Consider the following 49,346-nt stretch of genomic DNA (forward strand, 5'->3'; position numbering starts at 1 on the left):
TGATGCAGCCTGCCCATCGACAGGGCGTGGACCAGCAGGTCGATCTGGTCCGCTGCAATCACCTTGCCGCTGGACGTCACATGATCCGCCGGCGGAGCGACAAAGGCGATCTTGGGCGTGTGCTGGCGCCGCGCCGCCTCACCGACGGAACCGATCAGCCCCATGCGCACGGCGCCGATGGCGCGCAGGGCCTCAAGCCGCTCCAATGCCGGCGGATCGTCGTTGATCGCCCCCTGCAACTCCGTCCCCGAATAGCCAAGGTCCGCCGCATTGATGAAGATCGTCGGAATACCGGCGTTGATCAGGGTGACCTTCAGCTTGCCGCCGGCGACGAGAGCCTCGGGCACATCCAGTTCATCGACCAGATTGCCGGTCGGGAACATGGCGCCGCCATCCTCGCCCTCATCAGCGGGGTCGAGGAACTCCAGCACGATCTCGGCGGCGGGGAAGGTCACGCCGTCCAGTTCGAAGTCGCCCGCCTCCTGCACCCGGCCGTCCGCGACCGGCACATGGGCGATGATGGTCTTGCCGATATTGGCCTGCCAGATACGCACGGCGCGCACCCCGTCCGGCCCGACCGGGACATAGCCCGCGTGGATGGCGAAGGCCCCCGCCGCCGTCGACAGGTTGCCGCAGTTGCCTGACCAGTCGACGAAGTCTGTGTCGATCGACACCTGCCCATACAGATAGTCGACGTCATGATCGGGCCGCGCGCTGGGCGAGATGATCACGCATTTGCTGGTGCTGGACGTGGCCCCGCCCATGCCGTCGGTGTGCTTGCCATAGGGATCGGGGCTGCCGATCACGCGCTGGAACAGGCGGTCGCGCGCCCGCCCCGGAACGCGGCACGCCTCGGGCAGGTCTTCCAGCCGGAAGAAGACGCCCTTTGAGGTGCCGCCGCGCATATAGGTGGCGGGGATGGCGATCTGGGCCAGGCGCGGCATTCAGGCGGCCTCCGACTTTGCGGCGAGGAAGTCCTGCGCGAACCGCTGCAGCACGCCGCCCGCCTCATAGATCAGCACCTCTTCGGCCGTGTCCAGACGACAGGACACGGGCAGTTCGACCGTCTCGCCGGTCGCGCGATGGATCCTCAGCGTCAGGTCGGCGCCGGGGTGGCGCTCGCCCGTGACATCGAAGGCCTCCGTCCCGTCCAGCCCCAGCGTCAGGCGCGTCACGCCCGATTTGAACTCCAGCGGCAGCACGCCCATGCCGATCAGATTGGTGCGATGGATGCGCTCGAACCCCTCCGCGACAATGACCTCGACGCCTGCCAGCCGCACGCCCTTGGCGGCCCAGTCGCGCGACGACCCCTGCCCATAGTCGGCGCCCGCGATGATGATCAGCGGTTGGCGGCGGTCCAGATAGGTCTCGATCGCCTCCCACATCCGCATGACCGTTCCGTCCGGCTCGACTCGGGTCAGGGAGCCCTTCTTCACCGCCCCGTCCACAACGGCCATCTCATTGACCAGTTGCGGATTGGCGAAGGTGGCGCGCATGGCGGTCAGGTGGTCGCCCCGGTGGGTGGCGTAGGAGTTGTAGTCTTCCTCCGGCACGCCCATCCGCGTCAGGTATTCCCCTGCCGCCGACGCAGGCAGGATGGCGTTGGACGGCGACAGGTGGTCGGTAGTGATGTTGTCCGGCAGGATCGCCAGCGGCCGCATCCCCGTCAGTGTGCGCGGATTGGCGGCCAGGGCGCCGACCCCTTCGACATCCCAATAGGGCGGGCGGCGGATATAGGTCGACTGGGGGCGCCAGTCATACAGGGGGCTGACGCTGACCCCGCCGCCGCGGCGCGCCCCGAACATCGGCTCATAGACCGCGCGGAACTGCTCCGGCTTGACCGAGGCGGCGACCACGGCGTCGATTTCCTCGTCCGAGGGCCACAGGTCCTTCAGGCGGATTTCGCGGCCGCCTACCACGCCCAGCACGTCCTGCTCGATATCGAAGCGCACCGTCCCGGCCAGCGCATAGGCCACCACCAGCGGCGGCGAGGCGAGGAAGGCCTGTTTGGCGTAGGGGTGGATGCGACCATCGAAATTGCGGTTCCCCGACAGGACGGCGGTGGAATAGAGGTCGCGATCGATGATCTCCTGCTGGATGACCGGATCAAGGGCGCCGGACATGCCGTTGCAGGTGGTGCAGGCGAAGGCGACGATGCCGAAGCCCAGCGCCTCCAGCTCAGACAGCAGGCCCGCTTCTTCAAGATAGAGCCGCGCCACCTTCGATCCCGGCGCAAAGGACGACTTGACCCACGGCTTGCGCGTCAGGCCCAGCGCATTGGCCTTCTTCGCCAGCAGGCCCGCCGCCACGACGTTGCGCGGGTTGGAGGTGTTGGTACAGCTGGTGATAGCCGCGATGATGACGGCCCCGTCGGGCAGCAGGCCCTCGCGCTCTTCCGCCTGCGCCTCGGCCAGTCCGACGGCGACGCCGCGCTCCTTCAGGGCGGATGTGGGCAGACGACGATGCGGGTTGGACGGTCCAGCCAGATTGCGCTCGACGCTGGACAGGTCGAACGTCAGCACCCGCTCATATTCGGCGGTCTTCAGCGCCTCGCCCCACAGGCCGGTAGTGCGGGCGTAAGTCTCGACCAGCGCCACCTGGTCCGGCTCGCGCCCCGTCAGCTTCAGATAGTCGAGCGTCTGCTGGTCGATGTAGAACATCGCCGCCGTCGCCCCGTATTCCGGGCACATATTCGAGATGGTCGCCCGGTCGCCGATCGACAGGCTATCGGCGCCCTCGCCGAAGAACTCCAGCCAGGCGCCGACCACCTTCTGCCCGCGCAGGAACTCGGTCAGGGCCAGGACGATGTCGGTCGCCGTGATGCCCGGCGCGCGTCGTCCGGTCAGCCTGACGCCGACGATGTCGGGCAGGCGCATCATCGAGGCGCGGCCCAGCATGACCGTCTCGGCCTCCAGCCCGCCGACGCCGAGGGCGATGACGCCCAGGGCGTCGACGTGCGGCGTATGGCTGTCTGTGCCGACGCAGGTGTCGGGGAAAGCCACGCCGTCGCGCACCTGAACGACCGGCGACATCTTCTCCAGATTGATCTGGTGCATGATGCCGTTGCCCGCCGGGATGACGTCGACATTCTCGAAGGCGCGCTTGCTCCATTCGATGAAGTGGAAGCGGTCCTCGTTTCGGCGGTCCTCGACGGCGCGGTTCTTCTCAAAGGCGTCGGGGTCGAAGCCGCCATGCTCGACCGCCAGCGAATGGTCGACGATCAACTGGGTCGGCACCACCGGATTGACCTTGGCCGGATCGCCGCCCTGCTGGGCGATGGCGTCGCGCAGGCCCGCCAGATCGACCAGCGCCGTCTGGCCCAGAATGTCGTGACAGACCACGCGCGCCGGATACCAGGGGAAGTCCAGATCGCGCCGCCCCTCGACGATCTGGGTCAGGGCGTCGGTCAGCTGATCGGGATCGCAGCGGCGCACCAGTTGCTCGGCCAGCACGCGCGACACATAGGGCAGTCGGTCATAGGCGCCCGGCTGGATGGCGTGGACGGCGGCGCGCGTGTCGAAATAGTCGAAGGGCGTGCCCAGCAGCCGCCTGCGGTAATCGGTATTCATCAGCGCGGATGTCCCTGCTTGCATGAGGCCGCGCCGGGCGGCGTTCGGCGCCGGATCAAACCGGCAGCCGCATCCCATGCGCAGACGTGCGCCCCTTATCCGACCCTGCCGCCTTCAGGTGAACGGCTGAAAAGGCGGAGACTTGTGAATGCCTCCATGTAAATCTGCAAATGCTGCAAAACTAACGGCCAGCAGATCAAGGCTGCCTGTCACTTGTTGCTCACGGCACCCGATCGCGTTTTGCAGCTTTTACAGGTTTGCATCTTCCGCTTGGCTGTTTTCCGCTTTTTCAGTCCTTAAGCAGCGAGCGAAAGCGTGAATATTTCAGGGCGACGCGGATCCACCGCCGCCCTGAGGCCCCATGTCGCCGCCGACTCTGCTGCCCAATGAAGAGACCCGCTTTGCGGAGATGGTCTTCCCGGACCAGGCCAACCACTACGGCGCCCTGTTCGCAGGCGCAGGGCTGGCCCTGCTGTCCAAGGCCGCCTTCGTCGCCGCCAGCCGCAGGGCGCGCGGCGACGTCGTCATGGCCCGCTCCGAGGCGACCGACTTCCACACCCCAGTCCGCGTCGGCGAACTGCTGGACCTGTCGGCGCGCGTCGTCCGGGTCGGCCGCTCGTCGCTGACCGTTCAGGTCGAGGGCGTGGCCGAGACCCTGTCCACCGGCGCCCGGCGTCCGGCCCTCAGCGGCCGGTTTGAAATGGTCGCCGTCGACGCCGACGGCCGTCCTGTTCCCATCGAATCCCGCTCCGATCTTCACTGCTGAAGAGGCATCCCATGACCGAACCCGTTCTTGCTCAAGGCGTGAAGCCGAAGAAGTCCGTCGCCCTGTCCGGCGTGCTGGCGGGCAACACCAGCCTGTGCACCGTCGGCCGCTCGGGCAACGACCTGCACTATCGCGGCTATGACATCATGGACTTCGCCGAGACCAGCGAGTTCGAGGAAATCGCCCACCTGCTGATCCACGGATCGCTGCCGAACGCGGCTCAGCTGAAAGCCTATAAGGCCAAGCTGAAGGCCCTGCGCGGCCTGCCTGCGGCGGTGAAGTCGGCGCTGGAGACGGTGCCCGCCGCCGCTCACCCGATGGACGTCATGCGCACCGGCGTTTCGGCGCTCGGCTGCGCCCTGCCCGAGGCCCACGACCACAACCACCCGGCCGCGCGCGACATCGCCGACCGCCTGCTGGCCTCGCTGGGCTCCATGCTGCTGTACTGGCACCACTTCAGCCAGAACGGCCGCCGCATCGAGGTCGAGACGGACGACGATTCCATCGGCGGCCACTTCCTGCACCTGCTGCACGGAACGCCGCCGTCCGAGGGCTGGGTGCGAGCGATGCACACCTCGCTGATCCTCTACGCCGAGCATGAGTTCAACGCCTCGACCTTCACCGCGCGGGTCATCGCCGGGACCGGTTCGGACATGTTCTCCTGCATCGCCGGAGCCATCGGCGCCCTGCGCGGACCGAAGCACGGCGGCGCCAATGAGGTCGCCTTCGAGATCCAGAAGCGCTACGCCGACGCCGACGCGGCCGAGGCCGACATCCGTCGCCGCATGGAGGCCAAGGAGGTCATCATCGGCTTCGGCCACCCGGTCTATACGATCTCGGACCCGCGCAATGTGGTCATCAAGCGCGTGGCGAAACAGCTGTCGGAAGAAGCCGGTTCGATGAAGATGTACGACATCGCCGAACGCATCGAGACCGTCATGATGGACGCCAAGAAGATGTTCCCGAACCTCGATTGGTTCTCGGCCGTCTCCTATCACATGATGGGCGTGCCCACGGCCATGTTCACCCCTCTGTTCGTCATCTCGCGCACGACCGGCTGGTCGGCCCATGTGATCGAACAGCGCATCGACAACAAGATCATCCGCCCCTCCGCCAACTATGACGGCCCCGAAAACCTGAAGTTCGCGCCCCTGGCCGAACGCGCCTGAATTCCGAGTTCTGAAGAGAGTCCCCATGCCCTATCTCGTCGCAGAAGACCTGCCGACTGAATCCGCCGGGAAACGCTTTCGCGCGGCGCTGGCCCGCCCCGGCATCTGGCAACTGCCGGGCGCCCACAACGGTCAGGCGGCGAAACAGGCCAAGCTGGCGGGCTTTGACGGCCTCTATCTGTCGGGCGCGGCGATGACCGCCTCCATGGGGCTGCCCGATCTCGGCATCATCACCGTGGACGAGGTCGCCTTCTTCATCCGCCAGATCGCGCGCTCCAGCGGCCTGCCGCTGCTGGTAGACGGCGACACGGGCTATGGCGAGGTGCTGAACGTCATGCACATGGTCCGCACCTTCGAGGACGCGGGTGCGGGCGCGGTCCATCTGGAAGACCAGATCCTGCCCAAGAAGTGCGGGCATCTGAACGGCAAGAACCTGGTCCCGGCGCTGGACATGGCCGCCAAGGTCGCCGCCGCGAAAAAGGCCAGCCGCGATATCGTCATCATGGCGCGCACCGACGCTGCAGGCGTCGAGGGCTTCGACGCCGCCGTCGACCGGGCCAAGATGTATGTGGACGCCGGCGCCGACGCCATCTTCCCCGAAGCCCTGAACACCCGCGAGATGTTCGAGAAGTTCGCCAGGGCCCTGCCGAATGTGCCGCTGCTGGCCAATATGACCGAGTTCGGCAAGACGCCCTTCTACACCGCGAAGGAATTCGAGGAGATGGGCTACAAGATGGTGATCTGGCCGGTGTCTTCGCTGCGCGCCGCCAACAAGGCGCAGGCCGAACTCTACGCCTCGATCGCCGACAACGGCGGCACGCACAAGTACGTCGACCGGATGCAGACCCGTCAGGAACTCTACGACGTCATCGGCCTGCACGACTTCGAGGAACTGGACGCCAGCATCATCAAGACCGTCGTCCCTCAGGGCATGCCGCAGGTCGGTTGAAAGGGCTTGCGGGGCGGCGTCGCATTGGCGCCTAGCCTTTGGCCGCGATAGAGGGCGGCGTGTTGGCTGCGCGCCATGCTGCGAGCACCCCAATCGCGATCCCAAGGCCCCACCCCGTACTCACAGCCAACAAGCCTACCGACAGGTCAAGCCTGACCGGCCAGTCCCAGAGCCGGGACGCAAGCGACGCAGCGCCGAGGCCGACGGAGAATCCGACGGCCGAGGCGACGGCCCCAACCAAGACATGCTCGACGGTGATCTGGGCCAGGATACCGCGCATATCCGCCCCCATCGCAAGCCGCAGCGCAATCTCCCGACGCCGCTGAACCGTCGCCGCCAGGGCGATCCCGCCATATCCGATCAGACTGGCCACCAACGCCGCACCGGTGATCGTCCACAGCAGGCGAGAAAGGGCGCGCCGCTGCCTGACCTGTTCCAGAATATCAGCGTCCGGGTCGTCATAGCTGTAGGGGCTCGCCCGCGACATCGGCACGCCGGCCATGCGTCGCATCAGCCGATCTGCCTGGAACCGGACATCCTGCATATCCACCTCCGGCGCCATGAAGAAACTGAGCCAACTCGCTTCTCGCGGACCGGCCGTTTGGGTTTCAGACTCAGGACGCGCATCGAAGAAGCGGCGCGCTGAGAGAAACGGGGCGACGATGGCGTCGTTGAAACGCCCTGCAGGTCGCGTGTTGGCATAATTCAGAACACCGACCACTTCACACCGAGGCCCCCCTAGCGAGAGTTCCTTGCCTATAAGGCCTGCGCCTCGTCCCTCCTCCTCATCGAGAAAGTCGGCCAAAGTCGCGCCGACCAGACACACCCGCGTCAGCCCTCCCAGTTCTTCCTGCGTCAGCCAGCGGCCAGCGGCCAGATCAGCGTCCAACTCCCGTCTGTAGTCGCCATAGGCGCCGAAGATACGAACAGCGCGGGTTTCGCTTCGTCCCTGCAACGGCGCTGATGTTTCGACCCAGGCGGCGGAGCTCTCGACATTCGCCAGTTCCTGTAAAAGGCGCGCCTGGTCGTCGAGCGACGGTGGACCACGACGCGAAGGGACCAGACCGTTGGCGCGGATCACCAGGGTCGTGGCGTAGCCTCCAAAGGCCAAACGCTCCAATCGTTCAGAAAAACCGCCCAATACCGAAGCCGAAAACACAACACAGGCCACAGCTGAAGCCAGGGATAGGATCAGCGCGAGAGTACGCAACGGGTAAGCTGTCGCGCCCCACAAGGCGAAGCGCAGCACGCTCATGGCGGCCCATCCGCGATGGTCTTTAGTCGTCCGTGAGACAGCTCTATTCGCCTTTGCGCCAGCTCAATGACAATCGGATCATGGCTGGCGCAAACCACCAGCGCGCCTTCCTCAGCGAGCTGCATCAACCTGGCGGCGACAAGGCGGCTATTGGCTTCGTCAAGGGAAGCAGTCGGCTCATCACAGATGATCAAGCGCGGGCGTTGCGCCAGGATCCGCGCCAACCCGACCCTCTGGCGTTCCCCCCCGGACAAGGTGTCCGTCAACGCCCTCAACCGGTGAGACAAACCAAGCTCACGAAGAGCAGCCTCCGCCGTGGCGCGCCTCTGGCCGCGTGGTACGCCGCGATAAGCCAGCGGCGCCTCCACATTATCAATGGCCCGCATCCTTTCGATCAGGCCCGCATCCTGAAACAGATACCCAATTTCGGCGCGACGCAATCTGGCGCGCCCACCTTCGCTCAGTTCTTGAACAGGCACGCCGGCGATATTCAGCCGGCCGACCGATGGTCTATCCAGCAGCCCCAACAGGTTGAGCAAGGTAGACTTGCCGCACCCCGACGGCCCCTGAACCACCACGAACTGCCCCCATGTCAGGCTCAGGCTTACATCGACCAAGGCCACTACATCTTCTTCGCGAGAAGAAAAATTTCGGCCCACCCCCCAGGCCTGGACGCCGTCCTTCATACGGCGCCCCGTGCGTCTGCACGGTTCTTGAGAATGACCTGTTCGCCTTCCTTCAGGCCTTCGATGATCTCTATAAAATCATCCGTCTCGCCGCCGATAAGCACCTCGCGACGTTCGGGCGTCCCATTGGCCAGTACGAAAACCACGCGCTTGCCGGTGCGCAGCAGTCGACCGATTTCCAGTCCATCGGCGGCCGCTCGAGCCATACCCATGTCACCTCTGTGCTGGGCCAGCAATTCCTCAAACTTGCCTGGGGGGAGAGGGGGAACGTAACCGTCTGGCGTATAAAAGGTTGCCCGCGCCGGTATCCGCAAGACGTTTCTAGCGTTAGCGCGAATAAGCTGTACTGATGCGGAAAGACCGGGGCGCAGAACACCGAACGAATTGTCATATTCTGCAAGCGCCCGATAGGACACGAAACGCCCCTCACGAATCGGAGAGCGACCAATATTAACAAGGCGCGCCTGCTCCAATACACTCGGCGAAGAATCAACGGTAAAAAGAACCTGACTTTCTAGACTAACTCGGTTCAAATCTGCTTCTGATACCATGATTTCCAGCATCATGGCCCCTTCATCACGCACAGATTGAAACAGAGGGCGTGCATCTTCCGGCGTGACCCGCTGCCCGACACGGACATCGACCAAGGTCACAATTCCGTCCAGAGGCGCTAGGATATCTGAATCCGAGCCCTCAGCCTGCACCAGCCTGACCCGTGCAAGCGCCGCTGTCCGTTCAGCAGTCAGGCGGTCCACTGTAGCGCTTGCGCGATCTACCTGGGCTTGAGCCTGAGCCGTCGCCGCCGCGCTCACGAAACCCCGCTCCTGCAAGGTGCGGCTGCGCGACAACTGCTCCTGCGCCTGTCGAACGGCGATTTGGGCTTCGCGAATAGCCGCGTCTGATGCTGAGGCGCCCGCACCAGCCATGTCTCTAGCGGGCGCACGCATGGGCGCCGCCAGCGTGGCCAGAACCTGACCCGCGCGCACCCTGTCGCCTTCCTTGACATTCACTGCAATCACCACGCCCGCTCGCGGCGCCCTGATCTCAGCCATGCCTGCGGCGAGAAGCGTTCCGGTCGCCGGCACGATGTCGCGAACATCGCCTATTTCGGCAGTCGCTGTCTGATAAGCGCTTTCCTTGACCGGCCCTGAACAGGAAGCCGCCAGCAATGCCCCCAACCCTATTAGAAAGCGCAAGCCTTCCGAAAGCATGTCGTTAGCTCGTTACGGATGTCAGCACCATCGTGCCGCTCGGTACGCTTTCCACGACCGACCAGCCGTAGCGTTGAGACAGTAAGATCTCTAGACGCGTGACCTCGGTCATTTGCCCAGGAGTCTGGGCCGTGGAATGCGGCATCGTCAGGCGATACACTCGCACAGCCTCGTCGGGTGCGCCGGTGACAGTCGGCTGCGTTACGCCGCAACCCACAAACTCTACAACAGCCTCGCCTTTGGCGGGCATCTTATCAGATGGTGAAAGCGTCTCGGTCATCGGAATTCTAGCCGTCTGGCCTGGTTGCAACGCCTTGATGGCGGCCTCAGCGCCTTCATAACGGACAGACCGACCCGTAGAGGCTGTCAGAAGCAGGCCGAAACGCGCCTGGCGCGCTTCGGTCGGCGATGACATCTCGCCCATACCCAGCACCTCGTCATAACTCACTAGGTCCCCAGAAACGCTGCGGACAGTCTGGATCCGCGTCATGAGAGGCTGGTTGCTGTCTTTATCGGCCATAGCATACTTAAAAATGCGCCCTATTATGGGAGGACTGCTGGCGACAACTTCATCGCATGGCTCAGCGCGGTAGAATGCCGACGCGGAAGCGGGCTGCTCACTCTTCGTGATTGCAGCCAACTCCGCATCGGCCTTCTCAGGCTCCGATTGGTGACACCCGGCCACAAATAAAGTCACCACAAGAGCGGCCGGACTTAAGAAGACATTACCCATCGGAACCTCCCTATTTAGCACCCGCAGCAGGCTGACACGCACTGGAAACGTTTCCCAAAGTATCTGTGGTACTTTTCTGCACAAGGTAGCCAGAATTCTGCAGGACTACCTTCAACCTCCTCCTGCTGCTGCGCTGCAACACCAGAACCAATTAATACGAAAACAGAGAATGCAGCACCGACACTGGCCTTACGCATTACTATTTTCCTGCAGCTAGATCTGCGCCCCAAAAAACAAACACCGCTCGCCGAGTCAAGTTATCTAAGGGGCATTCTTTACCGGGATTTCCACGCGTCCGAAGCCTCCTGCAAGCGTCGTTCAACGTCAGACTCGACGGAGCGCGCGGCCCTCCGTCGCCGGCGACCGCGTGAGGCGGGAGCAAACTGCGGTGTCCGCTACCAGCTTCTGCGGGATTTCGTCGCCCACCTCTGGTCGGGCGTGCGTGAGCCGGCTCAGCCCTACATCATGGATCATGGCTACCCTCTGATACTGACGTACGCCCAAGACGGCCGGTACGCGCAGGCCATGGCCTCGTTCGATCATATGGAAGCCCTTGCGGACTGGCTGGCCTATGAGTTCGATCGCCACGCCAACATGGAATACTGACCGCGCCGTCTAGCTACTACGACCGCATCGTCGACGTGATGGAGGAACGGGTGCGCTTCACCGTGCTGACCCGCGCCCGCGCCGTTCAGTTGATGGATCGCTATTCCCAACGGAGGGCGTCGGGCACGCCGATCAACGCAGCTAACGACCTGTCTGCTATCGCGATCAGGTCAGCTTAGCGCCAGAAGCTTGCGTAATCGGGCGGACGCCGACGATCTCGCCGTAGACCGGCCTGTCACGATGCCATGGAACTGCTTGACGAGCAGAGCCTCCAAGAAAGGCTCTGCTCGTCGCGGCGCGACTAATTCCGTCCCGGTTCTTGTTGAGGAGGCTGCCTTCTGACAAGGGGGCAGCCTCCCTCGGATAACGAACCGGCATCTTGTTCAATTGCTGTTCTACGAGGACTTGCGCAGAGGCTGCCTGGCAGATTCTTCCAATATACGTTTGATTGGGCCCCGTAGCGAGAGCAGAATCAGGGCGCTGAAGCCCACGACGAGAGCGTGCAGCAGCCAGAAGCGGTCCGCGCTCATGGTCTCCAGTCGCGTGCCGATCCAACCCACCAAATTGTTCGCCACAAACAGGTGGAGATAGAAGATGCCGACGATGGTCGCTCCGATGGCTTGTGGCGCTATACGGACATAGAGGGCCAGCGCGACCGGGACGAGGTGCGCGAAGCCGATGCTGTTGATCAGGTGGAAGGCGACCGCCCACCATAGGCTGACCTTGCCTGCGCCGGCCGATTGCGCCGCCGCCGCCAGCAGCATGAAGGCGAACCCGGTCACCACGGCGCCAATGACCAACTTAGTGATCTCCACCGGCTCAGCGAAACGGCGCGACCATAGCCTCCAGAACAAAACCGACAGGGCCAGCATGATCACCGAGGCTGCGGCGTCGAAGGTGATCAGCCAGCTGGTCGGCATGGTCCGGCCGAACAGGGTGAAGTCGTAACTAGCCTGAGCCCAGACCATATAAGCATTGAAAATCTGCTGGTTGCCCAGCAAGGCTAGGGCCAGCACCGGCAGCAGCACCAGCAATAGCGCCATTACCCGCCGGTCTGCCGCCGACAAGCGCTTACGTTGTTCCTTCTTGAGCACGGCGATCTTCGGCTCGGCCGGAAGATGACGCCCACCCGCGAGGTAAATGGCGAGGCCGACAGTCATGCCGACCCCCGCCGCCGCGAACCCGTAATGCCAGCCGAAGACCTCCCCTAAGGTGCCGCAAATAAGAGGCGAGAGGATCACGCCTGCGCTGATGCCGAGGTAGAAGATCTGAAAGGCGTCGGCGCGGGCGTTATCTTCAGGCGCGTAGAGGGCGCCGACCTGAACCGCGATGTTGCCCTTGAAACAGCCGGTGCCGATCGCCAGGCACAGCAACGCCCCCAAGAAGGACACGTCGAAAGCCATCAGGAAATGGCCGACGGTCATCAGCGTCCCGCCCAATAGGATCGTTTTGGTTCGGCCCAGCCGGCGATCGGCGATCAGTCCACCCAACACCGGAGTCAGATAGACAAGCCCCGTGTAGATGCCGAAGACCGCCGAGGCGAGCGCCTGGATAGACAGGGGGCCGTACACGGCCTCCAACGCAGCACGGAATCCGGCGAAACCGGCGACATGCTCGATATGGCCCGGCTGGAGCAGCTGGTCGACCATATAGAGAACCAGCAGCGTCTGCATGCCGTAATAGGAAAAGCGCTCCCACGCCTCAGTGAAAGCCAAATACCAAAGTCCCGCCGGATGGCCGAACAAGCGCCGCCCGGATCCTCCGACGGTCGCAGGCGATGAAACCGGCGCCGCCGCCGACTCGGCCGCAAGACGCATGTCGACGTCGTCGGTCATGATGCGACCGCGGGCGCAACTCCGGCGTGGACATTCTGATGCTTCATTATCCCCTCCAGAATAACTCAGACTGACGAGCTCCAAGCCGCCTCACGTCGACGCGACAGCCCCGTGAAAACACTTTGCGCGAGAATATAGTATACGATATTGCGACCTACAACGCCGTGTGGGAGGGAGTTGCATTGGTGAGGATGAGAGATTTGGGACTGAAGGGTGATCGCCTCGCCGTCATCGACATGCATACAGCAGGCGAACCGGTGCGCATTTTCGACGCGACGGAACTTGGCGTCGCCGGCGAGACCATCCTGCAGAAGCGCCGCGCGATGAGCGATCGGTTTGATCACCTGCGCCGCGCCATGATGCTGGAACCGCGTGGCCACGCCGACATGTATGGGGCGATCCTGGTGCCACCCAGCGATCCGAGCTGTGATGCGGCTGTTCTGTTCACCCACAACTCTGGCTATTCGACGATGTGCGGCCACGCCACTGTCGCCATAGGCCGTTTCCTCTATGATCGCGCGCGCCGGCAGGGCGGAACACAGACCCGCTTCAGCCTGGAATGCCCCTGCGGCCCGGTCGTCATCGAGGTATCGCCGGACCGCGATCACGACGCAGCGCCCGTAGTACAGTTCGAGAGTGTTGAGTCTTTCGCCCTCGAGTTGGACGACAGCATCGAGTTGAACGGCTTCGGCCGGGTCTCGTTCGACATCGGCTATGGCGGCGCCTTCTACGCGATCCTGCCCAGCAGCCGCCTGGGTCTCGACTTCTACCAGACGCCGCTGGACCAGTTGATCGGAGCGGCCGGCGAGTTGGTCGCCCAATTGCGCGCCACGCGCAGCTTCCGCCACCCCGAGGAGCCGGACCTATCCTTCCTCTACGGGGCCATCCTGACCAGCGGCGAGCGTCTAATTCCGGGCGAACTCACGCACAATCTCTGCTGGTTCGGCGAGGCGCAGATCGATCGCAGCCCCACCGGAAGCGGCGTCTCGGCGCGCCTGGCCATCGCCCACGCTAGGGGCGAGGTCTTCCCGGGGAGCGCCTTGCCCTTCGCCGGACCGTCAGGGCAGATCTTCGACGGCGGCGTCGCCCGACCCACCGCTCGCGGTATCATCGCGGCCGTCTCGGGCCGCGCCTATTACACGGCGCGTTCAGAGCTGATTCTGGAGGATCAGGACCCCTTCGCACACGGCTTTGCCCTGCCCAATCGATTCGGCGACTTGCTGCCGTGATCTCCCATTCCAATCCCGATAATGCTCTGATGGACAGACTGCAGATCGCCGCGCGCTGGACGCCGGCACGGCTTGCTAGCCTTCGCGCTGAAATGGCGCGCAGCGGACTGGACGGCTTCATCATCCCGCGCTGGGACGCCCATCAGTCGGAATACGTCTTGGTCGCCGACGAACGACTGGCCTGGGCCACAGGTTTTTCCGGCACTTGGGGCCTGGCGATCGTCACACGGGATCGCGCCGCCATTCTCGTCGACGGCCGCTACACGGTGCAGGCCCGAACCGAGGTCTCGGGCGCACATTTCGAACAGCGCCACCTCTATGAAGAGCCGCTGGACCGCTGGCTCGCCGAACACGCTGAAAAAGGCGAGGTGTACGGCTACGACCCACTGATCCTCAACCCGGCCCTTTACGCCCAGATCGAGCCGACGGTCATCCAGCAGGGGGCGTCGCTGCGCGCCGTTTCGCCAAACCCGATCGATCGGGCTTGGAGCGATCGCCCCGTGAATCCGATCAAGCCGGCTTTCCCCTTCCCCGTTGCGTGCTCGGGAGAAACCTCCGCGGCGAAGCGGCGCCGACTGGCCGAACGGCTGCGCGGCGCGGGCGCTGACCTGCTAGTCGAGACCCAGACCGATAATATCGCCTGGCTGCTCAACTGGCGCGGGGACGACGTTCCCGACAACCCCGTCGTCCAGGCCTTCATGCTAGTCGACGCGACAGGGGGCGTCGACCTGTTTGTCGACCCGCGCAAACTGGGCGACGCCGTTGCGGACTTCGAGTTGGACGGCGTGACCCTGCACCCGCCTTCGGCCTTCCTCGAGCGACTGAGCCAACGTCTCCAAGGCGGCGAGAGGGTCTCTATGGACCCCAGGTTTTCGCCGGTCGGGGCGGCGATGGCGGCGCGCGACGCAAGGGCGACTGTCCAGATCGAAGCCAACCCCCTGACGGCGCTGAAGGCGGTCAAGAATCCGGTCGAACTGGCCGGGCTGCGCGCGGCGTCACGGCGCGACAGCGTGGCCTGGGTCCGATTCCTCGCCTGGCTTGAAGCCGAGGTGGCCGTTCGGCAAGTGTCGGAAATGGAGACCGAGGCACAGATCAGCGCCTATCGCCAAGAACAGGAGCACTACTTCAGCCCCAGCTTCCGCACCATCGCCGGCGCCGACGCCAACGGGGCCATGTGCCACTATAACGCGCCCCCTGAAGGGGGCGCTTTGATCGGGCGCGACAGTCTTTTCCTGATCGATTCAGGAGGACAATATCTGGACGGCACCACCGACACGACCCGCACCGTCTGCTTCAGCGAACCGCCCGCCGTCTGGCGCAAACACTACACACTGGTCCTGAAGGGCCATATTCGTCTGGCGACCTTAAGGTTCCCGGACGGCACGCGCGGATATCAGATCGACGCTTTCGCCCGCGAAGCCTTGTGGGCCTACGGCCTCGACTATGACCACGGCACGGGCCACGGCGTCGGCCACTTCCTGTCAGTGCACGAACACCCGCAGCGGATCGGTAAAGACCCGGTCATGGCCCCGATCACAGCTGGCATGACCATGACAAATGAGCCGGGATATTACGAAGCCGGACGCTACGGCATCCGCATCGAGAACCTGTGCGAGGTCGTCGAGGACGGCCCCGGCTTCATTCGCCTGCGTGACATGACGCTGGTCCCGCTGGATCGCCGGCTGATCGACCTGGACCTGTTGTCCGAGCAAGAACGCGCCTGGGTCGACGCCTATCACGCTCGCGTTCGAGACGAACTGCGCGACCTGATCGCGCATCCATTCGATCTCGGCTGGCTGATCGCCAATACGGAGCCTTTGGTCGGCTGACGCCACGCCCCTGCTCACGTTCTCGGAAAGGCGTCGGGCGCCTGGACTTCAGCGCAATCGTACGCTCCCATGAGCGTCGTCCAGGTCTGCGCCGGTCGTCCCAGCGCCATCTTAGCCATTCCGCGCCGTCCGGCTGCGAGCATCAGCCCCAGCCGCTGGTGGCCGAACGCGCAACTGCAGCCGCCCATGGCTGAAGTTAGTGCGCCACCGTCGGCTGCCCCCCCGGGTCCCGCCGCGCCCAGAAGACCGCGCCTGGGTCGCGCAGATTCGCATCTATGTTGCCCTGCCTTCGCGGATCGGCCGGGCTGAAGCCCGGTCCTCGAACATAATCCCGGTATCGATCAGGGCCACATCGGCGGGCGCGCCGCCTTCGGAAAGGCTGACCGCCGCCAGGGCATAGGGGTGCCGTCAGCGCGCCCGTCCGACGCTGGGCGCGCCGGGCCAGCCCCCTATATTGGTCAGCGGCTCCGCGGGCCCCAACCGCAGGGGACCCAGCGCCTGCTGCGGTCGCAGTTGAACTTAGTCCATTTTACAGCGAGGCTGAACAGATAGGCGCGTTTGCGGATTGACGCTCCAGCTGTTCGACCGTTCCGGCGGCGCTCGTGAACTCGTCGCGCAGGTCGCGCAGCGTGTGTTCCAAGTGGGCTTCCACCAGTCGGCTGACAGTCTTCGCGTCGCGGGCCAGCCAGGCCTTAAGGATGTGATGGTGCTCGGCCTCGGCCGTCACGTGACGATCGCCATGTTCCAGATGCTTGCGCACATAGCGGTCGCCCATAACGTGCAGACGCGCGGTGATTTCAACGGTCAGCACCAGCCCGCCGGGCTGGGTCAGCGCCATATGGAAGGCGCGATTCAACTGGCCGACGCTCGGCAGATGGGCGGCCGCTGCGGCGTCCAATTCGGCCAGCACGCGCCGGGCCGCGGCGCGCTGCTCGTCGTTGGCAGCGAGACAGGCCTGAGCCGCCGCCTCCGGCTCGAGCTTGAGACGCAGTTTGAAGATCTCCTCGGCCTCGGTCGCGCTCATGCCGCGCACGAAGTAGCCCCGGTTGGCTTGCGACACCACCAGCCCGTCTTGCTCCAGCCGCACCAGCGCTTCTCGCAGGGGAATCTTGGAAACGTTCAGGCGCGCCGCCAACGCGTCCTGCCGGATCGGCACGTCCGGCGCGATCGCGCCGGACAGTATCATGTCCCGCACCACCTCCATCAGGCGGTCGGACAGGGTGCGGACTTCAAGCGGAGATACGGCCATGCGGTTGATCGAGTCGAAAAGCCGGGCTGGTTGCCCATCCCAGCCTACTGCGCGCAGAACGCAATTACGACGCGCAAGTCCGTCAGATGACCTTGAAGCTCGCTCGAAGGCATCTGTCTGAGCCCGCGATGTCGAGGCCCGTCGCTAGCTCGGCCTGGAGAAATGACGGCATTGCCTCCTCGCCGATCAACAGCGCGACCGTTTTCGGGCTTCGAAAAACGCTCACACCGGAGCCCCCGACGCCGACCGATCGCGGCGCTTGACGTCGACGGAGATCAGCTTCACAAATGCTAAAATCGAATACTATATCCGATATTGGGGGAACTTTATGAAGCGCCTACCCGCCCTGGCCGTGCTGCTGATGAGCAGCGCCGCGCCGCTGGCCGTCGCCCCGGTCTTCGCCACCCCGGCTCTCGCCGGCGTCGAAGCAGCCGCGCCCGCCGCCATGTCGCCCGCCGTCTACGCCCGCGCCGAGGCGGTGCTGCCTCAGCACGTCGACGATCTGATCTACGGCCTCAACGTGCGGCCGCAATGGATCGGCGAGGGCGCCGAATTCTGGTTCGAGCGCCGGACGCCGGAAGGCCGCGACTATGTGCTGGTCGACCCGACCTCGGACCGGACCCGCCCCCTGTTCGATCACGATGCCCTGACAGCGGCCCTGGCCGCCGCCTCGGGCAAGCCTCTGGCGCGTAAGGACCTGCGGCTCAGGGGGCTGAAGCTCGACGACAAGACCCGAAAGCTGACGTTCGCCTACGACGGCCGCAGCTGGCGCTTCGACCCCACGACCGGCGCGGTCGAGGCGGCGGCCGAGGCGGCCAAGGGCGTGGTCTCGCCCGACGGTCGCTGGCGCGCCGAAGTGAAGGACGGAGACCTGGTCATCGTCTCGACGGCCGACGGAGCCGAGCGGCGGCTGACCCAGGACGGCGCGGCTTCGCCCTACGCCACGCCGCTGATCAACCTGAAGGACATGGCCGCTCAAGGCACGTCGCAGCCGACCACGGCTCCGGCGATCCGCTGGTCGCCGGATTCCCGCTACATCGCCACCTATCGCATCAATCGCGACGGCGCCCGACGGTTGTCGCTGGTCCAGTCCGTGCCCAAGGACGGCGGCCCTCCGCGGGTGCTGGACTATCTCTATCCCCTGACCGGCGACGCCGATGTCCCGACCGCCGAGGGCGTCTTCTTCGAGGTCGAGAGCGGGCAGCGCATCCCCATGGCGACCCCGGCCAGGCCGGTCCTCTACTACGGCGGCCCTTGGTACGAATGGAGCGCCGACAGCCGCGCGGTGTTCGAACGCGTCCCGACGCGCGGCTACGGCGCCCTGCAGTTGAACCGCATCGAGGCGGCGACCGGCGAGGCCCGGCTGCTGACCGAGGACAAGTCCGACACCTATGTCGACTTCTACGGCCACTTCTGGTCCTACGACGAGAAGACGAACACCCACTTCTGGACCGCCGACCCTGACGGCTACGCCCATCTCTACGCCGTCGACGCCATGACGGGCGCGCGGCGTCAGCTGACCTCGGGCGATTGGCGCGCCCGGACCGTGGCGGGCCAGGACCACAAGGCGAAGCGCATCCTGGTGGTCGGCTCGGGCCGCGAGGCGGGCCGGGATCCTTATCTGCGTCACCTTTATTCGGTGCCCTCGACCGGCGGGCCGCCGCGCCTGCTGACACCCGAGGTCATGGATCACGACGTCTCGGTCTCTCCCGACGGCCGCTTCTTCGTCGACAACATGTCGACCATCGATCAGCCGACCCGCTCTGTCCTGCGTCGCTCCAGCGACGGCCGCATCGTCATGGAGTTGGGGCGCGCGGACATCAGCGCCTATCTGGCGGCGGGCTATCGTCTGCCCGAGCCGTTCCAGACCGTCGCCGCCGACGGCGTGACCCCTATCTACGGCGCCCTGTTCAAGCCCGCCGACTTCGACCCGGCCAAGCGCTATCCCATCATCGAGGACATCTACACCGGACCGCATTATGTGATGACGCCCAAGTCCTTCGAGGCGGCGATGACCGGGCGCAACGCCAATTCCATCGCCCAACTGGGGGTCATTGCCGTGACCATCGACGGTCGCGGCACCTGGGGTCGTTCGCGCGCCTTCCAGCAGGTCGCCTACAAGAACCTGCACGCCGTGGGCCTCGAGGACCACATAGCCGGCATCCTCGCCGTCGCGGCCCGCAACCCCTGGATGGATCCGGAGCGAGTCGGAATCTACGGCTTCTCGGCCGGGGGCTATGACGTGGTGCGGGCCATGACCCGCCACCCGGAGTTCTACAAGGTCGGCGTCACCGCCTCGGGTAACCACGACAACCGGCTCGACAAGGCGACCTGGAACGAACAGTGGATGGGCAGCGAATTGGGCCCGCTCTACGACGAGAACTCCAACATCACCTGGGCTCCCAAGCTGGAGGGCCGCCTGCTGATCGCCCACGGCGAACTGGACGAGAACGTGCCGCCGCTCGCCTCGCTGCGCCTAGTCGACGCCCTGATTAAGGCCAACAAGGACTTCGATTTCCTGATGGTGCCGAACGCCGACCACTTTCTGGACGCCGTGCCCTACTACCAGCGACGTCGATGGGACTTTTTCGTGCGCGAACTGCTGCACGAGACGCCGCCTCCGGCCTATCAGATGCGCGCCTTCGACTGAGGAATTCGCGCGCCGATGAATAGCAAAGGCGGGTCGATCGACCCGCCTTTTTCATGTCTGGAGCCCTTGAAGCATAGAGAAAGGGGCGGCTGACGACTCGCCCCTTTCCCGGCGCCTGGGTTACGCCTACTGTCCGCCGAAACGCCATTTGGCGCCCAGGAAGAAGAAGCGACCGATCAGGTCGTCCATCCCCAGGTTGCCGCGCGCCGTCGAGGGGTGATCGCGCGGCCCTTCGTCGAACAGATTACGGATCCCGGCGGTAAAGCGGACGTCCATCGGCGTGTCCACTGCGACGGACAGGTCGTGATACCAGACCGATGGGATATTGTAGTAGCTGCCGATATCCTCAGCCGGGTTCGGCAGCCGATTGTTGGTCACCGTCTCATCGACGAAGCGGCTGGACCAGTTCACCTGGATCGGTCCGCGATAATAGGTGGCGTTCAGCATGGCGCGCCACTGAGGATTGGCCGCCTCCCCGGCATAGTCGAAGGCGGTCTCATCGCCCGTCGCCACATCTCGGTCGATGAAGATGTTGTGCTTCAGATAGGAGGCCACGCCCTGCAGGCTGATCCGACCGAAGTCGCCGTCGCGTCGCAACAGGTCCGACACCTCGGCGTGGTAGGTGGCCTCGAAATCGACTCCCTCGACCTCGAATGAGGCGACGTTGATGTAGCTGTCGAGCACCTCATACAGATTGCCGTCCGACCTGCGGGTCAGCATGCCGCAGAACTGATTGTCCAGCGACGGCAGGTCGACGCAGTTGTCGACCGTCTGCTGCGCGCCGATCCGAGAAATGCCGCCGTCCAGCTTGATCTTGTAGTAGTCGGTCGAGAAGGCGAAACCCGGCAGGAAGCGCGGACGCACCACCGCCCCGACCGTCATGGTGTCGGCTTCCTCGACGCCCAGGTCGGGGTTGCCCGTGCTGAAGACCAGGGTGGTCATGCGACGAGTGTTCGGATCCCACGTCACCGGATCGAAGCCCAGGGCCAAGCAGTTCTTGCGGCGGTTTTCCGTGCCGCTATCCAGCATGTTGGGATCACAGGGGTCGCTCAGGCCCGCGGCGCCCCGGCTGCCGGGATTGAACATCTCGCCCAGCGACGGCGCGCGCACGGCGGTTGCCTTGGTCAGGCGGAAACGGATGTCCGGGATCGGCGCCCATGACCCCGCCAGCTTCCAGGAATTGACGCTGCCAGCGCGCTCATAGTCCGACACGCGATAGGCGCCTTCGATCTCCAACGAATGAACGAACGGTTTGTCGCGGACCAGCGGGACCAGAATCTCGGCGAAAGCCTCGCGAACGTCGTTGCTCTCCTTGATCGGCGAGAACTGGCTGGCGAAGAAGCCGAGCGCGTGCTCCCAGACATAGGAGGGGCGGAAGTCGATCTCATCCTTGCGGTATTCAGCGCCCGCCGACACCTTCACCGCCCCGGCGGGCAGTTGGAACAGATCGCCCGCGATCAGCCCCTGGATCAGGGTCTGGCTGGTGTCCGTGGTCGAGGAGTGGTCAGCGCGGACATAGTCCACCGCCTCGGGTGAGATCGTACCCTGGCCGAAGATGTTCACCGGCACACAGCCCCGTGCCCGCGCCTCGACGCTGCGGCAGACCGCATCGCCGGTGGACGGATCGCGAATGGCGTCCAAGGCCTCGAACCAACGCTCGTCGATGCGATCATTCAGGTTGCGGTTGGTCGTCTGCGACTTGCCGTACTCAAAGACGGTCGACCACTTCCAGGTTTCTCCGAATTCGCCCTCCAGGCCCGCGGCAAGGCTGTAGTATTTGCGGTTCATGTCGGTGCCACGCATACCGAACTCGTCGTGCGAGCGGGCGTACTGCATCGAATTCTCGCCCGCTGCGATCAGACCGTCGCGCACAGCCGTCGGCATGAAGGGATTGTCGATCGAGACCGCCCCGCTCCAGGAATCGAACACCGCGCTGATGCGGTCGCGGGCGGTGATGTCGGCGAAGACGGCTTCGGTGAAGACCTTCAGTTTGTCGGACAGGCGATAGTCGGCCTTGGCGTAGAGATTGGTGCGTTCCAGCGGCGCGACCAGGGTGTCGGCGTCCTGATTACCGCCCTCGTCCGTGGAGTAGGAGCCGTCGATCACTCCGCGCTCTCCGGCCCTCAGCGGGCGGAAGGTCTCGGTGGCGGAATCGAAGATAACATCCGTCCAGGCGCCGTTCTCGCCGAACGGCAGATAACCCGTCGGCGTGCCCAGGGCGAAATAGGCGTAACGTAGGTCCCGCATCGGGATCCGCGCCGGGATGCCGTCGTCGCCCGTTTTGTTGGCCGGGTTTGATACGAAGCTGTAGGCCGTGCCAAGGTCTCGGTCGCCGCGCGTCAGACCGCCGCTTTCGGTACGGCTGACATGCAGAACCGCGTTGCCCCGATCATAGTTTACCCCAGCGGTCAGGCCGTAGGTCAGCGTGTCGTAATCGCCCCCTTCGTCCGATCCATATTGGACGTTGGCTTCAAGGCCGTCGAAATCATCCTTGAGGATCAGATTGACCACGCCTGCCACGGCGTCGGCGCCGTACACGGCCGAGGTGCCGCCGGTCTGGACCTCCACGCGCTTCACCAGGGCGGCGGGAATATTGCTCAGATCGAACGCCAGAAAGTTGGAATCGTCGGGCGTGCCGGCCCTGCGACGGCCGTTCACCATCGTCAGCGTGCGGCGGACGCCCAGGTTGCGCAGATTAACCTGGTTCAGACCGATGTTGCCGAAACTATAGCTGGTGTTGGCGTTCGACAGGCCGGTGGCTACCTGCGGCATCTCATTGAGGATATCGGCGATGTTGGTGATCCCCTTGGCCTCGATCGTTTCGGCCGTCATGGCCATGGTCGGCGTCGGCGCATCCAATCCGCTGCGTTGCAAACGCGAGCCAGTCACCACGACCTCATCGACCCGTGAGGCCTCGCCCTCAGGCGCCGTTGTCGTCTGGGCGTTGGCCGCCAACGGCGCAGCCAGCGCCCCCAAGCTCACCCCTGCGGTCAGAAGACCCCTACGCAGCCCGCGCTGCATCTCCCCTTTTCTCCTCAGCCTCATGATTATCCCTCCGTTGGGCTTTAGTAAGAGATATACCGTATACGATATACCATAGATGTCTAGCTAGGACGCATCCGGGCTGGTTGTTCGGATGGTTCACAACGACAACTCTCCCCGGACTTCAACAGTAGGGACCACTCCGTCCTGCCCGGCGGAGCGAACCATTTGGAATTGATCAATATTCAACCCATAGCGCCTGCAAATCCCCCGATGATGCTTTCAAACTGATCATTAGGCAGGCGCGGTTCGCACGACGGACGAGCAGACATCGAGGCCAGGAAACTCCCCGATGGCCTTCTCCTGCGGTTTGCTGTCATGAGACAGAAGTTCGAGGATAAAGGACCGGCAGACCGGCACGCGTCGCGCTCGCACCGGCGAAGCGGCGAACATCATCCGCACTGAGGCGCCCCACCTGCGGATAGTGCCAGAGGCGCTGTGGATTCAGGTGCGAGAACGCTACGCCGAGAACAAATTGGGACCCAACAAGCCCTCCTCCCTCGCTTCCGTCCGCCCCAGGCACCTCCTGAGCGGCAAGATGTCCTGCGGCGTCTGCGGCGAGCCCATGATCCGCAGCGGGGCGGACCAACGCTTCGTTTGCTCCTGGCGGAGGGAGCGCGGCGCGTCGATCTGCAGCAATGGCCGCGGCGCAAAAGGCGCAGAGATCGAGAAGAGGGTGCTGGCAGCGATCAAGACGCGACTTCTGTCGCCCGAACGCGTCGCCCTGGCCGTCGACGAAGCGCGCAAGGCCCTGGAGCACGAATCGCAACGAACGACACAGGAGCGCTCAAACCAGGAAAGCCGCCTGGCGGAAGTTAAGCGACAGGCCAACCGGCTCATCGATCAGGTGGCCGACGGCGTTCTGAGCGGCGCAGCCGTAAAGGAAAGGCTGACCGCCCTGGAGGAGGAGCGAGCAGCGCTTGAGACTCAGCTCGCGCAGACAGACAAAAAGCCTGTGATCGCCCTTCATCCGCGACTGGCGGATCAGTATCGACAGGTCGTCGCCTCGCTGGAGGACGCCCTGCATCGTAGCGACAGCGAGGCGTCGGCTGAAATCAGGAACCTTGTGCGCCGGCTGACCGAAACCGTCGCGGTGTCGCCGCTGTCGGAACGCGGCAAGTTTGCGCTGATGATGAAAGGCAAAATCGCCGCCCTGGTGAACCAGGACGGCGATGATACTGCAGTATTGGGTGTAGGAGCAGGATTTGGCGCTACTTCTCACCTACAATACGCTTCATGACGCAGCTGTCTCGACGGCGCTCAAAGCCCGCAACGCGCCAGGAACGGTCATTGGCCTCATCGCCGAAAGCTCACATTCTGCGTTTCAAGCCATCATCGCCCTCGCGTGAAGAAGTCGACAGGGACGGTCAGGGTGATGCGTTCGCCCGGCGTCTCGGCGGGCGGTGTGGGCAGGGGTTGGGCGCGCTGTAGCAAGGCCAGGGCTTCGCGATCCAGGGCGGGATGACCCGAACTGCGTTCCAGTTTGGAGGAAAGCACCCTACCCTGACGGTCCATGATGAAATTGACATAGGCCACCCCCTGAAGGCGCCGTGCGCGCGCTTCGGCCGGATAGCGTTTGCGACTTTCCAGATGAGCCAGAATTCGGCCTTCCCATGTCTGGGCGGCAGAGGATGCAGAGGCGGCGGGCGGAGCGTCACGGCTGGGCGGCGCCATGGCTTCTGTTGACGGTTGGGTCTGGGCCGCGCTCTCAATGCGAGGCGTCGTTTGGGGCGCCGTCAGCGGTTCGACGTCAACTGCGGCGGCGACCTGAAGGCGAGGTTGTATCCGAGGCTTGGGAGAAGACTGCTGGGCAACCGCCTCGGCCTGCATCGGACCGGACGGGCGCTCGGACAGCGGGCGCGGCGGCGCCTGGAAGCGCACCAGCTCAACCTCAAACACCTGCTCAGGCGGCAGGACCACGGGCGGACGCGCAGCCCATAGCCCGCCCGCCACGACCAGAGGCGTAACGTGCAGCAAGACCGAGGCCGCAACGCCCACGCCCCACCGCCGCCGGCGACGAGATCGGGCGCCGCTTCGAACCTCGGCGCCGCAGGGCGCTGCAGCAGTCGTCAGGTCAAACGCCATCCTGGCCTCCCGGCGACGGGCGTGAAGCAACGAAGACCGCGCAGGCCGTCATAGCGACCGCCACCGTCAGACCCAGCCAGAGACCGGGTCGAACCACCAGCCAGAACAGACCAAAACCAACCGCCATACCCAGGCAGGCGGCGATCTTGGCCCGGCGCGGCACAGCGCCCTCGGCTCGCCATGCGCGCAGGGTCGGCCCGAACCGAGGGTGGTTCAGAAGCCAGGCCTCCAGCCGTGGCGACGATCGCGTAAAGCAGGCGGCGGCCAGGATCAGGAAGATGGTCGTCGGCATCAGCGGAACGAAAGCTCCGATGAAGCCCAGCCCGACAAACATCAGGCCAAGAGCCAGCCACCCCGCTCGCATGGGTCGCCAGCGCCCCGGCATGGTCGTGACCTCAGCCAAGCGCGGCATTGGCCAGGGACTGAACGCGCGCGAAAGCGGCGTTGGCGCCGGCGACGGCGCGATCCTCCTCTTGCGCAGACAGTTTGGCGGCGTCCAGCGCTGCGGTGAAGGCGCGCCAGTGAGCCGCCGGTCCATCGCCGGACGGGGCCAGATGCCGGGCGCCGTGGTCGTCGGACAGCCCCAGCTTGGCGGCCTCCTTGCGCAGCAGCGCCGCGCCGAGGTTCGAACCTTCTGCCACGTAGAGCCAGCCCAGCGCCGTGGCTGCGTCCACCGGCTGACCGGGCTGGAACACCGGCGGCGTCTCGACCGGCGGCGTCGCCCGTCCCAGATCCGCCAGATCAGCCGCGATAAGACCCAGGCGACGACGCTCGGCCAGCCCCGGCAACAATGCAATCAGGCCTGCGTCGTCATAGAGGGCGTCGATGTCGCGGTGAAACGTCCACTGCACCCCGGCGAACCGGCCATACCCCTCAAGGCTGTCGAAAGACGACGCCTCCATGATCGACTTGTCCAGCCGGTCATGAACCTCATGCGTCAGGGCCTTCAGCCGCTTGGACCGGGGCAGATCAATCGTATCGGTCATGGATTAAACTCCTACTGGGGTGCGGGTCAGAAGCGGTAGCTGAGGCCGATGCGGACCGTGTGCAGATCCGCGTCTGAACGGACCTTGCGGCCCTCGACGATGTTGATGGTGCCGGGGCCGGATTTGGAGACGCGCACACGCTCTCCGGTCACAGGGTCGCGGACAAAGCCATCGAACGAATAGGCCAGACCCACGCCAGCGCGTGCATCCTCATATTCAAACGTCTCGCGCCCGAAGTTGGCGTAGTTGTATTCGGCGCGCAGCGACCAGCGGTCGTTGAGGGCCCGCTCGGCCCCAACGCCCAGCACGGCGCCGGTTCGGACATGGCGGTCCTGCTCGGTGAAATAGTGTTCGAGTGGCAGGCCGCCGGGCGAATAGCTGCTGATGCCGAAATCAGTTCGGCTTGTGGGCGGCGTCGAGCGGTACTGGCGACGAGTCTGGGTTTCGTTCATCCAGCCCACGCCTGCGGTCCCGTAGACCAGGTTCTGCCCGAACGCGTAGCCCAGCTTGCCGTGCAGCGTGACCAGCCGATCCCATTTGTATCGGGTGTCCGATTCCAGGATGCCCGCCGCACGAAGGGACGCGACGCTGGGGCTTTCGCCCGAAGTGGATGAGACAACCACCCCGGACCAGGCCGCCAGATCGCCCGTCGATATGTCGCTGCCCACACCCACGACGACATTGTTGGCGAACTGGTAGTTATAGCCCGCGCGCACGCCGCCGATGAAGTTACGGATCTTCTCGTCAACGCGGCTGCCGTTGTCGATATCAGCGGGATTGCCGGCCGTATCGGTCACGCTGCCCTGGGTGCGGCCGGAGCCGTAGCCGAAGTCCAGTCCGACATAGGGGCCGGTCCAGTCGACAGTCTCGGCATCGCCTGCATCGTTGAACCAGTCGCCGATCGACAGGCCGCCGCGCGAGCCGAAGGTCTGGGACAGGCCGATGCGGAATGTGCGGCCGGGCGCCGGAATGAAGCCCAGACTCATCGGCTCCGTATAATAACGGTCCGTCAGATTATCGACGCTCCAGTTGATCGACAGGCCGTCATCCACCTTGAAGCTGCCGGTCAGGTCGACCAGCGTATAGGGATGCCATTCGACAGCGGTGATCAGGGGCAGATAGCCGGTTGTCGGCTTCTCGGCGCCGATGGAGCGTTCGCCCATGTAGGTCACGCGAGCGCCGATCGTCGCCCGATCATTCAAGAACTTCTGATTGACCGACAGATTGGCCGACCAGTCGGGCGGGATGTAGTTGGTGGCGTAGTCCGAGGCCAGCGAACTGGCGATGCAGCTTTCGCCCGGACGACAGAAGCGGATGCTGTCGTAATAGGTGACCCCGGCCTCCAGGCTGAAACCGCCCGACTTGTAGCTGAGATTGCCTTCCAGCCCCCGGAACTGCGCCCGGTCGATGTTGTACATCTGCATCGAGCCGAGCTGCAGGATGTAGCGACGCGAAATATAGCTATCGATGTCGTTGTCGAACCAGACCAGCTTCAGCCCCAGCTCGTCGTCAGGCTTCAGAACATCATAGCGGATGTAGTTGGCGCCGATCTCCCAATTGCTCGCCGTTTCCTTATGCAGATCGGGATTGGCCACCATGAAGAAATTGGTGGTCGCCTCCAGCAGCGAAGGCAGACGGGCCGCGTGCTTGTAGTTGGCGAACAACTGCAGACCGTCCAACGGCGTCGCCACCGCGCCGAGCGACCAGTTGAAGGCGTCCTCGTCGCGCTTCAGGCGGGCGCCGTGGTGGACCGTGCCGGACTGGCGATCTTCCAGCGTGTAGTTCTGATATCGCACGCCTGCGGTCAGGCGCAGCCATGACGTCGGATCCAGCGCCGTATCCGCGAACAGGCTGTACTCGCTGCGGACGCCTTCACGTCCCGGCGGAATGGCCGTTCCAGCGGCCCATTCCCCGTCAGGCCCCGCCTTCTCATGCAGATAGGAGGCGCCGTAGTCCGCAGAGAGCTGGCCGAGCGGTGTCACCAGCCTCAAAGCATTGCCGACGTCCACGCCCCAGCTGTCGACATAACGGCGCGCCGGATCGGAGTTGTAGAATGAAGGCGCGCTTTCCTTCAGCCTGGATACCCAGCCGTTCAGCTTCAGATCAATCAGGTCGCTGTCCGGGTTCCAGCGGTGCCGGGCGGTGAAGCGATCCAGGTCCGTCTTGGAGAAGATCGTGTTCTGGAACACCGCCCCCGTCGTGCTGGCGAGCGTCCCCGGATAGTTCTCACCGAACGTGCTGCGATAGCCGCCATAGCCCAGCTCAAGCACATGGTCCTGAGCCGGACGGATCACGGCCTTCAGCAGCATGGATTCTGTCTCGCTGGAGGTGTTGTAAACTTCTTCGCCGCCTACGAACGGCGTTGAGCCGTGCATGTCGTAGAAGGCGACCGCGCGTTCGCAGAGCTGGCGCAGCACGGTCTCGTTCGTGCCTGCCGCGCAGAAAGGCGAAGGCGTCCCGGTCGCCTTGGGCGCGTATTTGCCGCTCGCGCCGGCAAAATAGTTGCCAGTGTTGCGGTAGGAATAGCCTGCAAGCAGGTCCACCCTGTCGCTCTTGCGCGCCAACACCAGGCTGGCCGAACCGCCGCCGGGCAGCAGGAAGCCCGGCCTTTCACGGCCGCGCGTCGCGGCAAGCGGATCGCCGTAGAAGCTGAGCGGCTCAAGGATGTTTCGCGTCATGTTCGAGTTGGGCGTCGTGTTGTTGCCCGACAGGGACGCCATCAACCGGATCCCCATGACGTCGCCCTCGGGCACGATGTCATCGACGCCGAGGGTCTTCATCGAAACCGATCCGCCGATCCCGCCCGCGATCGCATTGCCCATCGAAGGGCCCTTCTCGATGGCGATATGGCTGATGAAATCCGGGTCGACGAAGCTGCGGTTGCTGGTCCCCTGATAGCCGCGATAGACGGTCGTTCCGTTGATCGCCCCATCAACCGTTACCGGCACCCGGCCCTGGCCCTGCATGCCGCGAATATTGACGTCCAGGCCGCCGCTGCTACGCGCCTCGCCTGAAATAATGCCGGTGGCCCCGCGCAGCATGTCGGCCGGAGCCTGCGCCGGATAGGCTTCCAGCTGGTCGCGGTTGATCACGCTGACCGATCCCGGCGTCACATAGACGGAATCGCCCGCTCCATCCCAGCCCGCAGCGCGCCCGTTGCCGGCTCCAGATCCGGTGTCGGCGCCTCCGCCCTCGACCCGCACCGCGCCGAGTTGGATTATGCCCGGCTGCGCCTGTGGCGCGCGCTCGAGGGTGACGACGTTCCCGCTGATGCGATAGGTCAGACCGGTGCCGACCAGCAAACGGCCAAGGGCCTCTCGGGGGGTCATGACGCCTGCCGCCGATGCAGAAGCACGACCGCTCGCCAGGGTTGCGGGCACGCTGACCTGCAGGTTCGCCTGACGGCCGAAGACCGCCAACGCAGAGGACAGCGACTGGGCCGGAATATCGAAGCTGCGCTGTTCATCGCGCGCTTGGGCCGCAACAGGATCGGTCCATACCAAGCCGGAGATCGTCGTCGTCGCCAGCAATGCGCTCATCCACAGCGCGCGCCGCCTGGCTTGGCCCCCATCGGTCATCATCAATCGTCCTTCCGTCAAAACCACTCAATGAGGGACGCGACCGACATATTTGCAAACGCGATGCAAATGCAGATGCCCTCACCTCATATCGACGGGCGAGACGAGAGTTTTTTCGCCAAATAATGAGCCGAGATCACAGCGACGGCATGATTTTGCTTAGTTTACAGACAGTTGCCGGACGAAAAATCTTTCGGGACCACTCAGCCGTCAGACAGTATCAGCAGCCAGGGCGTGATCTGGGTGACGCGGCCGCCATGGGCCTTGGTCAAGGCGCCCATGGCCCCGGCCGTATCCTGCAAATCATAGATGCCCGTGACGCGCCGCCCGGCAAGCGCGCCGGGGCGCACCAGAATTATGCCGCGATGCCAGGGACGCAACGCGTCCACGACTTCGCTCACTGACCGATCCTGGACCGCAAGCCGTCCGTCACGCCAGGCCCCGATCAGTTCGAGCGGCGCCGTCCCGCGCAAGGCCTTCCCTGCTGGATCGACTGAGACATTCTGACCGGCGACGAGCCGTTCCGAGATGGTGCGGCCGGTCCTTGCGTCGTCGACCCGGACAATCCCGTGTCCAACCGCGACGCGGGTGGCGCCGTCGGTCAGCCCGACCTCGAAAGCCGTTCCGATGTCGGTCGTCTCGACATTGCGTGCGGTGACCCGAAATGGCCTTGGGTCATCCTGCACATCGAACCATGCCTGGCCTCGAAGCAGGCCTATCCGCCGCTCCGCCGAGGAATAGTCGATGCTGACGGCGGAGCCTGGCGACAGGCTGATGTGGCTTCCATCCGCCAGCGTCATCGTGCGCAGTTCGCCGGTCCCGGCGATCGCGTCGGCCTGCCAACGCAGAACGGCTTCGGGCGCGGCGAGGACAACGACGAGCGCCGCCGCGACCGCAGACAGGGCTGCCGCCATAGGCGCCCGGCCCTTGCCTGGGGCTCGTCGGCCCTCGGCTCTCATTCCATACGCCGGCCGGGGTCTACGTGCGCCAGGGATCGAAGAGATCGGAGCGGCTTCGCGCCTTTCGCCTAACCTTGCCCAGTGCTTGGAATGAAGCGGGCTGGCCTCGCCTATCCCGGCATAGATCCGGGCGCTCTCTTCCCAGGCCCTGGCCCTGACCGGGGCTGCGGCGCGCCATTGATCGAAACGCGCCCGCGTCTCCAGATCCTCCGGCGCCTCCCGCAGGGCAATGATCCAGTCCAGAGCTTCAGCGTCGGCGCGCATCCGGTCCGAGTCAGAAGCTTCAGTCATCCCAGTCTCCTCCCCCGGCTCGCGTCAAACAGATGTCCCTGTCGCCCGGACTTCACGGGCGCCCCTTGATATTGACTGTCTAGCCGTCGCTTTTTTCGGATAATCCGCCCAGGCATCAATACGGGTCACCGCAGCCGCGAACGGCAGTGGGCGATGCCTGTCACGACCAGTTCATGCGCGACCGTAACGGACACGCCCAGCTCGACGGCGATCTCCCGCAGCTTCGCTCCCCCGAACCGGTGCATTTCAACCGCGATCCGGACGCGTTCGGGCAACTCGGCAAGGGCGGCCTCCAGACGCATCAATTCATTTCGCGAAAGGACGACCTGTTCCGGCGTGGGCTGGACGGCGGCCATTTCGTCGAGAGCGGCCTGACCATCAGGAGCAAAAACCTCGCCGTCCCGTCGCGACCGCCATAGCCGATCTATCGCCAGATTGCGGACGATCCGCGAAAGATAGCCGCCCGGGCTCGCCAGATGCTGCTTCCTGGCCATCTCGCCAAGGCGCAGATAGGCTTCCTGCACCACGTCTTCCGCATGATCCCGGTTACCCGTGATCCGACTCGCATAGCGAATAAGGTTGCGGCGCTGCTCTTCAAACTCTGCGTATTGAAGCTTGGTCCGCCCCACCTGAATCGCCTTGCGTGCGGCGCCCTTCTCCAGGGCGACGCCTAAACCGACACCCGCCACAATTGCGAATGATTTGCAATCGATAGACGTCAAGCTGGGCCAGTGCAAGGGCTTGCCACATCGCCCGCCAGCACCGGACGATGTGCGACGCTGTAGAATGCTGACCTTCAGATCAGAGACCGGTTTCCTATGTCGCGGAAGCGCCAGTGGAGGCCCTTGGCTTCATGGCCCAAACCCGACGCTGGGCGCCCCTCTGCGTCTCAGGGCGGCAAAGCCTTTCTGAGACTGACCGTCAGCCCTTCATCGGGTCCCAGAAGCGGTTTCGGTGGCGACGCCTCGGTCAAACCCAGCATGTTCGCCGCAGCATACATAAGTCGAAAACTTCCGTGCACGCGGAACAGATCCCACAAACCGACGAAGGAGGGTCGCATCGGTCCGCTTCCTCGCGATTGCCTCTGACAGCCGCTGCCGCGAGCGCAGCGGCCTGTTCTGGAAATAGCCCGTCTGCCACGCTGTACCTGCAGTCGGCGCTGGCCAGCAGCGCTGCCTTGCCGCCCCAGTCGCCGCTGTAGCCGATGGACGGGCCCGGCGCCGCCTGTGGGAAAGCCGCCAGGTCGACGGCGATGTCGCCGGGCGCAATGACCTCGCCTTCGCGACGTCATTCGTTTTCATGACCCTGCCAAGCTTTCTATACGTCGATTTAGTATTTCTACATTAGAGCCGCTGCTCCTCCATGCCTTATTGCGCGCCCAATTGTGACATTTATTGCGGTACAGCATCCCCATGATCAGGCCCTCCCTGACCGTTCTCGCCTTTCTTTCGGCCGCAGGCGCGTGCGGCGCCGCACAAGCCCGAAGCGATGAAAATCTAACAGATCAGGCCCAGGTTGCGGCGGCTCATTCGGTCGCGGACGTCGTGGTGACCGGGTCCAACATCCGCCGCGCCAACACCGAAGGCTTCAACCCGGTGCAGGTGATCGGGCGCGAGGAGCTGGAAAGCTCGGGCAAGTCGACGACGGCGGACCTGTTGCGCTCGATCTCGGCCAATACCGGCAACGGCTCGAACGAGACGCAGAACAGCGGCTGGTCGTCCGGCGCGGCGGGCATCGGCCTGCGCGGTCTGTCGCAGAAGAACACCCTGGTGCTGCTGAACGGACGCCGCGTGGCCAACTACGGCTTCCCCGGCGGCGGCCTGTCGGACACCTTCGTCAATCTGAACGCCCTGCCGATGGTGGCGACCCAGCGGCTGGAGGTGCTGAAGGACGGCGCCTCGGCCGTCTACGGCTCGGACGCGGTTGCGGGCGTGACCAACATCATCACCCGCCAGAATTTCCAGGGCCTGGAGTTCGGCGCCAGCTACGGTCTCGCCGATCAGGGCGGGCTGGAGACCTCGACCGCCAAACTGGTCGCGGGCCACGGCGATCTGGAGACGGACGGCTACAACATCCTGCTGTCGCTGGAAGCGTACACCCGCAACCGGCTGGATCAGGACCAGCGCGATCTGACCAGGTCGGGCATCTACACTGACCTGCCCGGCGGCCGCTGGAACGGCTGGTCGGCCAAGGGGGCGCGCTTCCTGGTCGACGGCAAATCCGTGCCCTTACTCAACGCCCAGGGCCAGTGCCCCGAGGGCATGGTGCTGACCGCCAGCGCCCCGATCGACGGCCTGTCCGGCGACACCTGCGCCATCAATCTGGCGCCGCACACGACCCTGATCCCCTCGACCGACCGCTATCAGGCCTATCTGTTCGGGACCAAGCGCCTGACGCCGCAGATCGAGGCCTTCGGCGAGGTGCTCTATTCCTATGTCGAGGGGGCGTCCTTGTTCGGCTCCAGCCCCTTCTTCACCCTGGAAGGCGGGCGGTTCGCGCTGAACGCCGAGACCGGGCTGGCCGAGCCGGTGTCGAACCTGCTGCCCGCCAATAATCCCTACAATCCTTACGGCGTCGCCACGCCGATCGAATACACCTTCTTCGACTTGGGCCGGACGCTGAAGACCAATGAGTCCAAGTCTTATCGCGCCCTCGCTGGGGTGCGCGGTCGTCATGACCGCTTCGACTGGGAAGCCGCCGTCTTCGCCTCAGGCAGCGACGAGCGCGAGACGGTGTCGGGCGGCTTCGCTCATCGCTGGAACCTGGCCGACGCCCTGGCTGACGGCACGCTGAACCTGCACGATCCGGCCGCCACGCCGCAGGCCGTGCTGGACGGCATCCGCCTGTCGACCCTGCGTCCGGCGGAGTCGCGCCTCTATGGGGCCGATTTCAAGATCTCGGGCGAGCTGTTCAACCTGCCCGCCGGTCAGGTCGGCTACGCGGCCGGGGTCGAGTTCCGCCATGAGAGCCTGGTCTCCAGCAATCCGTGGCAGATCGACGCCGGGCTGCAGATCCGCCCCGCCATCGCCGCGGTCGACGGCGAGCGTGACGTCTGGGCCGCCTATGCCGAATTCAACATCCCCGTCCTGAGCAATCTGGACATCCAGGTCGCCGCACGAGCCGACGAATACAGCGACTTCGGCAGCGCCTTCTCGCCCAAGGCGGGCGTGCGGTGGAAGCCGCTGGAGTGGCTGGCGCTGCGGGCTTCGGCCTCACGCGGGTTCCGCGCGCCGTCGCTGTCGGAGAACTCGGCCTCGACCATGATCTCCTACGGCTCGGTCATCGACCCCTATGATCCCGACCTGCCCAACTCGCGCCAGAGCCCGACCTTCTTCACCGTCGGCAACACCGATCTGGAGCCGGAAAAGACCCGTTCCTACAATCTGGGCGTCGTCTTCACCCCGACACGCGATACGGCGCTGAGCATCGACTGGTATCAGATCAAGCTCGACAACCTGATCGGCACGGGCAACACCACCGCCATCGTCCAGAGCAACGACCCCGCCGACGTCGTCCGCGACGAACGCGGCAAACTGCAGGCGGTCTATAATCGCTACCGCAACCTGACAGCGCTGGAGACGTCGGGCTTCGACGTGGACTTCAGCCAGCGCTGGCGCACCGAGGGATGGGGGACGTTCACCGTCTCCAGCGCCTATACGCACCTGCTGGAATACAAGCGACCGAACGCGGCGGGCGGGCCGCTGCTGGACTACGCGGGGTCGAACCGGGGCGCGACCCTGCCGGCGCACAAGGCGACGACGCGGCTGGCCTGGAACCGCGACGTCTTCGACGCCAACCTGACCTGGTACTACACCTCGGGTTATGATCAGGTTCCGGAAGTCGGGGGACAATCGCGTGTGGACGCCTATCACCAGTTCGATCTGTATGCGGCGTGGTCCGGGCTGGAGCGCGTGACGCTCTACGCCAAGATCGAGAACCTGCTGGATGAAGCGCCGCCGCACGACGCCTCCTTCCCCGGCGTGCGCGCGCCCTATGACTTCGGCCAGTACGATCTGCGCGGGCGCTACTTCCGCGTCGGCTTCGACGTCCGCTTCTGATCCCTTTTTCGCATCGAGACCTGACACCATGAGCGTTCAACACGCCCGTTCATCCCTCCGTCGCATCCTGACCGGCGGCGCAACGGCGGCGGTCCTGCTGGGCGGCGTCGCCCTGACGGCGCCCGCCCCGGCCCTGGCCCAGAGCGCCTATTTCTTCCCACAGGCGGCGGCGGGGGATTTCGACCCCGCCATCCCAACACCCGAAGCCTTCCTCGGCTATCCGATCGGAACCCACTACACCCGCCACGACCGCATCGTGGACTATCTGCGCGAACTGGCCCGCCTGTCGGACCGGGTGACGGTCGAGGAGATCGGCCGGTCCTACGAAGAACGGCCCCTGCTGTCCGTGGTCATCACCTCGGGCGCCAATCAGGGTCGGATCGACCAGATCCAGCGCGCCCATATCGCGGCGGGCGATCCCGGCGGCCCGGCGGCGGGCGCCGACGCCCCGGTCGTCGTCGGCCTGTTCTACAGCGTCCACGGCAATGAGACCTCCAGCGGCGAGGCGGCCCTGCTGACCGCCTATTATCTGGCCGCCGGGCGCTCGCCCGAGGTGCTGGACTGGCTGGACAGGGCCGTGGTCGTCATCGACCCGGCCCAGAACCCCGACGGCCGCGACCGCGCCGCCAACTGGCACAACGCCTGGAAAAACCAGCCCGCCGTCTCGGACCCGCTGGACAAGGAACACGTCGAGGCCTGGCCCGCCGGGCGCACCAACCATTATTTCACCGACCTGAACCGCGATTGGCTGGCGGTGACGCAGAAAGAGACGCGCGCCAAGCTGGAGGCCTTCCACCGCTGGCGCCCCAACATCCAGATCGACTTCCACGAGATGGGCGCGGGCAGCACCTATTATTTCGAGCCCTCGCCCGCCAGCATGGAAAGTCCGCTGCTGCCGCGCGCCAGCTATGAGTGGAACGTGACGCTGGCCAGGTATCACGCCCAGGCGCTGGATAGCCTCGGCTCGCTCTATTACACGCGCGAAGTCTTCGACAACTTCTCGCCGGTCTACGGCTCGACCTATCCCGATTTCCACGGCGGGGTCGGGGTGACGGTCGAACAGGCCAGTTCGCGCGGCCTGGTGCAGGACACGGCCAACGGCCCGCTGACCTTCCCATTCACCATCCGCAACCAGACCAATGTCGGCCTCGCCACCATCCGCGGCGCCGTCGCCGAGCGCGCCGGGCTGCAAGCCTTCCAGCGCGACTTCTTCCGTTCGGCCGTCGAACAGGGGCGGCGCCATTCCAGCCAGGCCTTCGTCTTCGGCGACGCGGCCGATCCGGGCCTGACGCGCCAGGCGCTGGACCTGCTGCTGGCCCACCACATCCAGGTCCACCCCCTGACCGAGCGGGTGACGCAGAACGGCCGCGCCTATGAGCCGGGCAGCGCCTATGTCGTGCCCTCGGCCCAGCCGCAGTTCCGCCTGGTCCACTCCATCTTCGACCGGACGCCCCCGACCAAGGGCAGCGTCTACGGCAGCACCTCCTATTCGGTCGCCCTGGCCTATGGGCTGAAGAGCGACGGCCTGCGCCGCGTCCCCGCCCACGGGTCCGCCGTGACCGAAGCGCCCGTCGCAACCGGCGGCGTCAGCGGGCCTCAGGACGCCTACGCCTATGTCGTCGACTGGCGCGATCTGAACGCCCCGCGCGTTCTGGCGGCCCTGCTGCGTCAGGACGTGCGCGTTCGCGCCGCGTTCGAGCCGCTGACCGCGCGGACGGCGGCGGGCGACAGCGCCTTCGGGCGCGGCTCCCTGGTCGTGACCACGGCGGGGCAATCGCTGGACGCCGCCGCCCTGCGCGCCGCCGTCGACACGGCCGCACGCGAGGCGGGCGTGGTCGCCCACGCCGTCTCGACCGGCCAGAGCGTCGCCGGCGTCGATCTAGGCAGCGACAACGTGAAAGTCGTGCGTGCGCCGCGCATCGCCCTGGTCATGGGCGAGGGCGTCAACGCCACCGAAATCGGTTCGACCTGGTTCGCCCTCAGCGAGCGGCTTAACTACCCGGCGACGCGGCTGGATCCGTCCCAGTTGAGCCGCGTGCCGCTGGGAAGCTATGACAGCATCGTCCTGTCCGGAGGGCGCTACGACAACCTGGGCCAGCCGACAGTCGACGCCCTGAAGGCCTGGGTGAGCGCGGGCGGGTCCCTGGTGGTGTTCGGCAACGCCGCGCGCTGGGCCGCCGCCAACGACCTAGCCCCGCAGGCCGCCTCAGAAGACGAGAAGGCTGAGGTCGAGCGTCGCGACTACGCCGACCGCGGCGCCATCCAGGGCGAACAACGGACGGCGGGCAACGCCCTGTCGGCCGACGCCGACATCAGCCATCCCCTGGCCTTCGGCCTGTCGCGCCGCGACCTGTTCGTGAACAAGGAGACCGACGTCGTCCTGGCCCCCGTGGCCGATCCCTTCGCCAACGTGGTGCGGATCGAGACCGACCCGCAGGTCAACGGCTACCTGCCCGAAGCCCTGCGCGCCCGCTCGGCCGGTTCGGTCTGGGCTCAGGTGAACCCGGTCGGCGCGGGCAATGTCGTCCTGTTCGCGGACGATCCGGCTCACCGCAAATATTGGCTCGGTACGGAGCGTCTGCTGATCAACGCCCTGTTCCTGTCCAATCACCTAGCCCCAGCGGGCCGCCGCTGAACTGCGTAAGCCAGCGAGGATTTCGAGTCACCTGGTTCAAAGTCCTTGCTGGCCCACGCTCCCTCACGAACCCTCGCATTGCAGGTCAAAAATGCGCCAGTGGCGGTCATTACCGCCTCGCCAAGAAGGCGACATTCAGCGATCATGAGGAATGTGAGCTTCTCGGCTTGGCGACAAAGTCCTGAACTGACCCTTAGCCGACAAAACGCTGCCAGAGCCACATCGCTAGCAGGACGACAGGAACCACAAATAACAATCGGTTCACTCGGATGTCCCAGCGCACGGTCGGCACCTGATGGGGAGGATATTGGAGCGGCCACAGCCTTTTTTCGATGGCCTCGACCAAAATATCTGGGGTGACCGGTATGCGCTGCACACGCCTGTAGGGGGGCGCGAAGAAAAGTCCGCCGAAGTTCGTGCCCTCCTCGCGATGGTGGAAGTACCAGCGATAGTTTTCGCCATCGATCCCAAACCGCGCCCCGAAGCTGTCCATGAAATCGGATGCATCGTCTCCCTCGATGCCAAACCGCTCAAACAGATCTGTGTCACCGCTAGCGGGAAGCTTCTCGTCCCAGTACTCCTCGAACCATTCAGCAAGACGAAAACGTGCATCACTCATGCACCCTTGCTACGCCAATGCTGCGCGATGGGAAAGCGCACTAAAGTCCGTTTACCACCCATAGGAGACAATGACCGGGCCCGCGTTCAGGCCCGGTCACGAATCACAAATCTATCTGTTCTGACATTTCCAGTGGTGCTCGTCGTAAAGGTAAAGGCTCGCTGAGAAGACATTCGGTCTGTGTCGCTTAGCCTAGCAAATGCCTTTCTTGGCCTACTCGGACGATATAAGTACATCGCAGGCGCTTCACGTTACTAACGTTGAGACAGAGAGTAATCTAAGCGTTGTCTTACATCCTCTAAGCGGACAACAAATAGACTCAAGACACCAATCCCGACCTGCGCGGCAACCAACTGGTCATTGCGATCCATGCTGGTCGACGGAAGTGCAAAAGCACTACCGGAGACGCCTTTTTCAGGCCATTCCACAACTATGATGCTGACGCATACTGCAGCGCGTTCAGGGCCCGCTCAATTCGACTAGCCAATGAGATCTACCGTCGCTAGGTACGCAACTTGAATGTGATTGCCGTCCATATCGAGGCAGATAACCTCACCCTCGATACTGCCGATCACACTCTCATGAGTTTTGCTCGGGACGCCGGCTTCCTTCTCAAGGACCTCGGCCGCATCGTGCTGGGCGGCCAGACCAATGCCCCTCGCCCTGCTTGAAACGTTCATAGCTCGCAGTGATTCGGTTTTTGAGCCCCGCGAAAATCACCGCCGCGGCTGCGATTTTTCTACCCCGGGATATCCACCCAAGTGATTCCGATATGGTTCCGGAGCCATTGCTCGAGGGTTGCGCCAAACAGCAGAAAACTCCACGACTGGAGGCCATGGGGTTTCTGTAGATCAGAGCCTCACGTCCGGGTGTGAGGTAATGCTGGGTGCGGGAGCCCGCTCCACCTGCCATAGCATCAATGCCACCATCGACATTTCTGCCTAGAAGAAGACAGAGCCCAGCCCGCGCGATTGGCGCTTAGATACTCGCCAAACGAGAGCAGTTTTTTGTTAACATTACTGTGATCAGCACACCCAAAGCTTGACCGTTTCATCCTCTCAGAAATCATGGTTTCTGAAATGGGAGGGCGAAATGATCGGTCGGACAACATTCCTGGGGGCTGCCGTGCTGGCAGCCATAACGGCAAGCGTTTCTGCGCAGCAGACGCAGACCTACGCCTATGACGTGCATGGTCGCCTGACCGGCGCGTCACCCGTACGACAGGCTCTGCGGCCCAGACGACGACCTATGCTCTCGATAAGGCCAATAACCGCACGAGCCGAACGACGGGAGCCTCGACGACGACCTTCATGGACCCGACCCAAGTCCAATCGGTCGATCCCCGAGAGGCGTCGGCAGAGTTAGAGGTAGAAGCTCCCACTCACCCTGAGACTGGAACCCCTTCGACCTCCCCCGATGCTTTGGGAGGCGTACAATGAAGTCCACGCTCAAACTCGCCCTGCTAGCGAGCAGCGCCCTTTTCGCGTCTTCGGCCTGGGCTCAGCAGCAACCTACTCCGCCCGAGCATTACACGCTCGACGCCAACGGCGTGGATCTGGTGACGGGCCAGTTCGCTTATCAGGTTAATGACATCGTGATCGGCGATCCGACCCAGGGCGGGCTTGTCCACGGCCGTATCTGGACCAACGGCGGCTGGCGCGACACCCTAGCAGGGACGGTGCGCGTCGTCGGATCAGTCTATACTGTGTCCCTGGGCGGTGTCTCTGAAGTCTTCACGAAATCTGGCTCTACCTTCATCCCGGCCTCTAACCGGAGAGCGACGCTGATTGAGTCGGGCGGCATATTGACCCTAACGACCTCGGACTGAACGAAGGCTGAGTATACTACCGGGTATAGTAGTTACACATCACCTTACGCCGCAACCAATGGCATGCTCAGAAGCGTTAAACGCCCTAGTGGGGAGCTTCTGACCTATCACTGGAATGGCGCGACCTATTGCACCTTTCGTGATCGCATCGTTGGCCCCGACGAAAGTCTTCCGCCCTGCCTGCGATGGGCAAGCGTGGTGCGTCTGGAAGCTGTCAGCAATAACTTCGGCTATCAGATCAACTTCCGATATGCCGCCGACGACGTCCCAGAGACGGCTAAAGAAGCGTGGCGATTTGATCGCCGTGCCCTGCCTGAGACTGATGATGCTGACGGGGCGCACCAACGGGCGCTATGGCGCGGTCGTCATCGTGGGCTGCTTCACCCTGTTCGGCGCCGTCAGCATCGTCGCCGGCATCAGAGTTAATTTTGTCTGCTACGTCGAAACCACGGCGTCTCTGGATGGGGGACCGATCAAGCTTAGATTAAGTAAATCGTAACAATGTTACGTGAGGTGCAGCCTCACCTCCGACACGCCCCGGCTCCTGTCGGTCCGCGACAACTGCACATAGACGTCGATGGTCGATCTCACGTAGTGGACCACATCCTCCCGCCGCAGCCGCGTCCCGCCCTGTAGGACGAGCAGCGCGATCTGCTCGACCACCCGTTCGGGCGTATCGGCATGGACCGTCGTCATTGAGCCGGGGTGGCCGGTGTTGACGGCGCGCAGGAAGGTGTAGGCCTCCGGGCCGCGCAGTTCGCCCAGGATGATGCGGTCCGGCCGCATGCGAAGGGAGGCGTTGAGAAGATCTTCAGCCGAGACGGCGGCCTCGCCCAGGGCGCTGCGGGCGGCCAGCAGACCCATCGCATTGGGATGGCGCAGGTGCAGCTCGGGCGTGTCCTCGATGAAGATCAGCCGCTCTTCCTCGGGGATTTCGCGGATCAGGGCGTTGAGGAAGGTGGTCTTTCCGGTCGAGGTTCCGCCGGAGACGAGGATGTTGCGACGCCCGCGAACGGCAGCCGAGAGAAGGCCCGAGATATCGCCCGCGTCCAGCTTCGCCTGGAGCTCGGCGTCGAGGACGGCGCGCGGCGAGGCGCCGCCGTTGCCGAGGGAGGCGAAGGCCCCCGAGGCGGCGTAGTCGGACAGCGCCATGTCCGCGGCCACCTGTTTGCGGATGGCGAAGGCGACGCCGCCGCGCGTGGCGGGCGGGGCGACGACCTGCACGCGCTCGCCGCCCGGCAAGGTCGCCGACAAAATGGGATGCTCCCGGCTGACGCCCTGATGGGTGAAAGCCGCGATTTGTCGGGCGAGACGCATCAACAGGGCGTCCGTCAGCGCTGGAGCGACGTGGCGCTCGAGGCCTCCGCCGAGGCTCTCGGCCCAGAGCTCGCCGGGCACGTTGACGTAGATGTCGGTGACGTCCGGCCGCGCCAGAATATCGGCGAACGGCGCCAGATAGCTGCGCAGATAGACCTGGCCTTCGGCGGGCGCGGCCTTCATCGTGCGTCGCCGCCCGGGAACTCCAGGTCCCGCGCCACGAAGACGCTGACGCGCGCGCCGGCGTCCACGCGCAAGGTCGGCTGGATGTTGGTCGGGGCGACCGTCGAACCGCCGCCTTGCGTCGATCCGGGCAGGGCGACGATGACGGAGGCATCGCCGCTGAGGCTGCGGCTGGCGGCGGCCACGCCGATGTTGAGGGTGGTCTGCAGCAGGGCGGAGCCGAACCGCTGCAGGAAATGGGTATCGACGCGCCCGCGCACGCCGGCCCGTCCCTGGGCGTCGGCGACCGGCGAGGCGATGGAGATGGAGACGCCGTCCGGGCGAACGAGACGCGTCCATTGCACCAGGGCGCGGTTCTGACCGGCGGTGAGATCGGCCTGATACTCGCCGAAAAGGCGCGAACCGCGCGGGATCAGGACGCGGCTGCCGTCGAAGCCGCGCACGTCGCTCGAGACGATCGCGCGCGCGAAACCGGGACGGGTGGAATCCAGCGCGGTCTCCAGCACGGCCGGGATCAGCGTACCCTGGGCGACCGTGGACGAACGCCGGGTCAGGCGAGAAGTCTGGACGGCGCCGGTCTCGCGAACAGCGCCGCCGTTGGTCGGCCCGTCTTCAGCGCCCGTATCGCCGCGAGGGGACGAGGTGGTGTCGATCACCAGAGCCGAGGCCCCCGATGAGGACGCTTGCATCTGAGGCGGCGCCTGGGACGGCTGCGGCTCATTCAGCCAGGGCGGCGGCGCATAGTTGGGCGGCGGGGGTTGCGGTGCGAAGGGCGATTGCGGCGGCGGAGGTTGTAGCGGGACCTGAGCCATAGGCGCCGCGCCGCCGGCGTCTTGCATAGCGGGCGGCTCGGGCGGCGGAGGCGGGCCTGGCGTTTCAGGAGGGATGTAGAGGGGCGGCAGCGCCTGGGACGGACCGGCGACGCCTGCCGCCGCCAGCGTCGTCGTCGGGGCCGTGCGGGCGCGCCGCTGGCCGTCGAGAAGGTTGAACAGCAGGACCGCGCCCAAGGCCACCCCGCCGGCCGCCAGCCAGACCGTCATCGGCCCTTGCCGTCCGGCGACGACCGGGCGGATATCGGCTTCGGGCGACGCCGCAGGCCGAGGATCGCGGGCGTTCATCGTCATCGCGACGTCCTCACGCGCAGGCGCTCGGCGCGGGCGCTCTGGCGCTCCAGACGGAACAACAGGGCGGGATGGACGGCGTCGACCACGTAACGGCCGTCGCGCATATGGCCGTCCAGCAGGATTTCATCGCCGCGTTCGTCGATGGCGAAGACGACCGGCAGGGTCTGGCGCGGCCGCCATTCGATATAGGTGCGCAGGCCGTCGTCGCTGATCGCGGCGGGCCGCAACGCCCGCGCGCCGCTGAGACGATAGCGGCCGATGCCGGGCTGGGGGTCGGGCCGCTCGGCGTCGGCGCGCTTGGCCGGCGCGAAGCGGACGGTGAAGGGGGCGTCGGGAGCGGGCCCATAGGCCGATGACAGTTCGAAATTATAGACCCGGGCGTCGGTGATGACCGTCATATTGGTGGCGGCCCCGGTGCGCAGGGACTTCAGGAAGAGGGCGTCGCCGCGCTTGTTCAAAGTGATCTGCCAGGCTTCGGCGTCCCCGACGGCGACGTTCTCCACCCGCTCGGCCGGATCGAAGACGACGGTGAGCTGATAGTTGGCGGCGACTGTGAGCGGCACCACCTGGTCGGCCTGATAGACCAGGGTGCGCACACGCGGATCAGCCGCGGTGTCCGGCGGCGTCTCGGCCAGGGCGGGTGTGGCGCACAGAAGGGCGGCGGCGAAGAGCAGAGGCTTCATTCGACGCCTCCGGCTTCGACGGCTTCCGCCTCGACGAAGCCCTCGTCGGGCGACTGGACGATGCGCGCGGGCGCGGCGGGCGGCGTCGGCGCCAGAGTCTCGGGGTCCTTGCGGTACTTCGTGACCTGGAAGCCGAGCGGATTGACGTAGCGGTCCTCCACCGACATGGGCTCGCCGGAGAAGCCGTATTCGATGACCGCGATCCAGGCCTGTGGATTGCGTTCCGCCCCGCCTTCATCGCGGCGCGCGGTTTCGAAACGCACCAGGGCCGAGCGGGCGTCCAGCGGTGAGACGCTCTTCACCCGGGTCTCGACGACGGTCGTGCGCCCGTACTGGACCAGCGGACCGTCGAGGTTGGAGGGTTGCATCAGGGCCAGGTAGTCGGTGCGCGCCTGGCCGGCGGACCACAGGCCGATCTTGCGATAGTCCGTCTGCAGGGTCGCAATGTCGAAACCCTCGCGGCCGATGACGTACTGCACCAGCATGGACTGGACGAGCGCCTTGTCGGGCGTGATCTGCGCCTGATCCAGCGGTTTGAGCGCCTCGACGAAACCCGTCGTGCGATCGACCAGCAGGGTGTAGGGCTCGACCGTCTTCAGCGGCGCCAGCAGCATCAGGGCGAAGCCCTCCACCACGGCTACGGCCACGGCCGCGCCGGCCACGATCCAGGCGACCCGACGAGACTTGCGCAGGCTGTCGGCCCGATCGGAGGCCCAGCTTCCGGCTTCGCGGTAATAGGCGTCGAGCGCCTCTCTGGCGGGCTTTTTCATGAGCGACGGTCTCTCAGGGCGGCTCCGACCGATTTTCTCGGGCGGGCGCGGCGCAGGGCCTGGCCATAGGCGGCGTGGGCCGGCGCGGGGTCTTGTCCGCCGGGACGGGCGGTCGAGGACGGCGAACCGCCGGTGGCCGCGTTGCCTCGGGCGAAGATCAGCCGTTCGCGGCGCTGGGCGGCGCTCATGGCATCGGCCACGGCGGCGGCGCGAGGCGAACCGAGGCGCGGCGCCGATGGGGCAGCGGCAAGCGAGAGCGGAACGGCGTCGGCATGGGCCGGCGCTGTTGCGGTCGCTCTTCCTGGCGTCGCTTCACGCCATGGCGTCGGCAGATGAAGCGTGAAGGCGAGGCGCAGCAAAATGGCGAGCGCGCCGCCGAGCGCCAGGAAGAAGCCGAGGCTCATGACCAACAGTTCGATCGGGGCCGATGGCGTCAGGGCGTTGGCCTGGCGCATTTGCAGCACCTGGGCCAGCCAGGGCTCCAGCAGGGCCAGCTGGACCCCGAACAGCAGGGTCACGGCGACCGAGGCCAGCAGGGTGAACACAAGGGCTCGCACCCAGCCGACGAAGACGCCGCGTGCGACGTCGAACAGCAGCAGCCCGGCGAACAGCGGCGCCAGCGCCAGCAGCAACCCGGCCGTCAGACGCACGGCGGCGAAGGCGGCCACGGCGCCGGAAAGGAACAGCACCCGGCCCCAGCCCAGCGCCGGGTTGTCGGCGATCGGGGTGCGCTGCGGCGGCTCATTGGGATTGGCGGGCGGCAGGGTCGCCAGCTCGTCGCGGCCGGTGCCGTAGTTGGTCAGGCGGATGATGGCCGCATCCGCCGCCTGCAGCCGCTGGATCAGGTCGCCTTGCGCGCCCGGCAGGCCGGCGGGGCGGCCGACCGCAGCGCTCAGCTGGGCGGGGCCTTCGACGACGACGTCGTAGACGATCGTCTTATAGGCGGGCCAGCTCATGGCCAGGGTCAGGACCACGCCGATCTTGACCGCCGCCATGACGCCGTCGCGCACCGTCGGCGTTCGCCCCATCATCATGGCCAGGCCGAACAGGGCGACGAAGATCGTCAGCAGGGCCGTCACGACCTGGATCGTCGGGGAGGCGGGATCGGCCAGCGCTTGGTAGCCGCCGGTCCCGATCGCCTGCGCCTGGCAATCGATGTGACGCAGCAGGGTCGACAGGAAGGCGTCGCCGGTCGAAAGGCGCGGACAGCTCGCCATGGTCACGCCTGTTCCAGCAAGGGCGCCATCCAGGCGTTCGGATCGTCGCCGGCGGAGGCGCGCAGTTCGTCGAGCAGGCGCACGGTTCGCTCGCGCCCGGATAGAACGGTCAGGATGTCCTTCTCGCCCGACAGGTCCAGGCGGGCCACGACGCTTTCGCCGCCGCGCTTGATCAGGAAGCAGTGGGCGCTGTCCGGCAGGGTGCGGATCAGGTCGAACTCATGCGGGGTCAGGCCGAAGCCCTGCACATAGTCTTCGGCCCGCGCCCTGGCGTTGACCATGAAGATCTGGGTGGCGGCCTGTTCGACGATGGCGCTGGCGATCCGGCTTTCCAGGGCGTCCTGGGCGCTCTGGGTGGCGAAACCGACGATGCCGTTGCGCTTGCGGATGGTCTTCTCCCAGTCCTTGATGCGCCGCACGAAGACCTCGTCGTCCAGGGCCTTCCAGCCCTCGTCGACGACGATGATGGCGGGGGAGCCGTCCAGCCGTTCCTCGACGCGGTGGAAGAGGTACATCATGGCCGGGGTGCGCACCGCCGGGTCGTCCAGCAACACCGTCATGTCGAAGCCGACGGTGCGAGCCGTCAGGTCGGTCAGATCGGTGGGATTGTCGAACAGCCACGCCCGCTCGCCGTCGCCCCACCAGGGCCGGAGCCGCGACCACAGGTCCCCGGCCTGCGGACGCCGGTCGCCCCGGAAGAGCTCGGCTAGGTAGCGCAGACGCCGATGCTCCAGCGGCTGGTCGAAGTTGGCGCTGACGGCGTCGCGGATACGTTCCATGTCCGTCACGTCCCCCCCGCCGACGAGTTGGGCAAGCCAGTCGACCAGGAAGCCGCGATTAGCGGGCGTATCCTCCAGCTGAAGCGGATTAAGGCCCGAGGCCTGGCCCGGCCGCAGCAGGTCGTAACGTCCGCCTATGGCGCGGATGAACAGTTCCGCCCCGCGATCCTTGTCGAAGAAGATGATGCGCGGATCCAGCTTGCGCGCCTGGGCCAGCAGGAAGTTGAGCACAACCGTCTTGCCCGAGCCCGACGGACCGATGACGGTGAAGTTGCCCAGGTCCCCCTGGTGGAAGTTGAAGAAGTACGGCCCCGCCGCCGTGGTCTCCAGCAGGGTGACGGCGTCGCCCCAGTGGGCGCCGCTCGCCTGTCCGGTCGGGAAGTTGTGGATGCTGGCCAGGCCGGCGAAATTGCTGGTCGAGACCAGGCCGCGCCGGGCGATGTATTTGAAGTTGGCGGGGAACTGGGCCCAGAAGGCCGGCTCCAGCGCGATCTCCTCGCGCACTGCCACCACCCCCATGTCGGCCATGGCGGCCGTGACCTCGGCCACGCCGGCGTCAACGGCGGCGGGGCTGTTGCCGCGCACCGCGATGGTCATGTGGTGCTCGCCGTATCCCGCGCGTCCGGCGGCGACGTCGTCCTTGGCCTGGGCCAGTTCGCCGCGCAGGGAGACGGCCTCGTCCTCGGCGGAGCGCATGCGTCGCAGCGCCAGGTTCATGCGTTCCAGCGCCGCTTGACGTTCCACGAAGGCGAAGGACTGGGTGACGGTCAGCTCGACCGGCAGCCGCATCAGCTCGTCGAACATCCCCGGCGCGCTCCAGGACGGATAGTCCTTGATCGACACTAGGCCGAGGAAGCTGCGCGGAAGGTGCCCCACCGCCGACAGCTCCACCGTCTCCTGGCCGAAGCTGACCCGGCGATAGGGCAGATAGGCGCCCAGGTCCTGATGCGGCAGCAGCACCGGCCGCTGCTCGCCGTTGTAGAGCTCCGACAGGAACTCCAGCGGCTCGGAGCACAGCCCTTGGGCCGTATCATAGACGCCCAGCAGACGCGGCTCATACTCGCCCAGCGCCGCCAGAAGGGCGTCGCGTCCGGCGGCCAACTGGGCCAGTTCATAGTTCTGCGCCGCCTTGGGCTCGGCGCCGGCGCGCGTGAACCAGCTTCGCATCTGATCGGCCAGGCCGAGCCGGCCCTGCAGCGGCCGCCGCACCAAGGTCAGGTAGAGGTCGTTGACGAACAACTGCTTGGCGCCCAGCCGCTCGGCCCAGCGGTCGCCCAGGGTCTGGGAGAAGGCGTCGGGATAGTCGACATCCAGCGCCGGCTCCACGCGGCGGCGCACCATATGGTGATAGAGGGCGAAGCGCGAGGTGCCGACGGCGCGCAGCATGGCGTCGCGCAGGCCCTTGCGATAGTTGAGCTCGCCGGTGTCGGCCGTCTCGAACAACAGGCCGCGCAGGCGGATGACCTGCAGCAGCAGGCCGTCGCGGGTCTCCAGCGTGTGGTCGTCGACATGGCGGGCGTAGGGCAGGTGGCTGCCCGCCGCCTGCTCGCGGCGCACGGTCCGCTCGCCGTGGCTCAGGGACGGTAGGAGTTGCATCGCCAGATCTTGTGGTTGCGCACGCGCGGGCAGCGGCTGACCCGCGTCAGCCACAGGTCGATGATGCGCGGCTCGCGCAGACACAGCAGGACGCCGATCCCGTGGATGATCAGGGCGGCGGGCAGGACCCAGACGGAGCGGAAGATGAGGAACAGCTCCGCCGCGATCACGGCGTTGATGATGAAGTAGTTGTAGGTCACGCCCGCGAACATCTGCGGCCGGGTCAGGGCGGTGAACAGGGGCGTGCGCTCAAGCTCTTCCAAGACGCGGGTCTATCGGATGGCCGAGGCGGTGGACTGGATGCCGGCGACGATGCTGACGGCGCCGAACAGGATGAAGCAACCCAGGATGACAACCGCGCCATAGCGCCAGTTGATGCGCCCGGTCAGCATCATCAGCCCCACGCAGGCCACGGCGATCACTGCCACGACCGTGGCGACCGTGCCCAGCAAGGTACCCTGCAGCCACTGCACCGCTGAGACGATGGGGCCGGATCCGGGAGGGTCGGTGAGAGTGGATTGGGCGTGGGCGGTGATGGGGAGTATTGCAACTAAGCTCGCGCCCACCGCAACCTTAAATTTGGAACAAAATCTTTCGGAAGTCTGGCCCATACTCATCTCATTTTTGATTTTTAGCGTCATGCCAATTTAGAGAGCATTGCTCGTTCGGAAATTGTTCCGTTTCATCTTTTCTGCACTACTGCAAGCCTGAACTTGGATATCCAGGTATTCGCACAAAGAAAGTGCAGAAAGGTATGTAAAATTTATCTATAACGGTCGAGTTATTCATTTTCTATAAAATGTTCCTTTTATCTTTATGGCCGCAACTAAGGCGCATAGAGAACTAAGTAGTATAATAAAAATGGCAGAAGCGTAACTTGGAAGTGTATAATCTAGAGCCGCGGGTGGGCCGGGTATACGTCGAAATGAAATCGCAGTCTGACCCGCCGCAACGGCACCGAGGAACAACCCCGAAAGGAAGATAATTGCAGGCCAAGCCAATGGGGCGGCGGGTAAAGCGCGCTTGGTAAATTCAGAAGCTAGGATTACTACAGATATGGCGATTATAAGCAAAGAAAAAATTTTTAACAGCGGGGGTAAATCGAAAATAATGTCAACTATACTATAGCTGTAGGGAAGTCGATAGTCGATAACCATTAGAGCTAGTAAAGAAGACGCGGAAAAAAATGTATAAAACAGTATATGAATAATGAACTTATGGCGCATTTCCCATCACCTCACCTAGTTTCGACAGTTAACAACAAATCCATCGCTTGGCGTCATGGTAAAAATAGCACGATACCCTTGCCTGACTTGACTCGCATCCGCAGCTGAAAATCCGCCATTGTATGTGTGAACATGGAATATCGCATAATTATCGCGATCAGATCGTTCCACATAAACCGGAAAGCTCAATCGATCACGGCCTGCCACATCTACAAATCGCGACCCAGACCCTGCCGTTAGTCGATACAAGAATCCCTCTTCAAAACCAGTTCTGGCAGAACGATCAAGGGCGTTTTTCAGTGCTTCCTGGATGTCAGGTCTGCGCATCAACGCTTGATAGGGCGCGCAGACTCGTTCTTTCTGAATTTCATGCGGCTCAAAGGACGGTTGTGGGCTTGTGGCTCGAGCCCCGCCACCGCCACTATCAAACGCACCCCCAAAAGATTCGCCCCCATCGCCAAAACTAATGCTGATAGCTGTAGGAAAACTGCCGTTTAGCGCACCACAGTAAGTCTCCCCGCCTAAGGAAGCGATATAAACAGTATGGCAGCCCGGCTTTGGAGATGGAGGTGGAACTCCTGGTGGAGTTGATTGCATGCCGAGAGGGTCGACCTTATTTACCGGATTCGCGCCG

37 protein-coding genes and 2 pseudogenes are annotated in these 49,346 nt (G+C 64.8%); 13 read left to right on the plus strand and 26 right to left on the minus strand.

Annotated elements, in window-relative coordinates:
* Both prpF and acnD read right to left on the minus strand, forming a co-directional pair.
* A partial coding sequence (gene prpF / locus D1604_RS04885; RefSeq protein ID WP_119412455.1) for a 2-methylaconitate cis-trans isomerase PrpF occupies positions 1–944 on the minus strand: 944 nt, incomplete at its 3' end.
* Positions 945–3,569 carry a Fe/S-dependent 2-methylisocitrate dehydratase AcnD gene (gene acnD / locus D1604_RS04890; protein ID WP_199683689.1) on the minus strand — a complete coding sequence of 875 codons (2,625 nt, stop codon included), beginning with the start codon at positions 3,567–3,569 and terminating at the stop codon, positions 945–947. It lies immediately after the preceding gene.
* 361 nt (positions 3,570–3,930) lie between these two features.
* Here acnD and D1604_RS04895 point away from each other — a divergent pair, with 361 nt between their 5' ends.
* From D1604_RS04895 to prpB, 3 genes are read left to right on the plus strand one after another with little or no spacing between them, the layout of a single operon-like run.
* Positions 3,931–4,335 carry an acyl-CoA thioesterase gene (locus D1604_RS04895; protein WP_119412456.1) on the plus strand — a complete coding sequence of 135 codons (405 nt, stop codon included), beginning with the start codon at positions 3,931–3,933 and terminating at the stop codon, positions 4,333–4,335.
* Positions 4,336–4,346: 11 nt separating this feature from the next.
* Positions 4,347–5,504, plus strand: a complete 1,158-nt coding sequence (gene prpC / locus D1604_RS04900; protein ID WP_024353867.1) for a bifunctional 2-methylcitrate synthase/citrate synthase — start codon at positions 4,347–4,349, stop codon at positions 5,502–5,504.
* Between the two features lie 25 nt (positions 5,505–5,529).
* Positions 5,530–6,453 (plus strand): methylisocitrate lyase, encoded by a 924-nt coding sequence (gene prpB / locus D1604_RS04905; RefSeq protein WP_119412457.1) that lies wholly within the window; start codon positions 5,530–5,532, stop codon positions 6,451–6,453.
* Positions 6,454–6,484: 31 nt separating this feature from the next.
* Here the strand turns inward: prpB and D1604_RS04910 are convergent, their stop codons facing one another.
* The 4 genes from D1604_RS04910 to D1604_RS04925 are packed head-to-tail and all read right to left on the minus strand — an operon-like array spanning position 6,485 to position 10,338.
* Complete coding sequence (locus D1604_RS04910; protein WP_119412458.1) at positions 6,485–7,708, minus strand: ABC transporter permease; 1,224 nt, start codon at positions 7,706–7,708, stop codon at positions 6,485–6,487.
* Positions 7,705–8,394 carry an ABC transporter ATP-binding protein gene (locus D1604_RS04915; protein ID WP_119412459.1) on the minus strand — a complete coding sequence of 230 codons (690 nt, stop codon included), beginning with the start codon at positions 8,392–8,394 and terminating at the stop codon, positions 7,705–7,707. Before D1604_RS04915 ends, D1604_RS04910 begins: the two co-directional genes overlap by 4 nt.
* Positions 8,391–9,605 (minus strand): efflux RND transporter periplasmic adaptor subunit, encoded by a 1,215-nt coding sequence (locus D1604_RS04920; protein ID WP_119412460.1) that lies wholly within the window; start codon positions 9,603–9,605, stop codon positions 8,391–8,393. Before D1604_RS04920 ends, D1604_RS04915 begins: the two co-directional genes overlap by 4 nt.
* Before the next feature lie 4 nt (positions 9,606–9,609).
* A complete protein-coding gene (locus D1604_RS04925) occupies positions 9,610–10,338 on the minus strand; it encodes a hypothetical protein (RefSeq protein WP_147399875.1) in 729 nt (242 codons plus the stop codon).
* A 611-nt stretch (positions 10,339–10,949) separates the two neighbouring features.
* Between D1604_RS04925 and D1604_RS15880 the strand changes: the two are divergent.
* Positions 10,950–11,123, plus strand: a pseudogene (locus D1604_RS15880) (arsenical resistance protein ArsH); the annotation flags it as partial.
* 216 nt (positions 11,124–11,339) lie between these two features.
* Here D1604_RS15880 and D1604_RS04935 read toward each other — a convergent pair.
* Positions 11,340–12,779, minus strand: a complete 1,440-nt coding sequence (locus D1604_RS04935; RefSeq protein WP_233551895.1) for a peptide MFS transporter — start codon at positions 12,777–12,779, stop codon at positions 11,340–11,342.
* Positions 12,780–12,970: 191 nt separating this feature from the next.
* Here D1604_RS04935 and D1604_RS04940 point away from each other — a divergent pair, with 191 nt between their 5' ends.
* Together D1604_RS04940 and D1604_RS04945 are read left to right on the plus strand one after the other, a co-directional pair.
* Positions 12,971–14,008: a proline racemase family protein gene (locus D1604_RS04940; RefSeq protein ID WP_119412462.1), complete on the plus strand. Its 1,038-nt coding sequence runs from the start codon at positions 12,971–12,973 to the stop codon at positions 14,006–14,008.
* Between the two features lie 29 nt (positions 14,009–14,037).
* Positions 14,038–15,837, plus strand: coding sequence for an aminopeptidase P family protein (locus tag D1604_RS04945; protein WP_147399876.1), 1,800 nt, complete (start codon positions 14,038–14,040; stop codon positions 15,835–15,837).
* 529 nt (positions 15,838–16,366) lie between these two features.
* Here the strand turns inward: D1604_RS04945 and D1604_RS04950 are convergent.
* The gene (locus tag D1604_RS04950; protein ID WP_119412464.1) at positions 16,367–17,086 is read right to left on the minus strand and encodes a GntR family transcriptional regulator; all 720 of its coding nucleotides are present in this window, start codon (positions 17,084–17,086) and stop codon (positions 16,367–16,369) included.
* A gap of 328 nt (positions 17,087–17,414) precedes the next feature.
* Between D1604_RS04950 and D1604_RS04955 the strand changes: the two genes are divergently transcribed.
* Positions 17,415–19,736 (plus strand): S9 family peptidase, encoded by a 2,322-nt coding sequence (locus D1604_RS04955; RefSeq protein WP_147399877.1) that lies wholly within the window; start codon positions 17,415–17,417, stop codon positions 19,734–19,736.
* Positions 19,737–19,862: 126 nt separating this feature from the next.
* On the opposite strand, the gene D1604_RS04960 is transcribed toward D1604_RS04955, so the two are convergent.
* Positions 19,863–22,718, minus strand: a complete 2,856-nt coding sequence (locus tag D1604_RS04960; RefSeq protein WP_158584913.1) for a TonB-dependent receptor plug domain-containing protein — start codon at positions 22,716–22,718, stop codon at positions 19,863–19,865.
* 508 nt (positions 22,719–23,226) lie between these two features.
* Between D1604_RS04960 and D1604_RS04965 the strand changes: the two genes are divergently transcribed.
* Entirely contained in the window at positions 23,227–24,018 is a 792-nt protein-coding gene (locus D1604_RS04965) for a zinc ribbon domain-containing protein (protein ID WP_255413942.1), read from the plus strand.
* A gap of 92 nt (positions 24,019–24,110) precedes the next feature.
* Here D1604_RS04965 and D1604_RS04970 read toward each other — a convergent pair whose 3' ends face one another.
* The 7 genes and pseudogenes from D1604_RS04970 to D1604_RS04995 form a co-directional block, all read right to left on the minus strand.
* Positions 24,111–24,863: an energy transducer TonB family protein gene (locus tag D1604_RS04970; RefSeq protein WP_147399879.1), complete on the minus strand. Its 753-nt coding sequence runs from the start codon at positions 24,861–24,863 to the stop codon at positions 24,111–24,113.
* Positions 24,853–25,266, minus strand: coding sequence for a YbaN family protein (locus D1604_RS04975; RefSeq protein WP_199683691.1), 414 nt, complete (start codon positions 25,264–25,266; stop codon positions 24,853–24,855). Before D1604_RS04975 ends, D1604_RS04970 begins: the two co-directional genes overlap by 11 nt.
* Positions 25,259–25,849, minus strand: a complete 591-nt coding sequence (locus tag D1604_RS04980; RefSeq protein WP_119412470.1) for a biliverdin-producing heme oxygenase — start codon at positions 25,847–25,849, stop codon at positions 25,259–25,261. The genes D1604_RS04975 and D1604_RS04980 overlap by 8 nt, the downstream gene beginning before the upstream one ends.
* Positions 25,850–25,875: 26 nt before the next feature.
* On the minus strand, positions 25,876–29,388 hold the full coding sequence (locus D1604_RS04985) for a TonB-dependent receptor domain-containing protein (protein ID WP_158584914.1): 3,513 nt from the start codon (positions 29,386–29,388) through the stop codon (positions 25,876–25,878).
* Positions 29,389–29,630: 242 nt separating this feature from the next.
* Positions 29,631–30,341, minus strand: a complete 711-nt coding sequence (locus D1604_RS04990; RefSeq protein ID WP_233551900.1) for a FecR family protein — start codon at positions 30,339–30,341, stop codon at positions 29,631–29,633.
* A gap of 183 nt (positions 30,342–30,524) precedes the next feature.
* A pseudogene (locus D1604_RS16070) lies at positions 30,525–30,677 on the minus strand (DUF4880 domain-containing protein); the annotation flags it as partial.
* Between the two features lie 125 nt (positions 30,678–30,802).
* Positions 30,803–31,399 carry a sigma-70 family RNA polymerase sigma factor gene (locus D1604_RS04995; RefSeq protein ID WP_199683695.1) on the minus strand — a complete coding sequence of 199 codons (597 nt, stop codon included), beginning with the start codon at positions 31,397–31,399 and terminating at the stop codon, positions 30,803–30,805.
* A gap of 825 nt (positions 31,400–32,224) precedes the next feature.
* Between D1604_RS04995 and D1604_RS05000 the strand changes: the two genes are divergently transcribed.
* Together D1604_RS05000 and D1604_RS05005 are read left to right on the plus strand one after the other, a co-directional pair.
* On the plus strand, positions 32,225–34,735 hold the full coding sequence (locus D1604_RS05000; RefSeq protein WP_233551903.1) for a TonB-dependent receptor: 2,511 nt from the start codon (positions 32,225–32,227) through the stop codon (positions 34,733–34,735).
* A gap of 28 nt (positions 34,736–34,763) precedes the next feature.
* On the plus strand, positions 34,764–37,370 hold the full coding sequence (locus D1604_RS05005; RefSeq protein WP_119412474.1) for a M14 family zinc carboxypeptidase: 2,607 nt from the start codon (positions 34,764–34,766) through the stop codon (positions 37,368–37,370).
* 193 nt (positions 37,371–37,563) lie between these two features.
* Here the strand turns inward: D1604_RS05005 and D1604_RS05010 are convergent, their stop codons facing one another.
* A complete protein-coding gene (locus D1604_RS05010; protein ID WP_119412475.1) occupies positions 37,564–37,989 on the minus strand; it encodes a DUF1493 family protein in 426 nt (141 codons plus the stop codon).
* Positions 37,990–38,504: 515 nt separating this feature from the next.
* On the opposite strand from D1604_RS05010, the gene D1604_RS15720 reads away from it, so the two are divergent.
* From D1604_RS15720 to D1604_RS05025, 3 genes are all read left to right on the plus strand, one after another.
* The gene (locus tag D1604_RS15720; RefSeq protein WP_158584915.1) at positions 38,505–38,660 is read left to right on the plus strand and encodes a hypothetical protein; all 156 of its coding nucleotides are present in this window, start codon (positions 38,505–38,507) and stop codon (positions 38,658–38,660) included.
* A 764-nt stretch (positions 38,661–39,424) separates the two neighbouring features.
* On the plus strand, positions 39,425–39,817 hold the full coding sequence (locus D1604_RS05020; protein ID WP_119412477.1) for a hypothetical protein: 393 nt from the start codon (positions 39,425–39,427) through the stop codon (positions 39,815–39,817).
* Between the two features lie 295 nt (positions 39,818–40,112).
* A complete protein-coding gene (locus tag D1604_RS05025; protein ID WP_119412478.1) occupies positions 40,113–40,316 on the plus strand; it encodes a hypothetical protein in 204 nt (67 codons plus the stop codon).
* Between the two features lie 5 nt (positions 40,317–40,321).
* Here the strand turns inward: D1604_RS05025 and virB11 are convergent, their stop codons facing one another.
* The 9 genes from virB11 to D1604_RS15885 all read right to left on the minus strand — a co-directional run.
* The gene (virB11, locus tag D1604_RS05030; protein ID WP_119412479.1) at positions 40,322–41,317 is read right to left on the minus strand and encodes a P-type DNA transfer ATPase VirB11; all 996 of its coding nucleotides are present in this window, start codon (positions 41,315–41,317) and stop codon (positions 40,322–40,324) included.
* Positions 41,314–42,441 (minus strand): TrbI/VirB10 family protein, encoded by a 1,128-nt coding sequence (locus D1604_RS15790; protein ID WP_199683697.1) that lies wholly within the window; start codon positions 42,439–42,441, stop codon positions 41,314–41,316. Before D1604_RS15790 ends, virB11 begins: the two co-directional genes overlap by 4 nt.
* Positions 42,438–43,124, minus strand: coding sequence for a TrbG/VirB9 family P-type conjugative transfer protein (locus D1604_RS05040; RefSeq protein WP_119412480.1), 687 nt, complete (start codon positions 43,122–43,124; stop codon positions 42,438–42,440). Before D1604_RS05040 ends, D1604_RS15790 begins: the two co-directional genes overlap by 4 nt.
* Complete coding sequence (locus D1604_RS05045) at positions 43,121–43,894, minus strand: virB8 family protein (RefSeq protein ID WP_119412481.1); 774 nt, start codon at positions 43,892–43,894, stop codon at positions 43,121–43,123. Before D1604_RS05045 ends, D1604_RS05040 begins: the two co-directional genes overlap by 4 nt.
* Positions 43,891–45,111, minus strand: coding sequence for a type IV secretion system protein (locus D1604_RS05050; protein ID WP_119412482.1), 1,221 nt, complete (start codon positions 45,109–45,111; stop codon positions 43,891–43,893). The genes D1604_RS05045 and D1604_RS05050 overlap by 4 nt, the downstream gene beginning before the upstream one ends.
* 2 nt (positions 45,112–45,113) lie before the next feature.
* Entirely contained in the window at positions 45,114–47,486 is a 2,373-nt protein-coding gene (locus D1604_RS05055; RefSeq protein WP_119412483.1) for a VirB4 family type IV secretion/conjugal transfer ATPase, read from the minus strand.
* A complete protein-coding gene (locus D1604_RS05060; protein ID WP_119412484.1) occupies positions 47,465–47,749 on the minus strand; it encodes a type IV secretion system protein VirB3 in 285 nt (94 codons plus the stop codon). The genes D1604_RS05055 and D1604_RS05060 overlap by 22 nt, the downstream gene beginning before the upstream one ends.
* A 9-nt stretch (positions 47,750–47,758) precedes the next feature.
* Positions 47,759–48,127, minus strand: a complete 369-nt coding sequence (locus D1604_RS05065; protein WP_306460721.1) for a TrbC/VirB2 family protein — start codon at positions 48,125–48,127, stop codon at positions 47,759–47,761.
* A gap of 600 nt (positions 48,128–48,727) precedes the next feature.
* On the minus strand, positions 48,728–49,346 hold a 619-nt coding region (locus tag D1604_RS15885; protein WP_233551904.1), incomplete at its 5' end, for a hypothetical protein.

Source organism: Brevundimonas sp. LPMIX5 (assembly GCF_003576505.1).
In the GTDB taxonomy this organism is placed as follows: Bacteria; Pseudomonadota; Alphaproteobacteria; order Caulobacterales; family Caulobacteraceae; genus Brevundimonas; species Brevundimonas naejangsanensis.

What these genes read in the sequence shown, in the direction of transcription:
- D1604_RS15790 (WP_199683697.1), bottom strand. Translation starts at nt 42,441, where the DNA reads ATGACGATGAACGCCCGCGATCCTCGGCCTGCGGCGTCGCCCGAAGCC.
- D1604_RS04980 (WP_119412470.1), bottom strand. Translation starts at nt 25,849, where the DNA reads ATGACCGATACGATTGATCTGCCCCGGTCCAAGCGGCTGAAGGCCCTG.
- D1604_RS04940 (WP_119412462.1), top strand. Translation starts at nt 12,971, where the DNA reads ATGAGAGATTTGGGACTGAAGGGTGATCGCCTCGCCGTCATCGACATG.
- D1604_RS05010 (WP_119412475.1), bottom strand. Translation starts at nt 37,989, where the DNA reads ATGAGTGATGCACGTTTTCGTCTTGCTGAATGGTTCGAGGAGTACTGG.
- D1604_RS04910 (WP_119412458.1), bottom strand. Translation starts at nt 7,708, where the DNA reads ATGAGCGTGCTGCGCTTCGCCTTGTGGGGCGCGACAGCTTACCCGTTG.
- D1604_RS04895 (WP_119412456.1), top strand. Translation starts at nt 3,931, where the DNA reads ATGTCGCCGCCGACTCTGCTGCCCAATGAAGAGACCCGCTTTGCGGAG.
- D1604_RS05020 (WP_119412477.1), top strand. Translation starts at nt 39,425, where the DNA reads ATGAAGTCCACGCTCAAACTCGCCCTGCTAGCGAGCAGCGCCCTTTTC.
- D1604_RS04945 (WP_147399876.1), top strand. Translation starts at nt 14,038, where the DNA reads ATGGACAGACTGCAGATCGCCGCGCGCTGGACGCCGGCACGGCTTGCT.
- D1604_RS05065 (WP_306460721.1), bottom strand. Translation starts at nt 48,127, where the DNA reads ATGACGCTAAAAATCAAAAATGAGATGAGTATGGGCCAGACTTCCGAA.
- D1604_RS04990 (WP_233551900.1), bottom strand. Translation starts at nt 30,341, where the DNA reads ATGGCGGCAGCCCTGTCTGCGGTCGCGGCGGCGCTCGTCGTTGTCCTC.
- D1604_RS04950 (WP_119412464.1), bottom strand. Translation starts at nt 17,086, where the DNA reads ATGGCCGTATCTCCGCTTGAAGTCCGCACCCTGTCCGACCGCCTGATG.
- prpC (WP_024353867.1), top strand. Translation starts at nt 4,347, where the DNA reads ATGACCGAACCCGTTCTTGCTCAAGGCGTGAAGCCGAAGAAGTCCGTC.
- D1604_RS05050 (WP_119412482.1), bottom strand. Translation starts at nt 45,111, where the DNA reads ATGGCGAGCTGTCCGCGCCTTTCGACCGGCGACGCCTTCCTGTCGACC.
- D1604_RS05045 (WP_119412481.1), bottom strand. Translation starts at nt 43,894, where the DNA reads ATGAAAAAGCCCGCCAGAGAGGCGCTCGACGCCTATTACCGCGAAGCC.
- D1604_RS04985 (WP_158584914.1), bottom strand. Translation starts at nt 29,388, where the DNA reads ATGAGCGCATTGCTGGCGACGACGACGATCTCCGGCTTGGTATGGACC.
- D1604_RS04915 (WP_119412459.1), bottom strand. Translation starts at nt 8,394, where the DNA reads ATGAAGGACGGCGTCCAGGCCTGGGGGGTGGGCCGAAATTTTTCTTCT.
- D1604_RS05005 (WP_119412474.1), top strand. Translation starts at nt 34,764, where the DNA reads ATGAGCGTTCAACACGCCCGTTCATCCCTCCGTCGCATCCTGACCGGC.
- D1604_RS04970 (WP_147399879.1), bottom strand. Translation starts at nt 24,863, where the DNA reads ATGGCGTTTGACCTGACGACTGCTGCAGCGCCCTGCGGCGCCGAGGTT.
- D1604_RS05040 (WP_119412480.1), bottom strand. Translation starts at nt 43,124, where the DNA reads ATGAAGCCTCTGCTCTTCGCCGCCGCCCTTCTGTGCGCCACACCCGCC.
- acnD (WP_199683689.1), bottom strand. Translation starts at nt 3,569, where the DNA reads ATGAATACCGATTACCGCAGGCGGCTGCTGGGCACGCCCTTCGACTAT.
- virB11 (WP_119412479.1), bottom strand. Translation starts at nt 41,317, where the DNA reads ATGAAGGCCGCGCCCGCCGAAGGCCAGGTCTATCTGCGCAGCTATCTG.
- D1604_RS04955 (WP_147399877.1), top strand. Translation starts at nt 17,415, where the DNA reads ATGAAGCGCCTACCCGCCCTGGCCGTGCTGCTGATGAGCAGCGCCGCG.
- prpB (WP_119412457.1), top strand. Translation starts at nt 5,530, where the DNA reads ATGCCCTATCTCGTCGCAGAAGACCTGCCGACTGAATCCGCCGGGAAA.
- D1604_RS04925 (WP_147399875.1), bottom strand. Translation starts at nt 10,338, where the DNA reads ATGGGTAATGTCTTCTTAAGTCCGGCCGCTCTTGTGGTGACTTTATTT.
- D1604_RS05055 (WP_119412483.1), bottom strand. Translation starts at nt 47,486, where the DNA reads ATGCAACTCCTACCGTCCCTGAGCCACGGCGAGCGGACCGTGCGCCGC.
- D1604_RS04920 (WP_119412460.1), bottom strand. Translation starts at nt 9,605, where the DNA reads ATGCTTTCGGAAGGCTTGCGCTTTCTAATAGGGTTGGGGGCATTGCTG.
- D1604_RS04935 (WP_233551895.1), bottom strand. Translation starts at nt 12,779, where the DNA reads ATGACCGACGACGTCGACATGCGTCTTGCGGCCGAGTCGGCGGCGGCG.